The organism is Streptomyces sp. NPDC014801 (genome assembly GCF_043082085.1).
Taxonomy (GTDB): domain Bacteria; phylum Actinomycetota; class Actinomycetes; order Streptomycetales; family Streptomycetaceae; genus Streptomyces.
In genome coordinates, this window is record NZ_JBIBXG010000010.1 from 283,236 (window position 1) to 338,049 (window position 54,814).

57 protein-coding genes and 1 riboswitch (2 of these 58 only partly in view) are annotated in these 54,814 nt (G+C 71.7%); of the genes, 30 read left to right on the forward strand and 27 right to left on the reverse strand.

The annotated features are described in order from the left end of the window. The 6 genes from ACF1AL_RS25125 to ACF1AL_RS25150 all read left to right on the forward strand — a co-directional run. A protein-coding gene (locus ACF1AL_RS25125) for an HD-GYP domain-containing protein (protein ID WP_391703377.1) crosses the window boundary here: on the forward strand, window positions 1-158 show its final stretch. 1,156 nt of this gene lie to the left of the window's left edge; only the last 158 of its 1,314 coding nucleotides appear in the window; its start codon lies beyond the left edge, outside the window; its stop codon occupies window positions 156-158. A 284-nt stretch (window positions 159-442) separates the two neighbouring features. Further along, window positions 443-1,693, forward strand: a complete 1,251-nt coding sequence (locus ACF1AL_RS25130) for an HD-GYP domain-containing protein (RefSeq protein WP_386420188.1) — start codon at window positions 443-445, stop codon at window positions 1,691-1,693. Window positions 1,694-1,791: 98 nt separating this feature from the next. Next, entirely contained in the window at window positions 1,792-2,772 is a 981-nt protein-coding gene (locus ACF1AL_RS25135) for a tetratricopeptide repeat protein (RefSeq protein ID WP_391827456.1), read from the forward strand. A gap of 62 nt (window positions 2,773-2,834) precedes the next feature. Then, window positions 2,835-3,485, forward strand: a complete 651-nt coding sequence (def, locus tag ACF1AL_RS25140; RefSeq protein WP_384206546.1) for a peptide deformylase — start codon at window positions 2,835-2,837, stop codon at window positions 3,483-3,485. 278 nt (window positions 3,486-3,763) lie between these two features. Next, window positions 3,764-4,861 (forward strand): epi-isozizaene synthase, encoded by a 1,098-nt coding sequence (cyc1, locus tag ACF1AL_RS25145; RefSeq protein WP_391703380.1) that lies wholly within the window; start codon window positions 3,764-3,766, stop codon window positions 4,859-4,861. After that, a complete protein-coding gene (locus ACF1AL_RS25150) occupies window positions 4,858-6,228 on the forward strand; it encodes a cytochrome P450 (protein ID WP_391657215.1) in 1,371 nt (456 codons plus the stop codon). Before cyc1 ends, ACF1AL_RS25150 begins: the two co-directional genes overlap by 4 nt. Before the next feature lie 106 nt (window positions 6,229-6,334). On the opposite strand, the gene ACF1AL_RS25155 is transcribed toward ACF1AL_RS25150, so the two are convergent. Continuing rightward, on the reverse strand, window positions 6,335-7,300 hold the full coding sequence (locus ACF1AL_RS25155; protein WP_366839361.1) for a helix-turn-helix domain-containing protein: 966 nt from the start codon (window positions 7,298-7,300) through the stop codon (window positions 6,335-6,337). Window positions 7,301-7,393: 93 nt separating this feature from the next. Between ACF1AL_RS25155 and ACF1AL_RS25160 the strand changes: the two genes are divergently transcribed. Continuing rightward, a complete protein-coding gene (locus ACF1AL_RS25160) occupies window positions 7,394-7,618 on the forward strand; it encodes a hypothetical protein (protein WP_366839360.1) in 225 nt (74 codons plus the stop codon). A 9-nt stretch (window positions 7,619-7,627) separates the two neighbouring features. On the opposite strand, the gene ACF1AL_RS25165 is transcribed toward ACF1AL_RS25160, so the two are convergent. From ACF1AL_RS25165 to ACF1AL_RS25200, 8 genes are all read right to left on the reverse strand, one after another. Further along, window positions 7,628-8,584, reverse strand: a complete 957-nt coding sequence (locus ACF1AL_RS25165; protein WP_391827576.1) for a ribonucleotide-diphosphate reductase subunit beta — start codon at window positions 8,582-8,584, stop codon at window positions 7,628-7,630. 56 nt (window positions 8,585-8,640) lie between these two features. Next, on the reverse strand, window positions 8,641-11,004 hold the full coding sequence (locus ACF1AL_RS25170; RefSeq protein ID WP_391827458.1) for a ribonucleoside-diphosphate reductase subunit alpha: 2,364 nt from the start codon (window positions 11,002-11,004) through the stop codon (window positions 8,641-8,643). Between the two features lie 122 nt (window positions 11,005-11,126). Further along, window positions 11,127-11,285: riboswitch (cobalamin riboswitch) on the reverse strand. 45 nt (window positions 11,286-11,330) lie between these two features. After that, window positions 11,331-11,840: a GNAT family N-acetyltransferase gene (locus tag ACF1AL_RS25175; RefSeq protein ID WP_391703392.1), complete on the reverse strand. Its 510-nt coding sequence runs from the start codon at window positions 11,838-11,840 to the stop codon at window positions 11,331-11,333. A gap of 101 nt (window positions 11,841-11,941) precedes the next feature. Next, entirely contained in the window at window positions 11,942-13,579 is a 1,638-nt protein-coding gene (gene mctP, locus ACF1AL_RS25180; protein WP_391657212.1) for a monocarboxylate uptake permease MctP, read from the reverse strand. Then, on the reverse strand, window positions 13,576-13,842 hold the full coding sequence (locus ACF1AL_RS25185; RefSeq protein WP_386420176.1) for a DUF3311 domain-containing protein: 267 nt from the start codon (window positions 13,840-13,842) through the stop codon (window positions 13,576-13,578). Before ACF1AL_RS25185 ends, mctP begins: the two co-directional genes overlap by 4 nt. A 206-nt stretch (window positions 13,843-14,048) precedes the next feature. After that, window positions 14,049-14,813 carry a GntR family transcriptional regulator gene (locus ACF1AL_RS25190; protein WP_384206562.1) on the reverse strand — a complete coding sequence of 255 codons (765 nt, stop codon included), beginning with the start codon at window positions 14,811-14,813 and terminating at the stop codon, window positions 14,049-14,051. A 274-nt stretch (window positions 14,814-15,087) separates the two neighbouring features. Next, window positions 15,088-15,873: a glucosamine-6-phosphate deaminase gene (nagB, locus tag ACF1AL_RS25195; RefSeq protein WP_391827460.1), complete on the reverse strand. Its 786-nt coding sequence runs from the start codon at window positions 15,871-15,873 to the stop codon at window positions 15,088-15,090. 247 nt (window positions 15,874-16,120) lie between these two features. Continuing rightward, a complete protein-coding gene (locus ACF1AL_RS25200) occupies window positions 16,121-16,873 on the reverse strand; it encodes an SDR family oxidoreductase (protein ID WP_391827462.1) in 753 nt (250 codons plus the stop codon). Between the two features lie 95 nt (window positions 16,874-16,968). On the opposite strand from ACF1AL_RS25200, the gene ACF1AL_RS25205 reads away from it, so the two are divergent. Together ACF1AL_RS25205 and ACF1AL_RS25210 are read left to right on the forward strand one after the other, a co-directional pair. Next, window positions 16,969-17,739, forward strand: a complete 771-nt coding sequence (locus tag ACF1AL_RS25205; protein WP_391819522.1) for a TetR/AcrR family transcriptional regulator — start codon at window positions 16,969-16,971, stop codon at window positions 17,737-17,739. A gap of 471 nt (window positions 17,740-18,210) precedes the next feature. Then, complete coding sequence (locus ACF1AL_RS25210; protein WP_391780152.1) at window positions 18,211-19,686, forward strand: sensor histidine kinase; 1,476 nt, start codon at window positions 18,211-18,213, stop codon at window positions 19,684-19,686. 350 nt (window positions 19,687-20,036) lie between these two features. Here ACF1AL_RS25210 and ACF1AL_RS25215 read toward each other — a convergent pair whose 3' ends face one another. Next, window positions 20,037-20,294 carry a WhiB family transcriptional regulator gene (locus ACF1AL_RS25215; protein WP_003992873.1) on the reverse strand — a complete coding sequence of 86 codons (258 nt, stop codon included), beginning with the start codon at window positions 20,292-20,294 and terminating at the stop codon, window positions 20,037-20,039. 321 nt (window positions 20,295-20,615) lie between these two features. Continuing rightward, a complete protein-coding gene (locus ACF1AL_RS25220) occupies window positions 20,616-21,584 on the reverse strand; it encodes a diacylglycerol kinase family protein (protein WP_366839348.1) in 969 nt (322 codons plus the stop codon). 202 nt (window positions 21,585-21,786) lie between these two features. On the opposite strand from ACF1AL_RS25220, the gene ACF1AL_RS25225 reads away from it, so the two are divergent. After that, window positions 21,787-22,236, forward strand: coding sequence for a hypothetical protein (locus ACF1AL_RS25225; RefSeq protein ID WP_391819526.1), 450 nt, complete (start codon window positions 21,787-21,789; stop codon window positions 22,234-22,236). Window positions 22,237-22,348: 112 nt separating this feature from the next. On the opposite strand, the gene ACF1AL_RS25230 is transcribed toward ACF1AL_RS25225, so the two are convergent. The 3 genes from ACF1AL_RS25230 to ACF1AL_RS25240 all read right to left on the reverse strand — a co-directional run bounded on the left by ACF1AL_RS25230 (window position 22,349) and on the right by ACF1AL_RS25240 (window position 24,518). Beyond that, entirely contained in the window at window positions 22,349-23,518 is a 1,170-nt protein-coding gene (locus ACF1AL_RS25230) for a SigB/SigF/SigG family RNA polymerase sigma factor (RefSeq protein WP_366839346.1), read from the reverse strand. Then, a complete protein-coding gene (locus ACF1AL_RS25235) occupies window positions 23,515-23,931 on the reverse strand; it encodes an anti-sigma regulatory factor (protein ID WP_103781358.1) in 417 nt (138 codons plus the stop codon). Before ACF1AL_RS25235 ends, ACF1AL_RS25230 begins: the two co-directional genes overlap by 4 nt. Window positions 23,932-24,257: 326 nt before the next feature. After that, on the reverse strand, window positions 24,258-24,518 hold the full coding sequence (locus tag ACF1AL_RS25240; RefSeq protein WP_366839344.1) for a UBP-type zinc finger domain-containing protein: 261 nt from the start codon (window positions 24,516-24,518) through the stop codon (window positions 24,258-24,260). Between the two features lie 61 nt (window positions 24,519-24,579). On the opposite strand from ACF1AL_RS25240, the gene ACF1AL_RS25245 reads away from it, so the two are divergent. Then, window positions 24,580-26,178, forward strand: coding sequence for a Na+/H+ antiporter (locus tag ACF1AL_RS25245; protein WP_391703405.1), 1,599 nt, complete (start codon window positions 24,580-24,582; stop codon window positions 26,176-26,178). On the opposite strand, the gene ACF1AL_RS25250 is transcribed toward ACF1AL_RS25245, so the two are convergent. Both ACF1AL_RS25250 and ACF1AL_RS25255 read right to left on the reverse strand, forming a co-directional pair. Continuing rightward, on the reverse strand, window positions 26,160-27,095 hold the full coding sequence (locus tag ACF1AL_RS25250) for a 1-aminocyclopropane-1-carboxylate deaminase/D-cysteine desulfhydrase (RefSeq protein ID WP_391827464.1): 936 nt from the start codon (window positions 27,093-27,095) through the stop codon (window positions 26,160-26,162). The genes ACF1AL_RS25245 and ACF1AL_RS25250 overlap by 19 nt on opposite strands. A 67-nt stretch (window positions 27,096-27,162) precedes the next feature. After that, a complete protein-coding gene (locus ACF1AL_RS25255; RefSeq protein WP_391827466.1) occupies window positions 27,163-27,753 on the reverse strand; it encodes an N-acetylmuramoyl-L-alanine amidase in 591 nt (196 codons plus the stop codon). 315 nt (window positions 27,754-28,068) lie between these two features. Here ACF1AL_RS25255 and ACF1AL_RS25260 point away from each other — a divergent pair, with 315 nt between their 5' ends. The 6 genes from ACF1AL_RS25260 (at window position 28,069) to ACF1AL_RS25285 (ending at window position 32,597) form a co-directional block, all read left to right on the forward strand. Next, on the forward strand, window positions 28,069-29,475 hold the full coding sequence (locus tag ACF1AL_RS25260; RefSeq protein WP_366839339.1) for a family 2B encapsulin nanocompartment shell protein: 1,407 nt from the start codon (window positions 28,069-28,071) through the stop codon (window positions 29,473-29,475). 62 nt (window positions 29,476-29,537) lie between these two features. Next, window positions 29,538-30,584: a family 2 encapsulin nanocompartment cargo protein polyprenyl transferase gene (locus tag ACF1AL_RS25265; RefSeq protein WP_391703483.1), complete on the forward strand. Its 1,047-nt coding sequence runs from the start codon at window positions 29,538-29,540 to the stop codon at window positions 30,582-30,584. A gap of 124 nt (window positions 30,585-30,708) precedes the next feature. Then, on the forward strand, window positions 30,709-31,302 hold the full coding sequence (locus ACF1AL_RS25270) for a GNAT family N-acetyltransferase (protein WP_391827468.1): 594 nt from the start codon (window positions 30,709-30,711) through the stop codon (window positions 31,300-31,302). A 73-nt stretch (window positions 31,303-31,375) separates the two neighbouring features. Beyond that, window positions 31,376-31,960 (forward strand): dihydrofolate reductase family protein, encoded by a 585-nt coding sequence (locus tag ACF1AL_RS25275; RefSeq protein WP_391827470.1) that lies wholly within the window; start codon window positions 31,376-31,378, stop codon window positions 31,958-31,960. 55 nt (window positions 31,961-32,015) lie between these two features. Further along, the gene (locus ACF1AL_RS25280) at window positions 32,016-32,252 is read left to right on the forward strand and encodes a hypothetical protein (protein WP_391703417.1); all 237 of its coding nucleotides are present in this window, start codon (window positions 32,016-32,018) and stop codon (window positions 32,250-32,252) included. A gap of 9 nt (window positions 32,253-32,261) precedes the next feature. Continuing rightward, on the forward strand, window positions 32,262-32,597 hold the full coding sequence (locus tag ACF1AL_RS25285) for a DUF952 domain-containing protein (protein ID WP_366839335.1): 336 nt from the start codon (window positions 32,262-32,264) through the stop codon (window positions 32,595-32,597). A gap of 37 nt (window positions 32,598-32,634) precedes the next feature. On the opposite strand, the gene ACF1AL_RS25290 is transcribed toward ACF1AL_RS25285, so the two are convergent. Both ACF1AL_RS25290 and ACF1AL_RS25295 read right to left on the reverse strand, forming a co-directional pair. Beyond that, entirely contained in the window at window positions 32,635-33,045 is a 411-nt protein-coding gene (locus tag ACF1AL_RS25290) for a VOC family protein (RefSeq protein WP_384206589.1), read from the reverse strand. A 10-nt stretch (window positions 33,046-33,055) separates the two neighbouring features. After that, on the reverse strand, window positions 33,056-33,448 hold the full coding sequence (locus tag ACF1AL_RS25295) for a helix-turn-helix transcriptional regulator (RefSeq protein WP_384206592.1): 393 nt from the start codon (window positions 33,446-33,448) through the stop codon (window positions 33,056-33,058). A 164-nt stretch (window positions 33,449-33,612) separates the two neighbouring features. Between ACF1AL_RS25295 and ACF1AL_RS25300 the strand changes: the two genes are divergently transcribed. The 6 genes from ACF1AL_RS25300 (at window position 33,613) to ACF1AL_RS25325 (ending at window position 40,829) form a co-directional block, all read left to right on the forward strand. Next, window positions 33,613-35,103: a right-handed parallel beta-helix repeat-containing protein gene (locus ACF1AL_RS25300; RefSeq protein ID WP_391827472.1), complete on the forward strand. Its 1,491-nt coding sequence runs from the start codon at window positions 33,613-33,615 to the stop codon at window positions 35,101-35,103. A 128-nt stretch (window positions 35,104-35,231) separates the two neighbouring features. After that, window positions 35,232-36,293 carry a substrate-binding domain-containing protein gene (locus ACF1AL_RS25305; protein WP_391827474.1) on the forward strand — a complete coding sequence of 354 codons (1,062 nt, stop codon included), beginning with the start codon at window positions 35,232-35,234 and terminating at the stop codon, window positions 36,291-36,293. A gap of 222 nt (window positions 36,294-36,515) precedes the next feature. Continuing rightward, window positions 36,516-37,853 (forward strand): ABC transporter substrate-binding protein, encoded by a 1,338-nt coding sequence (locus ACF1AL_RS25310; protein WP_391827476.1) that lies wholly within the window; start codon window positions 36,516-36,518, stop codon window positions 37,851-37,853. Further along, window positions 37,853-38,836, forward strand: coding sequence for a carbohydrate ABC transporter permease (locus tag ACF1AL_RS25315; protein WP_391827478.1), 984 nt, complete (start codon window positions 37,853-37,855; stop codon window positions 38,834-38,836). The genes ACF1AL_RS25310 and ACF1AL_RS25315 overlap by 1 nt, the downstream gene beginning before the upstream one ends. Beyond that, complete coding sequence (locus ACF1AL_RS25320) at window positions 38,833-39,741, forward strand: carbohydrate ABC transporter permease (protein ID WP_391827480.1); 909 nt, start codon at window positions 38,833-38,835, stop codon at window positions 39,739-39,741. Before ACF1AL_RS25315 ends, ACF1AL_RS25320 begins: the two co-directional genes overlap by 4 nt. Before the next feature lie 107 nt (window positions 39,742-39,848). Next, window positions 39,849-40,829 (forward strand): hydroxyacid dehydrogenase, encoded by a 981-nt coding sequence (locus tag ACF1AL_RS25325; RefSeq protein ID WP_391827578.1) that lies wholly within the window; start codon window positions 39,849-39,851, stop codon window positions 40,827-40,829. 130 nt (window positions 40,830-40,959) lie between these two features. On the opposite strand, the gene sodN is transcribed toward ACF1AL_RS25325, so the two are convergent. Further along, window positions 40,960-41,355: a superoxide dismutase, Ni gene (gene sodN, locus ACF1AL_RS25330; protein ID WP_103781377.1), complete on the reverse strand. Its 396-nt coding sequence runs from the start codon at window positions 41,353-41,355 to the stop codon at window positions 40,960-40,962. Between the two features lie 145 nt (window positions 41,356-41,500). On the opposite strand from sodN, the gene sodX reads away from it, so the two are divergent. Continuing rightward, window positions 41,501-41,935, forward strand: a complete 435-nt coding sequence (gene sodX / locus ACF1AL_RS25335; RefSeq protein WP_391819806.1) for a nickel-type superoxide dismutase maturation protease — start codon at window positions 41,501-41,503, stop codon at window positions 41,933-41,935. On the opposite strand, the gene ACF1AL_RS25340 is transcribed toward sodX, so the two are convergent. Next, window positions 41,839-42,468 carry a CGNR zinc finger domain-containing protein gene (locus tag ACF1AL_RS25340; RefSeq protein ID WP_366839327.1) on the reverse strand — a complete coding sequence of 210 codons (630 nt, stop codon included), beginning with the start codon at window positions 42,466-42,468 and terminating at the stop codon, window positions 41,839-41,841. The genes sodX and ACF1AL_RS25340 overlap by 97 nt on opposite strands. Before the next feature lie 100 nt (window positions 42,469-42,568). Between ACF1AL_RS25340 and ACF1AL_RS25345 the strand changes: the two genes are divergently transcribed. Then, complete coding sequence (locus ACF1AL_RS25345) at window positions 42,569-43,351, forward strand: class I SAM-dependent methyltransferase (RefSeq protein WP_391827483.1); 783 nt, start codon at window positions 42,569-42,571, stop codon at window positions 43,349-43,351. Window positions 43,352-43,414: 63 nt separating this feature from the next. Here ACF1AL_RS25345 and ACF1AL_RS25350 read toward each other — a convergent pair whose 3' ends face one another. The 3 genes from ACF1AL_RS25350 to ACF1AL_RS25360 all read right to left on the reverse strand — a co-directional run bounded on the left by ACF1AL_RS25350 (window position 43,415) and on the right by ACF1AL_RS25360 (window position 46,187). After that, a complete protein-coding gene (locus ACF1AL_RS25350) occupies window positions 43,415-44,167 on the reverse strand; it encodes an amino acid ABC transporter ATP-binding protein (RefSeq protein WP_391827580.1) in 753 nt (250 codons plus the stop codon). A gap of 83 nt (window positions 44,168-44,250) precedes the next feature. Beyond that, window positions 44,251-45,189 (reverse strand): amino acid ABC transporter permease, encoded by a 939-nt coding sequence (locus tag ACF1AL_RS25355; protein ID WP_366839325.1) that lies wholly within the window; start codon window positions 45,187-45,189, stop codon window positions 44,251-44,253. 35 nt (window positions 45,190-45,224) lie between these two features. Next, window positions 45,225-46,187: an ABC transporter substrate-binding protein gene (locus ACF1AL_RS25360; RefSeq protein WP_386420164.1), complete on the reverse strand. Its 963-nt coding sequence runs from the start codon at window positions 46,185-46,187 to the stop codon at window positions 45,225-45,227. A gap of 595 nt (window positions 46,188-46,782) precedes the next feature. On the opposite strand from ACF1AL_RS25360, the gene ACF1AL_RS25365 reads away from it, so the two are divergent. From ACF1AL_RS25365 to ACF1AL_RS25380, 4 genes are all read left to right on the forward strand, one after another. Next, window positions 46,783-48,006 carry an NADP-dependent malic enzyme gene (locus ACF1AL_RS25365; protein WP_366839322.1) on the forward strand — a complete coding sequence of 408 codons (1,224 nt, stop codon included), beginning with the start codon at window positions 46,783-46,785 and terminating at the stop codon, window positions 48,004-48,006. A gap of 316 nt (window positions 48,007-48,322) precedes the next feature. Beyond that, complete coding sequence (locus ACF1AL_RS25370; protein WP_366839321.1) at window positions 48,323-49,288, forward strand: zinc-binding dehydrogenase; 966 nt, start codon at window positions 48,323-48,325, stop codon at window positions 49,286-49,288. Between the two features lie 108 nt (window positions 49,289-49,396). Continuing rightward, window positions 49,397-49,606 (forward strand): helix-turn-helix domain-containing protein, encoded by a 210-nt coding sequence (locus ACF1AL_RS25375; RefSeq protein ID WP_003997975.1) that lies wholly within the window; start codon window positions 49,397-49,399, stop codon window positions 49,604-49,606. Continuing rightward, a complete protein-coding gene (locus ACF1AL_RS25380) occupies window positions 49,606-50,172 on the forward strand; it encodes a Clp protease N-terminal domain-containing protein (RefSeq protein ID WP_391780161.1) in 567 nt (188 codons plus the stop codon). The genes ACF1AL_RS25375 and ACF1AL_RS25380 overlap by 1 nt, the downstream gene beginning before the upstream one ends. Window positions 50,173-50,194: 22 nt before the next feature. Here the strand turns inward: ACF1AL_RS25380 and ACF1AL_RS25385 are convergent, their stop codons facing one another. Then, window positions 50,195-51,223: a helix-turn-helix transcriptional regulator gene (locus tag ACF1AL_RS25385; RefSeq protein WP_391827485.1), complete on the reverse strand. Its 1,029-nt coding sequence runs from the start codon at window positions 51,221-51,223 to the stop codon at window positions 50,195-50,197. 1 nt (window position 51,224) lies between these two features. Continuing rightward, window positions 51,225-52,178 carry a DUF4097 domain-containing protein gene (locus tag ACF1AL_RS25390; protein WP_384206621.1) on the reverse strand — a complete coding sequence of 318 codons (954 nt, stop codon included), beginning with the start codon at window positions 52,176-52,178 and terminating at the stop codon, window positions 51,225-51,227. A 129-nt stretch (window positions 52,179-52,307) separates the two neighbouring features. Here ACF1AL_RS25390 and ACF1AL_RS25395 point away from each other — a divergent pair, with 129 nt between their 5' ends. Next, window positions 52,308-53,153 (forward strand): hypothetical protein, encoded by an 846-nt coding sequence (locus tag ACF1AL_RS25395; RefSeq protein WP_391827487.1) that lies wholly within the window; start codon window positions 52,308-52,310, stop codon window positions 53,151-53,153. 154 nt (window positions 53,154-53,307) lie between these two features. Here the strand turns inward: ACF1AL_RS25395 and ACF1AL_RS25400 are convergent, their stop codons facing one another. Continuing rightward, complete coding sequence (locus tag ACF1AL_RS25400) at window positions 53,308-53,487, reverse strand: DUF6104 family protein (RefSeq protein ID WP_028420339.1); 180 nt, start codon at window positions 53,485-53,487, stop codon at window positions 53,308-53,310. A gap of 86 nt (window positions 53,488-53,573) precedes the next feature. Next, window positions 53,574-54,814 carry the 3' portion of a multifunctional oxoglutarate decarboxylase/oxoglutarate dehydrogenase thiamine pyrophosphate-binding subunit/dihydrolipoyllysine-residue succinyltransferase subunit gene (locus tag ACF1AL_RS25405; RefSeq protein ID WP_391819547.1) on the reverse strand. It continues 2,575 nt past the right edge of the window, so the window shows 1,241 of its 3,816 coding nt (coding positions 2,576-3,816); its start codon lies off the right edge, out of view — the gene reads right to left on this strand; it ends in the stop codon at window positions 53,574-53,576.

The following is a 54,814-nucleotide window of genomic DNA, read 5'->3' on the forward strand; positions in this document are numbered from 1 at the left end:
GCGCCGGCGCGCAGTTCGACCCGCGCATGGTCGAGGCGCTCGTCCGCGCGGTGGCCCGCCAGGGCTGGCACCCGTCCGTCACCGCCGAGGAACCTCCGCCCCCGCCCGCCCCTCCGTCCCCCCGCCCGGCCCCCACCCGCCCGGGAGCCCACCGGTGAACGGGCGGCCCGGACCCGCGGACGGCGCGGCGCACGGGGGCGGGGTACCGGACGGGAAGCCCGCCGGTCTCCCGCGGCAAGCGGAGCCCGCGGGAGCGGCGCCGGGTGCGCCGCCCGCCGGGGAGCCCGTCGGCGAGGTGCGTGAGGCGCCCGCTGAGGCGGTGCGCGGGGCGTCCGCCGGCGAGGTGCGGGGACCGTCCGGCGGCGCGGTGCGCGGGGAGCCCGCCGGCGTGCCGCTCCCCGCGGGCGCGGAACGCGAGACCGGGGGCGGGCGGGTCTGCCGGGTGCGGGCCGCGCCGGTGCTGATCTGCGTGCACGCCTGTGCCGGGTTGCTGGCTCTCGTCTGTCTCGGGGACACCCTGCGTACGGGGCTCGACGACCGGCCTATCGCGCTCGCCTTCGGTGCGCTCGTCGCCATAGGGGAGCTCACCCGGTGGAGCGGTCCGCAACTGCGGGAGCCGGCGCCGCTCGGGGCCGCGGGGGCCTTGTCGTACGCCCTGCTGGGGCAGTGCGCCGGGCTGCCCACCGGGCACGGGCCGGCGCAGGTCGTCACCGTGGTCTGCGCCGCCGCGCTGCTGGGCGGTGTGCCGCACATCGCGTGCGGGCGCGGGCCGACGCCGGACGACCTGGCGCGGCGCACGCTGACCGCCGGGTTCGCCGCCGCCTGCTTCCAGCCGCTGTACAACCGCGGCGACTTCGACAGCTTCACCGGCCCCGCCTACGCCCTGCTGCTGGTCGCCGTGCTCGCGCTGACGGCCCTGTGCGACGCGGTGCTCGCCGCCGCCCTGGCCCACGCGCGCACCCGGTGGCCGTTCGCACCGCTGCTGCGCGACCAGCTGCGGGCGCTGCCCGGGATCGGCTCGGCGGTGTGCGCGACCGGCGCGGTGATGGCGCTCGGGGTGGCCGTCGCGGGTCTGTGGGCGCTGCCGGTGTTCTGTCTGCCGCTGCTGCTGACCCAGCTGGCGTTCCGCCGGTACGCGGCCGTGCGCGCCACCTACCGGCAGACCATCGCCTCCCTGGCCCGGGCCACCGAGATCGCCGGGTACACGCCCGCCGGGCACGCGCTGCGGGTCGCCGCGCTCAGCCAGGCGGTCGGGCGCGACCTCGGCCTGAGCGAGCCGGAGCTGACCGTGCTGGAGTACGCGGCGCTGATGCACGACATCGGGCAGCTCAGCCTTCTCGACCCGGTCCCGGCCGGCGCAACGGCCTGCCTGCCGCCCGAGGAGCAGCGCAGGATCGCCCTGCTCGGCGGCGCCGTCGTACGGCAGACCGGGGTGAGCCGGCAGGTCGCGAGGGTCGTGGAGCGGCAGGCCGACCCGTGCGGGGAGCAGCCGCTCGCGGCGCGGATCGTGCGCGCGGTGAACGCCTACGAGGAGAAGGCGCGGGACGCGGGGCCGGGCGGGGCGCTGGCGGCGCTGGAGGAGCTGCGGCTGGGGACGGCCGGGGACTATGCGCCGGAAGTGGTGGAATCGCTGGCCCGGGTACTGTCCCGGGAGCGGTCTGACCGGCCCCCCAGCTGGGTAACCCATGGGTAATGAGCGCCTCTCCCGGCGTACGTGGTTGGATGCGAGGGAGAGGGTGTCCGGGGGCGAGCCGGCCCACTTTCCGGAACTGGAACTGGCAGGCGGGAATCGTGAGGATCTTCGGCAAGGGACGGCACCGGCCCTCCGCCTCCTGGCGGCAGGCCACGGACCGCGCGTTCACGCTGATCGGCGACGGCCGGTACGAGGACGCGGGCGCGCTGCTGACGCGGGCCGCCGATCTGGAGCCCTGGCTGTCGGAGTCCTGGTTCAACCTCGCGCTGCTGCACAAGTTCCGGCACGACTGGGAGCAGGCGCGGGCCGCGGGCCTGCGCGCCGTCGCGCTGCTGGAGAAGGAGACCGGGGCGCCCGACTGGTGGAACGTGGGCATCGCCGCGACCGCGCTGCAGGACTGGCCGCTTGCCCGGCGGGCCTGGCAGGCGTACGGGCTGCACGTGCCCGGCGGTGCCACCGCCGCCGGTGAGCCGGCCGGCATGGACCTGGGCAGCGCGGCCGTACGGCTCTCCCCGGAGGGTGAGGCCGAGGTGGTGTGGGGCCGGCGGCTGGACCCGGCCCGGATCGAGGTGCTGTCCATTCCGCTGCCGTCGTCCGGGCGGCGCTGGGGCGAGGTCGTGCTGCACGACGGCGTCCCGCACGGGGAGCGCACCACGTCCATCGGGCACGCCTTCCCGGTGTTCGACGAGATCGAGCTGTGGGCGCCGTCGCCGGTGCCGACCTGGGTGGTGCTGATCGAGGCGGCGACCGAGGCGGACCGGGACGCGTTGGAGCAGCTCGCCGCGGACGCCGGGTTCGCCGCGGAGGACTGGTCGTCGTCGGTGCGGCTGCTGTGCCGGATGTGCTCGGAGTCGCGGATGCCGGCGGACGAGGGCGACGGTGTGCACCTCGACCCGCACGACCACAGCGAGCCGGGCCACCCGGGCCCGCTCGGGCACCGCACGGACGGGCAGCTGTGGGTGCCGGAGCGCGAGTGCGGGGTGGCGGCGCCGGCCTCGCTGGTCAGGGGACTGCTCGACGGGTGGGTCGCGGACAGCCCGGACTCGCGGGACTGGCGGGATCTGGAAGAGGTCTGTTAGGGCCCGCCGTACCCTGTATCAGCAACATCCCTTTTGTTTGTTCAGGAAGGCTTACGTCGGTCATGGCGCAGCAGGACACCGATCAGCAGCACGCGGGCGTGCTCCCCGTCGACGACGAGGGGTACGTCGTCGACACGGAGGACTGCGAGGAGCGCGAGACCGCCTGGCGTGAGCGCGGCACCTCGCGGCCCATCACGGTCGTCGGCAACCCGGTGCTGCACAAGGAGTGCAAGGACGTCACCGACTTCGGCGACGACCTGCAGCAGCTGGTCGCGGACATGTTCGCCTCGCAGCGCACCGCGGAGGGCGTCGGCCTGGCCGCCAACCAGATCGGCGTCGACCTGAAGGTCTTCGTCTACGACTGCCAGGACGACAACGGCGTCCGGCACGTCGGCGTGGTGTGCAACCCCAAGCTGGTCGAACTGCCTGCCGACAAGCGCCGGCTGGACGACAGCAACGAGGGCTGCCTGTCGGTGCCGACGGCGTACGCGCCGCTCGCCCGCCCCGACTACGCCGAGGTCACCGGCCAGGACGAGCGGGGCAACCCGATCAAGGTGCGCGGCACCGGCTACTTCGCCCGGTGTCTGCAGCACGAGACCGACCACCTGTACGGCTACCTGTACATCGACCGGCTCTCCAAGCGCGAACGCAAGGACGTGCTGCGGCAGATGGCCGAGAACGAGCCGCGCTACCCGGTCGTCGCGAACGACTGACGTCACAACCGCCTCTCGAACGGCGCCGCTTCGGGCCTGACCGCCCCAAGCGGCGCCGTTCGTCTGTTCGTCGTGCGTTCGAGCCCCTGCGCTCATCTCTTGATCGATAAGCAGTCACATAGGGGGAGAATCTCGGCACCTCGGGGTAGTGAATGAAGCAAATCCGTTCCCAGAACGGTCAGTTGTGGTGCTGAATGGGAAGTGCGGGGATACGCGACGGCGCACGCCCGGCACGACGGGAGGGGTGTGCGCGCAGCGGCGGCTGAGAGGGGTAGTTCGTGCATGCTCTCCCATACAGCACCACACGCGGCACCGGGGCGGCGCCGAAGGCGGTGGCGGTCCCACCGTCGCTAACTCTTCCGGTGATCGAGGCGGCGTTTCCCCGGCGGTTGCATCCGTATTGGCCAAAGCTTCAGGAGAACACCCGGACCTGGTTGCTGGAAAAACGGCTGATGCCGGCGGACAAGGTCCGGGAATATGCCGACGGACTGTGCTACACCGACCTCATGGCGGGCTACTACCTGGGTGCCGCCGACGAGGTCCTGCAGGCCATCGCCGACTACAGCAGCTGGTTCTTCGTCTGGGACGACCGCCACGACCGCGACATCGTGCACCGACGGCCGGACGCCTGGCGGCGCCTGAAGGGCAGGCTGCACACCGCGCTGGACGCCCCGCAGGACCATCTGCGGCACCAGGACCCGCTGGTCGCGGGGCTGGCGGACAGCGTGGGACGGCTGTACTCGTTCCTGCCGGACAGCTGGAACGCCCGCTTCGCCCGGCACTTCCACACCGTGATCGAGGCCTACGACCGCGAGTTCCACAACCGCACCGAGGGCATCGTCCCGACGGTCGAGGAATACCTCCGGCTGCGCCGGCTCACCTTCGCCCACTGGATCTGGACCGATCTGCTGGAGCCGAGCGCCGGCCTCGAACTCCCGGACGCCGTACGGAAAAACCCGGCCTATCGGCGCCCGGCCCTGCTGAGCCAGGAATTCGCCGCCTGGTACAACGACCTGTGCTCGCTGCCGAAGGAAATAGCAGGCGACGAGGTGCACAATCTCGGCATCAGTCTCATCACCCATGAGGGCCTCACCCTGGAAGAGGCGGTGCGCGAAGTCCGGCGCCGGGTCGAGGAATGCATCACCGAATTCCTCGACGCGGAAAAGGACGCTTTACGGTTCGCCGACGGACTCGACGACGGCACGGTGCGCGGAAAAGAACTGAGCGCCGCCGTACGGGCTTGCGTCGGGAACATGCGGAACTGGTTCAGTTCCGTCTACTGGTTCCACCACGAATCCGGCCGGTACATGGTCGACAGCTGGGACGACCGGTCCACGCCCCCGTACGTCAACAACGAAGCGGCAGGTGAGAAATGACCGTCGAGTCGGTGAAGCCCCCCGTGTCCACGGCCCCGCGGCCCGGCGAGCCGCCCCTCGCGGGCGGCGGCGTCCCGCTCCTCGGCCACGGCTGGAAACTGGCCCGCGATCCATTGCGGTTCATGTCCACGCTGCGCGACCACGGCGACGTCGTCCGCCTCAAGCTCGGCCCCAAGACGGTGTACGCCGTCACCACGCCGGAACTGACCGGCGCCATCGCGCTCAGCCCCGACTACCACATCGCCGGACCGCTGTGGGAGTCCCTGGAGGGACTGCTCGGCAAGGAAGGCGTGGCCACCGCCAACGGCCCGCTCCACCGCCGGCAGCGGCGCACCATCCAGCCCGCCTTCCGGCTCGACGCGATCCCCGCGTACGGGCCGATCATGGAGGAGGAGGCGCACGCGCTCGCCGAGCGCTTCGGCGACGGCCGGACCATCGACTGCACCGGCGAGTCCTTCCGGATCGCGGTGCGGATCGCCGCCCGCTGCCTGTTGCGCGGCGACTACATGGACGAGCGCGCCGAGCGGCTGTGCACCGCCCTCGCGGTGGTCTTCCGGGGCATGTACCGGCGCATGGTGGTGCCGCTCGGGCCGCTGTACCGGCTGCCGCTGCCGGCCAACCGGGAATTCAATCGTGCCCTGGCCGATTTGCATCTCCTCGTCGACGAGATCATCGCCGAGCGACGCGCATCTGGTCAAAAGCCGGACGATTTGCTGACGGCATTGCTGGACGCGAAGGACGAAAACGGCGACCCCATCGGGGAGCAGGAGATCCACGACCAGGTCGTCGCGATCCTCACCCCCGGCAGCGAAACGGTGGCATCCACCATCATGTGGTTGCTTCAGGCACTTGCCGAGCACCCGGAACACGCCGACAAGGTCCGTGACGAAGTCGAATCCGTCACCGGCGGCCGGCCCGTCGCATTCGAGGACGTGCGCGCACTGCGGCACACCAACAATGTCGTCATCGAGGCCATGCGTTTGCGGCCCGCCGTATGGATATTGACCCGGCGCGCGGTCGTCGACACCGAACTCGGTGGCTATCGCATTCCGGCCGGGTCCGACATCGTCTACAGCCCGTACGCGATCCAGCGCGATCCGAAGTCGTACGCCCGGAACCTGGAGTTCGATCCGGACCGCTGGCTTCCGGACCGGGCCAAGGAGGTGCCGAAACACGCCATGAGCCCGTTCAGCACCGGCAACCGCAAGTGCCCCAGCGACCACTTCTCCATGGCGCAGCTGACCCTGATCACCGCCGCGCTCGCCGCGAGGTACCGCTTCGAGCAGGTCCCGGGCTCGAACGACGACACCCGGGTCGGCATCACCCTGCGCCCGCAGCGGCTGCTGCTGCGGGCGGTGCCGCGCTGAGGGCAGGGTCCGCGCCCCGGGGCCGCCCGACCCGCTCGGACGGCCCCGGGACCGCCACCGTGCTGAGCCCCTCAGGAGGCCCCGGAACCGCCGCCCCGCCCAGCTCTCAGGCGGCCTCGGGCCCGCGGAAGGTGCGGCGGTAGGCGTTCGGCGTGGTGCCCAGCACCCGGGTGAACTGGTATCGCAGCGCCGCCGCCGTGCCGAACCCGGTGCGCCAGGCGATCGCGTCCATCGTCTCGTCCGTCTCCTCCAGCAGCCGCTGCGCCAGCAGTACCCGCTGGCGCAGGATCCACCGGTACGGCGTCGTGCCGGTCTCCTGCTGGAAGCGGCGGGCGAAGGTGCGCGGCGCCATGTGGGCCCGGGCGGCGAGCTGCTCGACGGTGACCTCCTGGTCGAGATGCGCTTCCATCCAGACCAGCACCTCGCCCACGGTGTCGCAGGGGTTCTTCGGCAGCGGCCGCTCGATGAACTGCGCCTGCCCGCCGTCCCGGTGCGGCGGCACGACCATCCGGCGGGCGATCCGGTTGGCGACCTCCTGGCCCTGTTCCTTGCGGACCAGATGCAGACAGGCGTCGATGCCGGCGGCGGTGCCCGCCGAGGTGATCACCGGGTCCTCGTCGACGTAGAGCACGTCCGGCTCGACGACCGCGCGCGGGTACTGGCGGCGCAGCTCCGCGGCGTGGTGCCAGTGCACCGCGCAGCGCCGCCCGTCCAGCAGACCGGCGGCGCCGAGCACGAACACCCCGGAGCACACGCTGAGCACGCGCGTCCCGCGCTCCACCGCCCGGACCAGGGCGTCCAGGAGCGCGGGCGGATAGGTGCGCTCCGTGAAGTCGTCCCCGGCCGGCACGGCGATCAGGTCCGCCTCCTCCAGCCGCTCCAGGCCGTACGGCGTCGACACGGTCAGTCCGCCGACATGGGTGCCCAGCGCCGGGCCCTCGGCGGAGACGACCGCGAAGTCGTACCCCGGCAGTCCCTCGTCGCTGCGGTCGATCCCGAAGACCTCGCAGACGACCCCGAGTTCGAAGGGATGCACACCGTCGAGCAGGACGGCCGCGACATTTTTCAGCATGCTGCCAGTGTGCCTCGACGCTGGCAGGAATTCGAGGGTCCACGGCAGTCCTGCCACTCACGGTAAGGAGCATTCGGCGCGAGAGTGGTGTCCATGAACGGAAACCAGATCGAAGGCCTGATCGGAATGACCGCCACCCTGGGGATCCTGGTCCTCCTGGTGCTCCCCTCCCTGCTCGGCGTGCTGCGCGACCGCCGCATGGACCGCCAGATCCGGGAGGCCGCGCAACCGGCCGCCCGACCGCGGACGACCGGTCCTCGGACCACGCGCCGGGCCCCGCGCATCCAGGCCCACCGCACGGTCCGACCCCGCGCGTGACCGGCCGCGTCAGAAGTCCTCGTCCAGGTCGACGGTGCCCTCCACCGCGACCTGGTACGCGGACGGACGGCGCTCGAAGAAGTTCGTCAGCTCCTGGACGCCCTGCAGCTCCATGAACGAGAACGGGTTCTGCGAGCCGTACACCGGGGCGAAGCCGAGCCGCGCGAGCCGCTGGTCGGCGACGCACTCCAGGTACTGCCGCATCGACTCGGTGTTCATGCCCGGCAGCCCGTCCCCGCACAGGTCGCGCGCGAACTGCAGCTCGGCCTCCACCGCCTCCCTCAGCATGTCGGTGACCTGCTGCTGCAGCCGGTCGTCGAACAGGTCCGGCTCCTCCTTGCGGACGGTGTCGACCACGTCGAAGGCGAACGACATGTGCATCGTCTCGTCCCGGAACACCCAGTTGGTGCCGGTCGCCAGACCGTGCAGCAGCCCCCGGCTGCGGAACCAGTAGACGTACGCGAAGGCGCCGTAGAAGAACAGGCCCTCGATGCACGCGGCGAAGCAGATCAGGTTGAGCAGGAAGCGGCGCCGGTCGGCCTGGGACTCCAGGCGCTCCAGCTTCTCCACCTCGTTGATCCACTTGAAGCAGAACCCGGCCTTCTCCCGGATGGACGGGATGTTCTCCACGGCCGCAAACGCGGCGGCGCGGTCGTCCGGGTCGGGCAGATAGGTGTCCAGCAGCGTCAGATAGAACTGGACGTGCACGGCCTCCTCGAACAGCTGCCGCGACAGATACAGGCGCGCCTCGGGCGAGTTGATGTGCTTGTACAGCGTCAGCACCAGGTTGTTCGCCACGATCGAGTCGCCCGTCGCGAAGAAGGCCACCAGCCGGCCGATGAGGTGCTGCTCCGCCGGTGTCAGCTTCGCCAGGTCGGCGACGTCGGAGTGGAGGTCGACCTCCTCCACGGTCCAGGTGTTCTTGATGGCGTCCCGGTAGCGCTCGTAGAAGTCGGGGTAGCGCATGGGGCGCAGGGTGAGCTCGAAGCCGGGGTCGAGCAGGTTCTGGGGGCGGGCGGTCGTCACTGGCAGGCCTCGCAGGACTCGGGGTTTTCCAGGGAGCAGGCGACGGCCTCTTCGGAGGTCGCCTGCTGCACGGGGACGGTGGCCTGCGCCTGGGCGGCGCGGGCGATGCGCGTCGCGGGGCGCGAGCGGAGGTAGTACGTCGTCTTCAGCCCGGACTTCCAGGCGTAGGCGTACATCGAGGAGAGCTTGCCGATGGTCGGCGTCTCCATGAAGAGGTTCAGGGACTGCGCCTGGTCCAGGAACGGGGTCCGGGCCGCCGCCATGTCGATCAGGCCGCGCTGCGGGATCTCCCACGCGGTGCGGTACAGCCGCCGCACCTCTTCGGGGATCCAGGCGAAGTCCTGCACCGAGCCGTTGCTGTCCCGCAGGGCCTCCCGGGTGCGGGCGTCCCAGACCCCCAGGTCCTTGAGGTCCTGCACCAGGTAGGAGTTGACCTGGAGGAACTCACCGGACAGCGTCTCGCGCTTGAACAGGTTCGACACCTGCGGCTCGATGCACTCGTACACGCCCGCGATGGACGCGATGGTGGCGGTCGGCGCGATCGCGAGGAGCAGGGAGTTGCGCATCCCCGTGGTGGCGATACGGCGGCGCAGCGCCTCCCAGCGCTCCGGCCAGGTGAGCTCCACGTCGTAGTGGTCGGGGTGCAGCACCCCCCGCGCGGTGCGGGTCTTCTCCCAGGCCGGCAGCGGGCCGTTGCGCTCGGCGAGGTCGGCGGAGGCCTCGTACGCGGCGAGCATGATCCGCTCGGCGATCCGGGTGGACAGCGCCTTCGCCTCGGGGGAGTCGAACGGCAGGCGCAGCTTGAAGAAGACGTCCTGCAGCCCCATCGCGCCCAGGCCCACCGGGCGCCACTGGGCGTTGGAGCGGCCCGCCTGCTCGGTCGGGTAGAAGTTGATGTCGACGACCCGGTCGAGGAAGGTGACCGCGGTGCGGACGGCGCCGTCCAGCCGCGCCCAGTCGATGTCGCCGGCCGCCGCGTCGACGAAGGCGCCGAGGTTCACCGACCCCAGGTTGCACACCGCCGTCTCGCCGTCGTCGGTGACCTCCAGGATCTCCGTGCACAGGTTGGAGGAGTGCACGACGTGGCCCGGGAGCGCGGTCTGGTTGGCGGTGCGGTTGGCGGCGTCCTTGAAGGTCATCCAGCCGTTGCCGGTCTGCGCGAGGGTGCGCATCATCCGGCCGTACAGCTCGCGCGCCGGGATCGTCTTCCGCGCCAGGCCCGCCTGCTCCGCCTTGCGGTAGGCGGCGTCGAACTCCTCGCCCCACAGGTCGACCAGCTCCGGCACGTCGGCCGGGGAGAACAGCGACCACATCTCGTCGGCGTTCACCCGGCGCATGAACTCGTCCGGGATCCAGTGCGCGAGGTTCAGGTTGTGGGTGCGGCGGGCGTCCTCACCGGTGTTGTCCCGCAGCTCCAGGAACTCCTCGATGTCCGAGTGCCAGGTCTCCAGGTACACCGCGGCCGCGCCCTTGCGCCGCCCGCCCTGGTTCACGGCGGCGACGGAGGCGTCCAGGGTCTTCAGGAACGGCACGATGCCGTTGGAGTGCCCGTTGGTGCCCCGGATCAGCGAACCGCGGCTGCGGATGCGGGAGAACGACAGCCCGATGCCGCCGGCGTGCTTGGAGAGCCGGGCGACCTGGTGGTAGCGCTCGTAGAGGGAGTCCAGTTCGTCCCGCGGGGAGTCCAGGAGATAGCAGGACGACATCTGCGGGTGCCGGGTGCCGGAGTTGAACAGGGTGGGGGAGGAGGGCAGGTAGTCCAGGCGGCTCATGAGCCCGTAGAGCGCGGCGACTTCGTCGACCGCCCGGGCCGTGTCGTCCTCGGCCAGCCCGCTCGCCACCCGCAGCAGGAAGTGCTGGGGCGTCTCGACGACCTTGCGGGTGATCGGGTGCCGCAGGAGGTAGCGGCTGTACAGCGTGCGCAGGCCGAAGTAGCCGAAGCGGTCGTCGGCGCCGGTGTCGATCAGCGCGTCGAGCCGCCCGGCGTGCAGGCGCACGAAGTCGGCGGTCCGGTCGGCGATGAGACCCTCGCGGTGGCCCACGGCCACGGAGTCGGTGAAGGACGTCACGCCCTGCGAGGCGGCTTCCGCGCGGATGGCGAGGGTGAGCAGGCGGGCGGCGAGCCGGGAGTAGGCCGGGTCCTCGGAGATGAGTCCGGCGGCGGCCTCGGTGGCCAGTTCCCGCAGTTCCGCCTCGTCGGCGTGCGCCGACCGGCCGCGCAGCGCCGCGGCGGCGACCCGGCCGGGGTCGGTGTCGGGGAGGTCGGCGGTCAGCTCGGTCAGGGTCCGCAGCAGCGCGGCACCGGGACCGTCGGTGAGCGATGCGCCGGCTGAAGCCGGATCGGCGGGCGCGATGGTCACGTGGGGCTCTCCCTCGCTCGGCACGGGGCCTCGGCGAGGGCAGGGGGCAGCACACGAGCGCACGGGGCGCCGCGTCCACCGGCCCATTCCGCGAGGCCCGGACGTCAGGGCACACCGGCCGGGTGGCCGGGTGCACTGTCGGCAGGTCCTCGGACTGACTCCTGGGCACGGCGTTTCCGGGCGGGGCCGGGGAACGGACATGCACAAGTACACCGTTGCGGGACAGTTCCGGATTCGCACCGGATTCCCCTGCGGCGACAGCGAGCATGAGCATACATCTAGTGCCGGGCTGTCGCGTCACCCCCAGATGTTGTGTCCCGGTGGTGTCACAGCGTCAGCTCGTAGGTGAGCAGCATGATGTCGTCCAGCTCGGGCAGGGGGTTCCAGTCCCGCTCGGGCGTGCGGACGAAGCCCAGGCGTTCGTAGATGCGGTGGGCGGCGCGCATGGTCCGCTGGGTCGACAGCACGATGGCCGTGCAGCCCTCGACCGCCCGGGCGCGCTCGACGCAGGCCCGCACCAGCGCCTCGCCGGTGCCCCGGCCGCGCGCCTCGTGGGCCACCGCGAGCATCCGTATCTCGGCCTCGCCGGGGCGGGCGATGTCGGCCATGGGGCCGCCGGCCGGGACGAAGGTGACGCCGCCGAGGACCGTGCCGCTGTCGTCGGCGGCGACCAGCACCTGGGCCGCGGCGGCGCGCCGGGCGACGTCGCGCAGCTCGTCGAGGTAGGTGTCGCTCTCGCCGAAGTCGAGCAGCCCGTCGTGGAGATAGGCCCGGGCGGTGATCTCCCCGAGCACGGCGTACTCGGCGGGGTCGGCCGGGCGGATCCGGATGTCCATGGGGTGAGTGTGCCGCACGGGTACGACAACGGGCCGCCGGATTTCCCGGCGGCCCGTGTGCGCGGACCGGACGGTGACCGGAGCGCGGGTGCGCGGACCGGTCAGTGACCGGCGCCCGCCGTGGCCGGCGGCAACTCGACCTGGACGCCCGGGTCGCCGGCGTCGGCCGTGTAGTCCTCCGGCCGGGTCTCGTCCGTGCCCTCGGGCGCCTTCAGGGCCTTCAGGACGAAGGTCAGCACGACCGTCACGACCACGTTGAGGACGAACGCCGTCAGGCCGATGTAGCCGATCTCGCCGATGCCGGGGATCTCCTTGGCGGAGCCGCCGAAGTGCTTCTGGCTCGGGTTGGTCGGCGAGGGCACGCCGTAGGCCACCAGCGTGCCGTAGACCATGCCGACCGCCCAGCCCGCCAGCAGCGCCCAGCGGTGGAACCACCGCGTGAACAGGCCGCCCACCAGGGCCGGGAAGGTCTGCAGGATCCAGATGCCGCCGAGCAGCTGGAAGTTGATGGCGACCGTCTTGTCCATGGTCAGGACGAAGACCAGCGCGCCGACCTTCACCAGCAGGGACACCAGCTTGGAGACCTTGGTCTCCTGCTCGGGCGTCGCGTCCGGCTTGATGAAGTCCTTGTAGATGTTGCGCGTGAACAGGTTCGCCGCCGCGATCGACATGATCGCCGCCGGGACCAGCGCCCCGATGCCGATCGCCGCGAAGGCGATGCCCGCGAACCAGTCCGGGAACATGGTCTCGAACAGCTGCGGGATGGCCAGCTGGCCGTTCTGCACCTTGATCCCGGCCGCGATCGCCATGAAGCCGAGCAGCGCGAGCAGGCCCAGCATCAGCGAGTACAGCGGCAGGATCGTGGTGTTGCGGCGGATCACCTCACGGCTCTTGGAGGAGAGCGTCGCGGTGATCGAGTGCGGGTACATGAACAGCGCGAGCGCGGAGCCCAGCGCCAGCGTGGCGTAGGTCCACTGCTGTGCCTCGCCCGAGGCCAGCGCGCCCCGCGGCTTGCCCGTGGTCGGGTTGACCTGGCTGAACGCGTCGCCCGCCTTGGCGAAGATGTCGTCGAAACCGCCCAGCTTGATCGGGATGTAGATGATCGCCACCGCGATGACGAGGTAGATCAGCGCGTCCTTCACGAACGCGATCAGCGCGGGGGCCCGCAGACCCGACGAGTACGTGTACGCCGCCAGCACGCCGAACGCGATCAGCAGCGGCAGGTCCTTGACGAACCAGTTGGTGTTCTCGCCGCCGCCGACGCCCATCACGTCCAGCACGGCCTGGATGCCGACGAGCTGGAGCGCGATGTACGGCATCGTCGCCAGGATGCCGGTGACGGCCACGGCCAGCGACAGTCCCTTGGACCCGAAGCGGCCGCGCACGAAGTCCGACGTCGTCACATACCCGTGCTTGTGCGACACCGACCACAGCCGGGGCAGGAAGGTGAAGATCAGCGGGTAGACGAGGATCGTGTACGGCACCGCGAAGAAGCCGGACGCGCCCGCCGCGTAGATCGCCGCCGGCACCGCGACGAAGGTGTACGCCGTGTACAGGTCGCCGCCGAGCAGGAACCACGTGATCCAGGTGCCGAACGACCGTCCGCCCAGGCCCCATTCGTCGAGGCTGTGCTCGTTCTCGGCCTTGCGCCAGCGGGCCGCCAGGAAGCCCATGACGGTCACGAGCAGGAAGAAGAAGATGAAGACGCCGAGTGCGACGCCGTTCACGCCGTCCTTCACTTGTCCGCACCGCCCTTCTGGGACGCGCGGGCGCGCTGGTCACGCTGCCACAGCTTGTAAGCGATCATCGTCAGTGCCGTGGAGATGAGCACCCACAGCATCTGGTACCAGTAGAAGAACGGGATCCCGATGAAGGCCGGGTCCACCTTGGCGTAACTACCGACCCACAGCATCGCCACGAAGGGCGCGACAAGGCAGAGGGCGATGACGACGCGCACGGGCGTCACCACCGCCGGTCTGGACACATCTGGCGCATTCGACATCGCGCGGCTCCGTCCCCTCACTGATCACCTGTGCAATGCGCAGGAAATCTAGGTCAGGTGTAGCAGGAACGGAACCCCTCGTCCGTATAACGGTCGTTGACATCCGTGACCGTTATACGACCGCGATGCCGCCGCGATCCGGCGGCCCGCTGCCGGGCCGCTGCCGGGCCGCCTCGGTGGGGGGGCGAGGTGGGCCCCCCGGGGCGTCAGTCCTGAGGGCGCTTCAGGCGGGCCACGAACTTGTAGCGGTCGCCCCGGTAGACCGAGCGCACCCACTCCACCGGCTCGCCGTGCCGGTCGAAGGAGTGGCGGGAGAGCATCAGCATCGGCAGGCCCACGTCGGTGCCGAGCAGGCCGGCTTCGCGCGGGGTGGCCAGCGAGGTCTCGATGGTCTCCTCGGCCTCGGCGAGGTGGACGTCGTAGACCTCGGCGAGCGCGGTGTACAGGGACGTGTACTTCACCAGCGAGCGGCGCAGCGCCGGGAACCGCTTGGCCGAGAGGTGGGTCGTCTCGATCGCCATCGGCTCGCCGTTGGCCATGCGCAGCCGCTCGATGCGCAGCACCCGGCCGCCGGCGGTGATGTCGAGCAGCGTGGCGAGCCGCTCGTCGGCGGTGATGTACCCGACGTCCAGCAACTGCGAGGTGGGCTCCAGGCCCTGGGCGCGCATGTCCTCCGTGTACGACGTCAGCTGCAGCGCCTGCGAGACCTTGGGCTTGGCCACGAACGTGCCCTTGCCCTGGATGCGCTCCAGCCGGCCCTCGACCACGAGCTCCTGCAGGGCCTGGCGCACGGTCGTGCGGGAGGTGTCGAACTCCGCCGCGAGCGTCCGCTCGGGCGGGACCGGGGTGCCGGGCGGCATCGTCTCGGTCATGTCGAGCAGGTGCTTCTTCAGGCGGTAGTACTTGGGCACGCGCGCGGTACGGACGGTGGCGCCACTGTCGTTCTCCGCACTGCTGACGTCGGTGCTCATGCTCTGCCTTCCCGGCTCCGGTGCCGAAGCGGCCGACACGCCATCGGCCGCGGGCTCACATCGTGGCACGGCTCGGTGAGGGCGGACCTCGGTGGGCGCCTCCGCACGCTCCGTGATCTCCTCTGTATACCGTCGCCGCCTGTGCTGGTCTAGTCCAGCGGGGCGGGTGGATCGTCCTGTGACGGCCCCGCCCACCGGCCTCCCGGTCGCCGCGGACCGCCCGGCCCCGGTTGTCGCGGACCGCCGGGTGCGGACCCCGCCCCCGGCGGTCCGGTCAGATCCCCTGCCACTCCGGCTTGTTGGCGTAGGTGTGCCGGAAGTAGTCCGCCAGCTTCAGCTTGGACGCGGCCGCCTCGTCCACGACCACCGTCGCGTGCGGGTGCAGCTGCAGCGCGGACGCCGGGCAGACGGCCGCGACCGGACCCTCGACGGTCGCGGCCACCGCGTCCGCCTTGCCCTCGCCGGTCGCCAGCAGCACCAGGTGGCGGGCCTCCAGGATGGTGCCGATGCCCTGCGTGATGACGTGGTGCGGCACCTGGTCGATGTCGCCGTCGAAGAACCGGGCGTTGTCCACCCGGGTCTGCTCGGTCAGCGTCTTGATCCGCGTACGGGAGGCCAGCGAGGAGCACGGCTCGTTGAACCCGATGTGCCCGTCGGTGCCGATCCCGAGGAGCTGCAGATCGACCCCGCCGGCCTCGGCCAGCACCCTGTCGTACGCCTCGCACGCCGCCTGCACGTCCTCGGCCGTACCGTCCGGGCCGAGGAAGCGCTCCATGCCGATGCCGAGCGGCTCCAGCACCTCGCGGCGCAGCACCGAGCGGTAGGACTCGGGGTGCTCGGCGGGCAGCCCCACGTACTCGTCGAGCTGGGCGACCCGGGCCCGCGCGGTGTCCACGGCACCGGAGCGCACCTTCGCCTCCAGCGCCCGGTAGATGGGCAGCGGGGTCGAGCCCGTGGCCACGCCCAGCAGGGCGTCGGGCTTGCGCCGCAGCAGCTGCGCCATGGCCTCGGCGATGAGCTCGCCGCCCGCCTCGGCGTCCGGAACGATGACAACTTCCACGCTGGCCTGCCGTTTCGAAGAGGGACTCGGGGAGGGACCGGGGTGGCCCGCACCGGAAGGCACCGGGTGGCCCCAGGGGGCGCCGGGTGCCCGGAATCGGACCATGTGGTTTAGACCAATCTAACAGAGAGGGGTACCCGTCTCCCAGGGTCTCCGCACGTTCGAGCCACCGCCACCGCCACCGATGCCGGCACCGCCACCGTCACCGATGCCGGTACCGCCACCATCACCAATGCCGGTACCGCCCCTAGTGCAGGCTCAGCAGCGTGCCGCCCGTGGCGTCCAGATGCTGGCCCGTGACCCAGCGGGAGTCCGGGGAGGCCAGGAAGGCGACGACGTCCGCCACATCGGACACCGTGCCGACGCGCCCGAAGGCCGACACCGCCTCGGCGTGCCCGCGGGCCGCCGGGTCCGCGAGTACCCCGCTCGTGAGGTCCGTCTCGACGAACCCGGGCCCGACGGAGTTGACCGTGATGCCGCGCGGTGCCAGTTCCGCCGCGAGGGACCTGGTCAGGGTCGTCACCGCACCCTTGGCCATGTGAGTGGCCGCGATACCGGGTATGCCGAGGCGGGTCGCCGCCGTGACGTTGACGATCCGCCCCTGGTCGCGCAGCCGGTCCAGAGCGTGCTTGACGATGAAGAACGGCGCCTTGGCGTTGATCGCCAGCGTCCGCTCGAACAGCTCCTCGTCCGTCTCGCCCACGGTCGCGAAGAACGCCGCCCCCGCGTTGTTGACCAGGATGTCCACACCCTGTGCGTGCCGGTCGAAGGCCGCCCACAGTGCCTGCGCGTCACCCGGGACGCCCAGCTCGGCGCCGATCGCGAACGCGCTGCCGCCGGCCGCCTCGATCGCGGCCACCGTCTCCTTGGCCGCCGTCTCGTTCCTCCCGTAGTGCACCGCGACCCGGGCCCCGTCGCGTGCCAGCCGCTCGGCGATGCCCCGCCCGATCCCCCGGCTCGCCCCTGTCACCAGTGCCGTCCTGCCCGCAAGCACGCCCATGTCGGCGCCCCCCTCGCATTATCTAGTGGTCGCTACAAAAAAGACCGTAGCGCAGGCCGCGGACCTTTCTCTAGTGCCCGCTATAAAATCCACCCATGGGTGGACAGCCAGTGGCAGGACAGAGCGCGGAACCCGACGGACGGGCGGCCGTGCCCGCGGGCGGACGGGCCGACGTTCCCGCAGGCGGACGACCGGACGCCCGCCCGGAAGCGCGCCCCGGAGCGCAGCCGGACGCCGGGCACCCCAGCGGGCAGGAGGGCGGCGCTCCCCGCCCCTCTCGCCCCCGCGGCCGCCCCCGCGCCTTCGACCGCGCGACCGCGCTGGAGAAGGCCGTCATGGCCTTCTGGGAGCGGGGCTACGAGGCGACCTCGGTCTCCGACCTGACCCGCGCCATGGGTATCGGCGCCCCGAGCCTGTACGCGGCCTTCGGCGACAAGCGCACGCTGTTCGAGGAGGTCGTCCGGCAGTACGGCGCGACGTACGGCTCCTTCGGCGAGCGCGCCCTGGCCGAGGAGTCCACCGCCCGCTCGGCGGTGCACCGGCTCCTGCGTGAGGCGGCCGTCACGTACACCGCGCCGGGCCGGCCGCACGGCTGCCTGTTCGTCCACGCGGCGACCAACTGCACGAGCCCCGAGGTGGAGGAGTTCCTGCGCGGAGTGCGCAACGCCCACATCGCCGCCTTCGAGCGCCGTATCCACGACGGGATCGCGGCGGGGGAGCTGCCGGCGGACACCGACGCGGGCGCCCTCGCCCGGCACACCGGCGCGATCATCCAGGGCATGTCCCAGCAGGCACGGGACGGGGCGAGCCGGGAGGAACTGGAAGCGCTCGCGGAATTTGCCATGACCGTGTGGCCCCGAAGCTGAGCGGGGCGGGCTAGGCTGCGGAGCACAACTGCACACACGTCTGCGCGAGCGAACCGCGTCCGGCGCATGGACAGGCCCAGTGGTCTAGTCCACAATGCGTAAGGAGTGCGCGAGAACGAGAGCGCGCAGCGACACGAGCCTCCGTCTTCCCCGCACAGGAAGACGGACCGAGGAACCGGAGCTCTCTGCCCTGACTGCCCCGGCTCCTCACCTTCGGCCGACCGGGACCGCACACCCCACGGCCGATATTGCTCCGGGCTGCGGTGCCGGGAGGGTTGAGGGTCCCTCCCAGGCGCCGCGGCCCGCGGGTGTTTCCGGGGCCGGTACGACCGGCCGCCCCCTCCGGTACGACCGGCCGCCCCTCCGGCACGACCGCCCGCCCCCTGGGGTGTGACCGCCCGGTACGACCGCCCGCCCCCTGCCCGGCCGTACATTTCAGGGCCGTACAAACCGCCAGGTACGCTCGCACACGTGCCCTCCATGAACGAACTGGTCCGCCAGCACACCGCCCTCGACGACTCCGACCTCGAGTGGCTCCACCTGCTGGTGTCGGAGTGGCAGCTGCTCTCCGACCTCTCCTTCGCCGACCTGGTCCTGTGGGTGCCCACCCGGGACGGCACCCGGTACGTCTCGGTCGCCCAGATGCGGCCCAACACCGGCCCCACCTCCTACCAGGACGACATGGTCGGCCACCTCGTGCCGCGCGGCCGGCGCCCCATGCTGGACGCCGCGCTCGACGAGGGGCGGATCGTGCGCGAGGGCGACCCGGAGTGGCGCGAGGAGGTCCCCGTCCGGGTCGAGTCGATCCCGGTGCGGCGCGAGGGCCGCGTCCTCGGAGTGATCGCCCGCAACACCAATCTGCTCACCGTGCGCACGCCCAGCCGGCTGGAGCTGACCTATCTGCAGAGCGCCTCCGACCTCGCGCAGATGATCGCGGCCGGATCGTTCCCGTTCCCCGACCAGCAGGTCGACATGGACGCCTCGCCGCGCGTCGGCGACGGCCTGATCCGGCTCGACGCGGACGGCATCGTGCAGTACGCCTCCCCGAACGCCCTGTCGGCCTACCACCGCCTGGGCCTCGCCTCCGACCTCGTCGGCCAGCACCTCGGCCAGACCACCGCCGAACTCGCCCCGACCCGGGGCCCGGTGGACGAGGCGCTCGCCAAGGTGGCCAGCGGCTGGGCGCCGCGCGAGTTCGAGATCGAGGCGAACGACGGGGTCATCCAGTTCCGGGCGATCCCGCTCAAGCCGAAGGGCACGCGGATCGGTTCGCTGGTGCTGCTGCGGGACGTGACGGAACTGCGGCGCCGCGAACGTGAGTTGATCACCAAGGACGCCACCATCCGGGAGATCCACCACCGGGTGAAGAACAACCTCCAGACCGTCGCGGCGCTGTTGCGGCTGCAGGCCCGGCGCATCGACTCGGACCGGGGCCGGGAGGCGCTGGAGGAAGCGGTCCGCCGGGTCGGCTCGATCGCCATCGTGCACGAGACGCTGTCCCAGAACCTGGACGAGCGCGTGGAGTTCGACGAGATCGCCGACCGCGTGCTGTCGATGGTCGCGGAGATCTCCCCGGGCAAGGTCATCGGCCGGCGCACCGGCCGCTTCGGCATCCTGGACGCCGAGGTCGCCACGCCGCTGTCGATGGTCCTCACCGAGATCCTGCAGAACGCCCTGGAGCACGGCTTCCGTCAGGGCGACACCGGCACGGTCGAGGTCTCCGCGGTGCGCGGCGGTACGACGAAGGAGGCCCGGCTGCTGGTCACCGTCCAGGACGACGGGGTCGGCCTGCCCGAGGGCTTCGACCCGCACACGGCCGGCAACCTGGGCCTGCAGATCGTGCGGACGCTGGTGGAGGGCGAGTTGGGCGGCACCTTCGACATGGTCCCGGCTCCCGAGCGCGGCACCCAGGTGATCCTGGACATCCCGGTGCGGTCGCAGAAGTAGGACCGGGCGGGGTGGCGGGGCCGGCCGCGGAAGCGGTCGGGCCGCGCGAGCGACGGATGTCACGCAGAGTAAGTGGCCCTCGCCACAGGGGCCTTGAGGTCCAGATCACAGGGGCGTCGAGAGGCGCGCCACAAGCACGACGAGGGCCGCGTCACACGGAAGCTGAGGTCCGTGCCACACGGCCGTCGGCACAGCAAAAAGCCCCGGACCGCCATTGGTCCGAGGCTAGTGCTCGTTGCTGCTTCAGCTAGCTCAAGCGCATCGGGTTACTGCGCGCTGCGGCTCGGGGGCGGGAGATGCGCACGCGATGTGCGCGCCGCCAAGCTCAGGCTGTCAGCAGGGGTGGGGCGTCAGGCGGAGGCCTGACGGGCCCGGTTGCGGGCGGCGCGGCGCTTCATGGCGCGGCGCTCGTCCTCGCTGAGACCACCCCAGACGCCGGAGTCCTGACCGGACTCGAGCGCCCACTGCAGACACTGCTCGATCACCGGGCAGCGACGGCAGACGGCCTTGGCTTCCTCGATCTGCAGCAGCGCAGGACCGGTGTTGCCGATGGGGAAGAAGAGCTCGGGGTCTTCCTCGCGGCAAACGGCGTTGTGACGCCAGTCCATGGCTGCTACCTCTCCTTGGTATTACGTGCAAGTTGCTTGTGAATGTGAACGCTTTCACGAATCCCTCAACAAGTGAAGGGCCGACCGCCGAGTCTTCCCCGGCGTGGTCCTGTGGTTTGAAGAGGGGTTCCGGTGATCAGTGGAGGCCGGTGTTGCGGGCCGTCCCGATCGCCACGTAGAGACTCGCAAACCTCAGCGGCGGATACAACCCCTTCCGGAAAGTTTTTTTTGATTCTTCGGTGTCGACTAGGTCACAGCCGTACTTCCATGGGGTGGATCCTGGCCTAAACGTTCGAGTGAAAGGACTTTAGCCCCTTCTGCTCACACAATCACACGCAGTGCACGGCGTACACCTGTGAACGTCACGCTGGTACGCAGCCCCAGATGGTCACCGTCCATCTGGAGGGGGAGCGGCACCTTCGAATGCAAGGTGAAGCGGTCCAGATCGTGCAGGGCGAGGGCGTGCCTGCCGCGCGGTCCGCGCTCCGGGGACGAAGTGAGCAACTGGGTGCCATACCGGGCAACCGCGGCCGTCGACAGACGGCTGAGACCGAACACATCGAGCCCCGTGTCGAACGACGCCTCCGGGGAGGCGTAGATCGGGCGGTTGCCGAGGAAGGTCCACGGCGAGGTGTTCGAGACTATGGAGAGCACCAGATCCGTGACCGGCTCCTCGCCGTCCCGCTCCAGTGTGATCGAGCCGTGCCGGCGGTTCGGCTCGCCCAGCAGCTGCCGTACGACCTGCCGGACGTACAGCGCGTGCGTCGACTTCTTCCCGCGCTCGCGGTGCTGCTCCACCCGGCCGACCACGCCCGCGTCGAAGCCGAGTCCCGCGTTGAAGGTGAACCAGCGCTCGGGCACCGCCTCGTCCTCGGTGCCCGGCGTGCCCGAGGCCAGGCCCAGGCCGACCGTGCGCTCGCTGCCCTCGCGCAGCGCGTCCAGCAGGGCGCCGGTCGCCTCGACGGCGTCGTTGGGCAGCCCGAGGGCGCGGGCGAAGACGTTGGTGGAGCCGCCGGGGACCACGGCGAGGCCGGGCAACCGGTCGGGGTCGGGGCCGGCGTGCAGCAGACCGTTGACGACCTCGTTGACGGTGCCGTCGCCGCCGAGCGCCACGACCAGCTCGACGTCGTCGGCGAGGGCGGCCTGCCGGCCCAGGTCACGCGCGTGCCCGCGGTACTCGGTGGTGACCGCCTCCAGCTTCATCTCACTGGCGAGTGCGTGGATGAGCACGTCACGTGTGCGTGCGCTGGTGGTGGTTGCCGCCGGGTTGACCACGAGAAGTGCACGCATGACGTGCAGCGTACCTACTGAGCGGTACTCGGACGAGGGCGAGGTAGGGAACGGGTAAGAGGACGGGCGTGAGGCTCGACACGGGGAGGGCTGCGGGGCGGTACCGGCGGATGAGCGGGGGCGCGAGGGAGAGCCGGGACGCGCACCGCGGGGCGGGGAGGCTTGCCGAGGGGAGCGAGGGGGTGCGGGCTACCCTTCAGGGGTGAGCAGTGAGCAGAACCCCACCCCCGTGCAGACGCAGGACCCCGCCGCCGGTCCCCGCCCGCGGCGCCTGACGTACGCCGCGGCGCTTGCCGGCCTGGAAGGGCTCGCGCTGCTGGTCGGCGGGGTGTGGATGCTCGTCCTCGGTCTGGTCGGCTCCCCGGACGACCGGAAGTCGGCCGTGACCGGCGGAGTGACGCTGATGATCCTCGCGCTGCTGCCCCTGCTGGCCGCCCGCGGACTGCTGACCCGCCGCAGCTGGAGCCGCGGCCCGGCCGTCATCACGCAGGTCATGGCGCTGCCGGTGGCCTACAACCTGATCCACGCCGACGGCGCCGCCATCCCGGTGGGGATCGCGCTCGCCGCCGTGGCCGTCGCCGCACTGGTGCTGCTGGTCAACGGCGAGACCACCCGGGCCCTCGGCATCCGGGGGCCGGGCGCCCGCAAGTAGTCGTACGGAATCCGGGAAGCCCCGGATCGGGCGGATCCCGGAAGGGAGCCCCGGACCGAACCATGAGGGCTCCCCGGGAGGGGGCCCGGGTCGAGCCGGGACGGCAGGCGTCTCACTCCTCCACGAGGAGCTTCTCCCGCAGCTGGGCCAGGGTCCGGGCGAGGAGGCGGGAGACGTGCATCTGGGAGATGCCGACCTCCTGCGCGATCTGCGACTGGGTCATGTTGCCGAAGAAGCGCAGCAGCAGGATCCGCTTCTCGCGCGGCGGGAGGTCCTCCAGCAGCGGCTTGAGCGACTCGCGGTACTCCACGCCCTCCAGCGCCTCGTCCTCGGCGCCCAGGGTGTCGGCGACCGCCGGGGACTCGTCGTCGGTGTCGGGGACGTCCAGGGACAGCGTGGAGTACGCGTTCGCGGACTCCAGGCCCTCCAGGACCTCCTCCTCCGAGATCGCCAGCTTCTCGGCCAGTTCGTGCACCGTCGGCGAGCGGCCGTGCAGCTGCGACAGCTCCGCCGTGGCGGTCGTCAGCGACAGCCGCAGCTCCTGGAGCCGGCGCGGCACGCGCACCGCCCAGCCCTTGTCGCGGAAGTGCCGCTTGATCTCGCCGACGACCGTCGGGGTCGCGTACGTGGAGAACTCCACGCCGCGGTCCGGGTCGAAGCGGTCGACGGACTTGATCAGCCCGATGGTGGCGACCTGGGTGAGGTCGTCGAGCGGCTCGCCGCGGTTGCGGAAGCGGCGCGCGAGGTGCTCGACGAGCGGCAGATGCATCCGGACCAGCCGGTTGCGCAGCTCGGCGTACTCCGGGCTGCCCTCCTTCAGTCCGCGCAGCTCGATGAACATCGCCCGCGCCCCGCTGCGGTCCTGCAGGCCGTGCTGTGTGGCCTGCAGGGCCGGCGCGGTCTGCGCGTCCGGCGACTGTTCCTCGGAATCCCGCTGGTGCTCGCTCATCGTCCCGCCCGTTGCCCTTCCCCGAGCCCCGGCTTCCGCTCGGACAGGGGTGCCCCCGTTCCGCCGGTCCCGGGGCGTGCCCGGTCCGGCGCCTTCCTTCGCGCGCGTGCCGCCGTCCGCGGCCTCGTGCGCGCCGGCCTCGGCGGTGCCCCGCGGACCGGCTCCCGCCGCCCGGGAGGACTCGTCCTCCGGATGCGGCCGGGCCTGCTCGGGGATGCCGTCGATGCCGGCCGCCGTACGCCGGGAAGCACCCTGAGCGCCCAGGGCGTCCTCGGACGGCAGCTCCCGTGTGCCGCGCTCTTCGTCCCGCACCGGCCCGTCCCCGTTCCTCACGCCGGCCCGGGTCCCGCGCCGCGCTGTTTGTAGAGGCTGATCGAAACGGTCTTGTCCTCGTCCACGGCGGAGGAGACCTTGCCCGCGAGGGCGGACAGGACGGTCCAGGCGAACGTGTCCCGCGAGGGAGCGTGCCCGTCCGTGGTCGGCGCCGAGACGGTGACCTCGAGTGAGTCGTCGACGAGCCGGAAGACGCAGGAGAGCACCGAGCCGGGCACGGCCTGCTGCAGCAGGATCGCGCAGGCCTCGTCCACCGCGATGCGCAGGTCCTCGATCTCGTCCAGGGTGAAGTCCAAACGGGCCGCGAGACCGGCCGTGGCCGTCCGCAGCACCGACAGGTAGGCACCCGCAGCCGGCAGCCGGACCTCCACGAAGTCCTGGTTCACCGCGGGTTCGCCTGCGATCTGGGACACCCTCACCTCCAAGGTGGTACAAGCTGTTCGGGGCCGAGGGTCGCCCCCCGGGTCAACGCGAAGTGTGGTACAGCGGTGACGCTATCGCGCCCGGAAGTTTCCTGTCCCGGGACCCCAACCCCTTGCCGTCACTCATAGTAAAACTCCGGATACGCTCCGTGGCTAGGGGGTGTGCGGGCCCAATTGGGAAGAGCGCGCGCCGGATTGACGTACCCAGACGTCAGACGCTCGAACCGTACCCGGTACGGCCGCTTCCGGTCTCCTCTCGTGGCCCCGTTTCCGCCCGGACCGGACCGCTTTTCGCCGGCCCGGACCCGCGGGCCGTCTCAGACCAGCACGTGGTCGACGAAGCACCAGCGCCAGTCCTCGCCGGGTTCGAAGGTCCGCATCACCGGGTGACCGGAATCCTTGTGGTGCTCGGTGGCGTGCCGGCCCGGCGAGGAGTCGCAGCAGCCCACGTGGCCGCACGTCAGACACAACCGCAGCTGCACCGGGTGGGTGCCGTCCCGCAGACACTCCGGACACGTCTTGCTCAGCGGCGCGGGTTCCGGATGCGGCAGCGCGTCGGCGTGCGTGCACTGTTTCATGATTGCCAGGTTACGACGGGCACGCGCACGGCGGCGCGGAAAAAGAGGGTGGGCGAGGACGATGGACGTGATGCCACTGCTGTTGCTGGTGGCGGGCAGCGCCGCGGTGGCCGCGGCGGCCCGGCGCACCCCGGTGCCGGCGCCGCTGCTGCTGGTCGCGGTCGGCCTGGCGGTGTCGTACGTGCCCGGCATCCCCGACTACCGGCTCGACCCGGAGGTCGTCCTGCCGCTGCTGCTGCCCCCGCTGCTGTACACCTCCGCCACCGACAGCTCCTACCTGGACCTGCGCGCGCAGATGCGGCCGGTGGCGCTGCTGTCCGTCGGATACGTCCTCTTCGCGACCGTCGTCGTCGGCTGGGCCGCGTACGTCCTCGTGCCCGGTCTGCCGCTGACCGCGGCCCTCGTGCTCGGCGCCGTCGTCGCCCCGCCGGACGCGGTCGCGGCCACGGCGGTGGCGCGCCGGGTGGGGCTCCCCTCGCGGATCACCACCATCCTCCAGGGCGAGTCCCTGCTGAACGACGCCACCGCGATCACCGCCTACAAGGTGGCCCTCGCCGCGGCCGTCGGCGAGGGCGCGTCCTGGGCGGGCGGCATCGGGGAGTTCCTGCTCGCCGCGGTCGGCGGCGTGGTGGTGGGCCTCGTCCTCATGGCCCCGATCCACTGGCTGCGCACCCACCTGAAGGAACCCCTGCTGCAGAACACCCTCTCCCTGCTGATCCCGTTCGTCGCGTACGCGACGGCCGAGCAGGTCCACGCCTCGGGTGTGCTGGCCGTGGTCGTCGTCGCCCTCTACCTCGGCCACCGCGCCTGGGAGGTCGACTTCGCCACCCGGCTGCAGGAGGAGGCCGTGTGGAAGATGGTCGCCTTCGTCCTGGAGTCGGCCGTCTTCGCGCTCATCGGACTGCAGCTGCCGGTCGTCCTGCAGGGCCTCGGGGAGTACGAGGGCGTCGACGCCGCCGGGTACGCCGTCGCCGTCTTCCTGGTGGTCGTCGCGGCCCGCTTCCTGTGGGTGTACCCGGCGACCTTCGTGCCCCGGCTGCTGTCCGCGCGCATCCGCGCGCGGGAGGACAACCCCACCTGGCGCGGTCCCGTCGTCATCGCGTGGGCCGGCATGCGCGGTGTGGTGTCCCTCGCCATCGCCTTCTCCATCCCGCTCCACCTGCACGACGGCCAGCAGCCCTTCCCGCACCGCAACCTCGTGCTGTTCCTGACCTTCACCACGGTCATCGGCACGCTCGTCGTGCAGGGCCTGACCCTGCCGCCGCTGATCCGCCTGCTGAAGTTCCCGGGCCGCGACGTGCAGGCCGAGACCCTCGCCGAGGCCAACGCCCAGGCGCAGGCATCCCGCGCCGCCGAACAGCGCCTCGACGACCTCCTCTCCGACGAGCGCAACACGCTCCCGCCGCCGCTCGCCGACCGGCTGCGCACCGTCCTGGAGCGCCGCCGCAACGCCGTGTGGGAGCGCCTCGGCCAGGTCAACCCGATCACCGGGGAGACCGCCGACGACACCTACCGGCGGCTGTCCAGCGAGATGATCAGCACCGAGCGGGAGGTCTTCGTGAAGCTGCGCGACGGCCGCTACATCGACGACGAGATGCTGCGCACCCTGCTGCGCCGGCTGGACCTGGAGGAGGCGGCGGCCTACCGGGAGGCGACCTGACCGCCGTCCGCCGGCTCGGGGAACGGGCGCCCGGTGATCACGGCCGCCAGGGTCGTGCCCCGCGGGAAGGCGCCCTCCTCGGCGAGGGCGAGCAGGGCGTACAGCATCTTGGCGACGTACAGACGCTCCACGGGCAGGCCGTGCCGCTCCTCGAAGTCCTCCGCGAAGGCGTCGAGCACGGCGGGCACGCGCGCGTAGCCGCCGAAGTGGAACCGGTCGTCCACGGACCAGGTGCCGCGCCGGTCCCCGAACGCCGCGTGCTGCAGCCGCCGCACCTCGCCGGCGAGGAAGCCGCCCTTGAGGACGGCCACGCCCAGCGCCCGCTGCTGCGACGCCAGTCCGGCGGCCAGCCCGGCCAGCGTGCCGCCGGTGCCGCAGGCGACGGCGACGACGTCGGCCCGCCCGCGCAGCTCGGCGCCGAGCGCCACGCATCCGCGCACGGCGGCCGCGTTGCTGCCGCCCTCGGGGACGACGTACGCGTCCGGCACCCCCGCCGCGCGCAGGACCGCGGCAAGAATGTCCGGTTCCGCTTTACTGCGGTACGTCGATCGGTCGACGAAGTGCAGCCGCATGCCGTCGGCGGCGCACCGGGCGAGGACGGGGTTGAGCGGCTTCCCGGCGAGTTCCTCACCGCGGACCACCCCGTGCGTCGGCACGCCCAGGAGACGACCCGCGGCGGCCGTGGCCCGCAGATGGTTGGAGTACGCGCCGCCGAACGTCACGATCGGCCGCCCGGCCGCCGCCGCCAGGTTGGGCGCGAGCTTGCGCCACTTGTTGCCGACCAGGTCGGGATGGATCAGGTCGTCCCGCTTGAGCAGCAGGCGGACACCGTGCCGCGCGAGGCGGTCGTCCTTCGCCTCCCGCACCGGGGAGGGCAGGCGGGGGCGCAGGGCGTCCAAGGCGTCCGGGCTGGTCACGGCACCATTGTCGAACAGCCGTCCCGGCCCGCCCACCGCGGCCTGCCCGGTCGCCACGGTCGGGCCGTCACTTCAGGCGGTGGCCGATCCGCTCCCGCAGCCACGCCATGGTGAACCCGCGCGGGTCCACCTTCCCCGGCTGCCACTCCAGGTGGCCGATGACCGACCGCTGCGTCCAGCCGTGCCGGCGGCAGATCGCCGCCGCGGCCTTCTCGATCGCCTCCAGCTGGGCCGGCGGCCACGGATCCTCGCCGTCGCCGAGGTTCTCGCACTCGAAGCCGTAGAAGTGGCGGTTGCCGTCGGTGTCGGCCTCGTTGTCGTGCGGCAGCGCCTTCTCCGCGATGACCGCGCGCAGCACGTCGTCGTCGCCGAGGCCGGCGTGGTTGGCGCGGCCGTAGCCGACCAGGTGGACCGTGCCGTCCTTGGTGATCACCCCGTGGCACAGCGGCCCCGGCAGTCCCGGGTGGCCGTCGCGGCAGATCTCCACCGTGCGCGCGCCGCCCCGGGTCACCGTGTGGTGGATCATCACGCCGTGCACCGGGCCCCAGGGGCCCTTGTGATTGCGGTTGTGATGCCTCCAGTCGCCGACCTCGACGACCCGCAGGCCCTCGGCTCTCAGTGCGGCCAGGAAGTCGCTCGCGGACAGGGGTGAGGCCATGCCGCCTCCTTCGTGCTGCCGTCCCCGCGGCCGCGGACTGCGGCCGCCGTCGTAGAGCGCTTCTACCGAAAACGGACGAGCCGGACGACATCGTTCGTACGGTGTGCGAGCCGATCCGGACACGGCGAGGGACGGCAGGGGCGGATCACGCCGCGGCCGGGCGGAGGGGTGATCCCCGTGTCTTCCCATCCGGCGCTGATCACAACCCCCCTCTTTCGTGTAATAGCACCGGCACGCTCCGTGATGAGAGCCTGGTCAACAGATCGATGCCTGGCCCACTTCGGAGCCAGTGCAGCACTGGGAGGGCAATTCTCTATGTCGGTAGGCGAAGAGGTCCGCACGGAAGAGACCAGGCCGCAGCAGAGCCTCGGCACCGCGGCCGCGCGGAACCTGGCCACCACCACCAAGTCCGTACCGCAGATGCAGGAGATCAGCTCCCGCTGGCTGCTGCGGCTGCTGCCGTGGGTCGACGTCCAGGGCGGCACGTACCGGGTGAACCGACGGCTGACCTACGCCGTCGGCGACGGCCGCATCACGTTCGTGAAGACCGGGGAACGGGTCGAGGTCATCCCCGCGGAACTGGGCGAGCTGCCCGCCCTGCGGGCGTACGAGGACGAGGAGGTGCTGGGGGAGCTCGCGCAGCGCTGCCGGCAGCGGGAGTTCGCCCCGGGCGAGGTGATCGCCTCCTTCGGCAGCCAGGCTGACGAGGTGTACCTGCTGGCCCACGGCAGGGTGGAGAAGGTCGGCACCGGCCCCTACGGCGACGACCAGGTCCTCGGCGTGCTCGCCGACGGCGCCTACTTCGGCGACCAGGCGCTGCTCGCCGACGACGCCATCTGGGAGTACACCGCCCGCGCCGACACCGCCTGCACGGTGCTGACGCTCTCCCGGCAGGACCTCGAACAGGTCGCCGAGCGTGCCGAGTCGCTGCGCGAGCAGCTGGGGCGGGCGCGCTCGATCCCGGCGCAGCGCACCAACAAGTACGGGGAGAAGGAGGTCGAGCTCGCCGCCGGCCACTCCGGTGAGCCGGACATCCCGCACACCTTCGTCGACTACGAGCCGCGGCCCCGCGAGTACGAACTGAGCATCGCCCAGACCGTGCTGCGCATCCACACGCGCGTGGCCGACCTGTACAACCAGCCGATGAACCAGACCGAGCAGCAGTTGCGGCTCACCGTCGAGGCGTTGAAGGAGCGCCAGGAGCACGAGCTGGTCAACAACCGGGAGTTCGGCCTGCTCTCCAACTGCGAGTACGACCAGCGGATCCAGCCGCACGACGGCGTGCCCAGCCCCGACGACATGGACGAGCTGCTGAGCCGGCGGCGCGGCACGAAGATGTTCCTCGCCCACCCGCGCGCGATCGCCGCGTTCGGGCGCGAGCTGAACAAGCGCGGGCTGGTCCCGGAGACCATCGACGTCGGCGGCAACCGCATCCCGACCTGGCGGGGCGTGCCCATCTACCCGTGCAACAAGATCCCGGTGACCGAGGCGCGCACCACCTCCATCATCGCGATGCGTCTCGGCGAGCAGGACCAGGGCGTCATCGGCCTGCGGCAGTCCGGCATCCCGGACGAGATCGAGCCGAGCCTGTCGGTGCGGTTCATGGGCATCAACGAGCAGGCGATCATCAAGTACCTGGTCACGGCCTACTACTCGGCCGCGGTGCTGGTGCCCGACGCGCTGGGTGTCCTGGAGAACGTCGAGATCGGCCGCTGGCGGTGACCCTCCCCGTCCAGGGGCCGTGTGCCCGCCCCGCGGCGGGGCGGGCACACGCTTCGGTCGCACTGCCGCAGCAGGCCGGCGCGGCGGACGGATCCGAGGCGGTGGCGCTGCTGGAGGGCGCGCGTGCCCTGGTCGACCCCGAACTGCGGGCGGCGGTCGCGTCGCTGCCGGAGTCCATGCGGCGGATCGCCGCCTACCACTTCGGCTGGGAGCGGGCCGACGGCAGCCCGGACGCGGCGCCCGCGGGCAAGGCCCTGCGGCCCGCGCTGGTCCTCGCCGCGGCGGACGCGCTCGGCGGGCCCACGGCCCGGGACAGCGCCGTACGGGTGGCCGCCGCGGTGGAGCTGGTGCACAACTTCACGCTGCTGCACGACGACGTGATGGACCGGGACGCCACACGCCGGCACCGGCCGACGGTGTGGTCCGTGTTCGGGGACGCCGACGCGATCCTGGCCGGCGACGCGCTGCAGGCGCTCGCGCTGCGGCTGCTCGCCCAGGATCCGCACCCGGCGGCCACGGCGGCCATCGCACGGCTCACCTCCTGCGTCGTGGAGCTGTGCGCCGGACAGCACACCGACACGGCGCTGGAGCGGCGCCCGTCCGGCGAGGTGGAGCTCGACGAGGTCCTCGCGATGGCCGAGGCCAAGACGGGCGCGCTGCTCGGCTGCGCCTGCGCCGTGGGCGCGCTGTACGCCGGGGCGTGTGCCGAGGACGTCGAGGCGCTGGACGCGTTCGGCCGGGAGGCCGGGCTGGCCTTCCAGCTGATCGACGACGTGATCGGGATCTGGGGGGATCCCCGGCGGACGGGCAAGCCGGCCGGCGCGGACCTCGCGGCCCGCAAGAAGTCGCTGCCGGTCGTCGCCGCGCTGGCCTCGGGCACACCGGCGGCCGCGGAGCTGGCGGAGCTGTACGCCGGACCGTCACGGCCGGGCGACGTCGAGCGGATGGCCCTGGCCGTGGAGCGGGCCGGCGGCCGGGACTGGGCCCAGGAAGAGGCCGCCGACCGGATGTCCCGCGCGGTGGGCGCACTGGCCCGCGCCCTGCCGGACCCGGAGCGGGCGGGAGGACTGCTGGGGATGGCGGAGTTCGTCACGCGACGAGGGGCGTAGCGCGTCGGTCGCCGGTCGCTCGAGGCCGGCGACCCTTCGCAGCAGCGTGGCGTCCGCTCGCACGGGCGCGATGGATAGGGTCAACCTCCGTACACGGCAGGCACGTTGAGCGGAGGTCGGTCCCATGGGTGTGGTCATACGGCGCGCGGGCGAGGCGGATCGGGAGCTGGTCGTCCGGCTGCTGGACGAGGCGTTCGCCGACGACCCGGTCAGCGCCTGGGTCTTCCCGGACGAGGAGTACCGGCGCCGCGTCCACCACCGGCTCATGGCGGCGTTCACCGACGTCGTGCTGGAGGAGGGGTGGATCGACCTCGCCGAGGACGGCACGGCCTGCGCGCTGTGGCTGTCCGTGCCCGAGGGGGAGCACGACGACGAAGAGGGTCCGGCCGAGCTGCGCCGGGCCGTGGACCCCGCCAACGAACGCGTGGAGCGGATCGGGCGGCTGACCGCGGGCATCCATCCCACCGACCGTGCGCACGCCTATCTCTGGATGATCGGTGTCGCGCCGGACCGGCAGGGCGCGGGGCTGGGCACGGCGCTGATCGAGCATGTGCTGGAGCGGTGCGACCGCGACGGAGTGCCGGCCTATCTGGAGGCCAGCAACGCGCGCAGCCGCGCGCTGTACGAGCGGCTCGGCTTCGCCGTTCTCCCGGACCGTGTGCTGGATCTCCCCGACGGGCCGCGCATGTGGCCCATGTGGCGCGAACCGCGCGGCTGAGAAAAGACCTTGCCACCACTACAGCCGGAGTACTACAACTGTCGTGGTTGTCGTCCACGGAAAAGAGACCGGCTTGCGCAAGCTCACGTATTACATCGCCTGCTCGATCGACGGGTTCATCGGCGACCCGAGCGGTGACGCGTCGTCGATGTACGCCTTCGCCGACGAGGAGTTCATCGCGTTCGTCACGCAGGAGTATCCGGAGACCCTGCCCACGCACGTCCGCCGTGGCCTCGGGATCGACGAGGTGCCGAACAGGAAGTTCGACACGATCATCCAGGGCCGTGCGAGCTACGAGGTCGCGCTGAAGGAGGGCATCACCAGCCCCTTCGGCCACCTGCGCGAGTACGTCGCCTCGCGCACCCTGGGGGAGTCCCCGGACCCGCACGTCGAGATCGTCGCCGACGATCTGGTGGGCAAGGTCCGCGAGCTCAAGCGCGAGGACGGGGAGCTGGGCATCTATCTGTGCGGCGGCGCCCGGGCCGCGGGCGAGCTGGTCGACGAGATCGACGAACTGGTCGTCAAGACCTACCCGCAGATCTACGGCTCGGGCATGCCGATGTTCGCCTCCGGGTTCGCCGTCGCGGACTTCCAACTGGAGGATCTGCGCACCTTCAAGAACGGCGCCTTGGTGCGGACGTACAGCAGGAAGCGCTGACCCGGGGTCCGTACAGCAGGAAGCGCTGACCCGGGGTCCGTCCTACGCTGAGGAGATGGACGGCGACCGCGACGACGACCGCGACGGGCAGGTCTGTTCCGTCTGCGGACAGCCCGTCGCCACCGTGGTGCACCGGCACAAGACGCTGGGCGCCTGGGTGCCGGTGTGGGGACCCGGTCCCTGCCACAACCCGGAATGCCCGGCCTGCGCCGAGCCGGGATCGGCCGGCGAGGCCGTCGTCCCGGCGGACGGAACCGACGCCTCCGCGTCCGCCCCCGACCAGAGCGGCTAGCGTGGGCGCATGACCGACGCCCCGCACATCCTCCACATCACCGAACGCTCCCTGTGGGAGGCCGCACAGGCCCGGGGCGCGTACACGATGTCGACCCGTGGCCGCACCCTGGAGCAGGAGGGGTTCATCCACTGCTCCACCCGGGCCCAGCTCCCGGCCGTGGCCGCCTTCCTGTACGGCGGCGACGACGCACCGGACGACCTGGTCGTCCTGGTCGTGGACCCGGCGCGGCTGGACGCGCCGCTGAAGTACGAGGCGCCCGAGCCGGGCGCCGAGGAGTTCCCGCACGTGTACGGCCCGATCCCGGTGGACGCGGTGGTGTCCGTCGAGCCGTGGCAGGCCTGAGCCGAGGCGTCGAGCGCCGGGGCCGGACGCCGACCCCTCAGGCCGCCGCCCGCTGCATGAACCGCAGCAGGTTGCCCGCCGGGTCGCGGAACGCGCAGTCGCGTACGCCGTAGGGCTGGTCCATCGGCTCCTGGAGGATGTCCGTGCCGGCCTCCCGGACCCGCTCGCACAGCGCCTCGCAGTCGGGAGTGGTGAAGATGACCCCGCGCAGCACGCCCTTGGCCAGCAGCCGGGTCAGGGTCTCGCGGTCGGCGGGGGAGGCGTCGGCGGCCGGCGGCTCCAGGACGATCTCCACGTCCGGCTGGAGCGGGGAGCCGACGGTCAGCCAGCGCAGTCCCTCGAACTCCACGTCGTTGCGCAGCTCCAGACCGAGGACGTCCCGGTAGAAGGCGAGCGCCTTGTCGGGGTCGTCGACGGTGATGAAGCACTGCTTCAGTTTCACATCCATGACGGTCAACCTAGGGTCTGCGCGGTCGCGTGAGCCTGCGCACCACGCAGGGCGGGATCTGCGCGGCCGCCTCGTGCGGTCGGGCCCGGTACGCGCTCGGCGTCACGCCCACCAGCTGGGTGAACCGGGAGCTGAACGAGCCGAGCGAGGTGCACCCCACGGCGAAGCACACCTCGGTCACGCTCAGGTCCCCGCGCCGCAGCAGTGCCTTGGCGCGTTCGACCCGGCGGGTCATCAGATAGCCGTAGGGCGTCTCGCCGTACGCGGCGCGGAAGCTGCGCTGGAAGTGGCCCGGTGACATCAGCGCCGTACGGGCGAGCGCGGCGATGTCGAGGGGCTCGGCGTACTCGCGGTCCATGCGGTCGCGAGCCGTGCGCAGCCGTACCAGGTCCTCGGGTGTCACCCGGTCAGGATCTCACGCCCTTCCGGCAGAGGAAACGGGGATCAGTTGATCGAACGGCGAGCGATTACCGATCGATTGATACATGAGCATTGACGCGATCCGTGCGGCTCCCTAGCTTCGGGGCTCGTCCCGGTCCCTTGAGCCACCAGAAAGGTGGACGCGTCATGAGGATCAGCCCCGCCCTGCGCGGACTGGCCGTCGCCGCCCTCGCCCTGAGCGGTGCGGCCGCCCTGCCGCCGGCTCCGGCCGCGGCCGCCGGCACCACCACCTACGTCGACTGCTCGCGCGCCGCCGCGGGCGACGGCAGCGCGGCCGCCCCCTTCCACAGCCTCGCCCAGGCGAGCGCCCGCACCTACGGCCCCGGCGACACGCTCGCCCTGGCCGCCGGCACCACCTGCACCGGCACGCTCACGCCCCAGGGCAGCGGCACCGCCGCCGCCCCCGTCACGCTCACCTCGTACGGGTCCGGCGCCCGGCCCGTCATCGACGGCGGCGGCGCGCCCGACGCCGTCGCCTTCACGAATCAGGACCACTGGACGGTCACCGGGCTGAAGATCACCAACCCGGCCGCGTCGCCGGCCCGCCGCACCGGCCTGCGCGTCTCGGTGACCGACGGGCGTGCGCACTCCGGCTTCGACATCGGTGATCTCGTCGTGGACCGGGTCGCCGGGCAGACGAACAAGAACAGCCCCACCACCGAGGACTACGTCCAGTCCGCCGGCATCGTCACCGGGGCCAGCGGCACCGGGTCCGTGCTCCAGGACGTCCACGTGCACGACAACGCCGTCAGCAACACCGGCGGCGGCGGTGTGAAGGTCCGCGTCGGCTCGATGGCGCTGCGCGGCGCGGGGGTGCTGGTCGAACGGAACACGATCACCGACGTCGGCGGCGACGGCATCATCGTCAGCTACGGCGAGGCGCCGCTGATCCAGTACAACACCGCGGCGGGCGTCGGGAACGGCGTCTACCCCTTCTCCGGCGGGAACTTCGCCGGGATCTGGGTGCTCGGCGGGCACAACCCGGTCATGCAGTACAACGCCGTCCACGACATCACGCGGATGTCCGTCTTCGACAGCGAGTCCTTCGACTGCGACTGGGGCAACACCGGCACCTGCACGGTCCAGTACAACTTCAGCCGGGACAACGTCGGCGGCTTCTTCCTCGACTGCGACGGCTGCGGCACCAGCGGCGGCGCGACCCAGATCGTCCGCTACAACGTCTCCGAGGGCGACTGCCGGATCGTGCACGCCTCCGGCGGGAAGTCCGCGCTGCGGATGTACAACAACGTCTTCTACTGCCCGGACAAGAAGTTCGACGTCACGCTGCCCCCGACCAGCCTCGTCGAGAACAACATCTGGGTGGGCACCGCCGACTCCACGCTGCCCACCGGCTCCGGCGTCTCCTGGCTGTGGAACGTCTTCCAGGGCGTGCCCCGGCCCACCGCCAACGGCATCGTCGGCGACCCGCGGTTCACCGCGCCCGGCACCGGCGGCGACACCCTCGCCTCGGCCGACGGCTACCGGCTGCGCGCCGACTCCCCGGCCCTCGGCAACGGCGGCGTCGTCCAGGACAACGGCGGCCACGACTACTGGGGCAACCCGGTCTCCGCGACCGCGAAGCCGCACCGGGGGGCGTACAACGGCCCCGGGCTGTAGCCGGCCGCCCGCAGGCTGAGCGAATTGATCAGGTGACCGCGATGTGATCGGATACCGTGAGGGCGGGAGGTCGTGCGCCCCGAGGCGGACGGCGACGGGCGCGACCGCGCCAGGATCAGGAGGACCCGATGGCCACATCGGCGCAGGAACGCCGTACGCGCATCCTCGAGGTGGTGCGGGAGGCCGGATCGGTCCGGGTCGTCGAGCTCGCCGAACGCCTCGGCATCCCCGCCGTCACCATCCGCCGCGACGTGGCCGCGCTGGCCGAGGAGGGCCGCCTGGAGCGCACGCACGGGGCGGTCTCCCTGCCGGCGGGCGCCCCCGTGGGCCGGCCGGGCGGGCAGGGGCGGGTGATCGGCATGCTCGTGCCGTCCGTCGGGTCGTACTTCGACGAGGTCGTCGCGGGTGCCAGCGCCGCGGCGACCGCCGCCGGGGCCCGGGTCGTCCTCGGCATCGCGCCCTACGAGGCGGACAGCGACCGCGGCCAGGTGGAGCGGCTGCTGGAGTCCGACGTCGACGGGCTGCTGCTGACCCCGAACTGGTCCGCGGGGACCGGGCTCGTGGGCAGCGACTGGCTGGGCGACCTGCCCGTCCCGGCCGTCCTGGTGGAGCGGCGGGCCGCGCCCGCGAGCCCCGCCGCCGGACTCGACGCGGTCTGCTCCAACCACCGCCACGGCGTCCTGCTCGCCCTGCGCCGGCTGGCCGGGCGCGGCCACACCTCCGTCCTGCTCGCGGCCCGCTCCGACACCCGCACCGCGCACGAGGTGCGCGCCGGGTACGCCCTGGCCGTCGAGGGGCTCGGGCTGGAGGACCTGCCCGTGATCGACGTGCCCACGCCGGCCGCCGGCCACCCCGCGGGCGCGCACCAGGAGCTGGCGGCGCGGATCGCCGAGGCCGCCGACCGCGGCGTGCGGGCCGTGCTGGTCCACAACGACCAGGACGCCATCCAGCTGCCGCCGCTGCTGCGCGCCCACGGCCTGACCGTCCCCGACGACCTCGCCCTGGTGTCGTACGACGACGTGTACGCGAACCTGTCCGACCCGCCGCTGACCGCGGTGGCCCCGCCGAAGCGGGCCGTGGGCGCGGAGGCGCTGCGGCTGCTGCTGCGCCGCCTGGACGAGGGCGACGCGCTGCCGGTCCACCAGATCGAGCTGCTGCCCACGCTCACCGTGCGGGCGTCCTGCGGCTGACGGCCGGCCGACGGGCTCTGGCCGGTTCGGGCTGGCCCGGACGCCAGGGTCCGGCCGGTTCGAGCAGGCCCGGCCGACAGGTCCGGCCCCTTCAGGCTGAACCGACGGGCTCCAGCCGCTTCGCGCTGATCACTTCAGATCATTTGATCGAAGAGTATTGACTGCGATCAAATGGCGGCTGAGGATGTCACTCGATCCCGCCCCGTTCAAGGAGCCGCGCCCATGACTTCCTCCGCCACCGCACGCAGAGTCCGCTCCACCGCCCTGATCGCCGTCACCGCCCTGTCCCTCGGCGCGCTCGCCGCCTGCGGCTCGGGCGAGGACGCGGACGCCGGCGCCGCAGGCAAGGGCGGCCCCGTGACGATCACCTTCTGGGGCTGGGCCAAGGGCACCAAGGACGTCGTCGACGCCTTCAACGCGGCGCAGAAGGACGTGAAGGTGCAGTTCCAGGAGATCCCCTCCGGCAACGCCGGCGGCTACGCCAAGATCTCCAACGCGGTCAAGGCGGGCAACGCGCCCGATGTGTTCAACGTGGAGTACCCGCAGCTGCCGGACTTCGTCAGCCAGGGCGCCGTCAAGGACATCAGCAAGCTCGTCCCCGCCGACCTCAAGGGCAAGTACCTGCCGCAGGCCGTGCAGCTGACCACGCTCGGCGGGTCGACCTGGGCGCTGCCGCTGGACGCCGCGCCGCAGGCCTTCTACTACCGCAAGGACGTCTTCGCCAAGGCGCACATCACCACGCCGCCGAAGACCTGGGCCGAGTTCCGCGCCGACGCCGAGAAGATCAAGAAGGCCGACCCCAAGGCCCGTATCGCCACCTTCTTCCCCGACGACCCCAGCACCTTCGAGGCGATGGCCTGGCAGGCGGGCGCGCAGTGGTTCAAGACCGAGGGCGACACCTGGAAGGTGAACTTCACCGACGCCGCGACCCGGCAGACCGCCGACTACTGGCAGAAGATGATCGACGACGACCTGATCGACGTCGCCCCGTCCTTCTCCCAGCAGTGGACCGCCGCCCTGCAGAAGGGGCAGACCGCCGGCTACCTCGGCGCGAGCTGGGGCGCCGGAGTGCTCGGCGGCACGCTGCCGGACCAGACCGGCAAGTGGGCGGCCGCGCCGATCCCGACCGCCGACGGCAACCCGGCGAGCGGCATGCTCGGCGGCTCCACCTTCGCCGTGTCCAAGGACAGTGAGAAGGCCGAGGCCGCGGTGAAGTTCGCCGCGTGGGCGACCACCACCGAGGCCGGCATCAAGGCCCGTATCGCCAGCGGCACCTCCTCCGCCTACCCGGCCGCTCCCGCGCTCGTGCCGGTCGCCAAGAACGCCTTCAAGGGGCAGCTGTTCGCCGGGCAGGACGTCTACACGCTCTTCGAGGACGCCGCGAAGTCGATCCGCCCCGACTGGGCCTGGGGCCCGGCCATGGGCGTCACCAACAACTCCCTGAAGGACTCCTTCGCCGGCATCAAGGGCGGCGAGGGCAGCATCCTCGACAGCGTCGAGGGCGCCCAGGCCGCGACCACCAAGGAGCTCGGCAACCGCGGCATCAAGGTGACCGGCTGATGGTCGCCCCGACCCTGCCCGGCGGCACCGCCCCCGCCTCCCGCACCGCCCCGGCCTCCGGCGCCGCCCCGGCCTCCCGGAGCGCCGGCCGGCGCGGGAGGCCCGGCGCCCCGGTGCTCCTGCTGCTGCCGTTCTTCGTGCTCTTCACCGCCTGCACGCTCGTGCCCATCGGCAACGCCGTCTACCTCAGCCTCTTCCGCGAGCGGCGCTCCGGGCTCGGCTTCGGCGGCGTGCAGCGCGTCTTCACCGGCCTTAGCAACTACACCGACGCCCTCGGCGACGCCGCCTTCCGGGACGGCTTCCTCAACCTGGCGCTCTACTGCCTGCTGTACATCCCGCTCATGCTGGCGCTGTCCCTGCTGCTGGCTCTGCTGCTGGACTCCACGCTCGCCCGCGCCCGGCGCTTCTTCCAGCTGGCGCTGTTCCTGCCGCACGCCGTGCCCGGCATCATCGCCGCCCTGGTGTGGATGTACCTGTACACGCCCGGCGTGAGCCCGGTGATCGGCGCCCTGCACTCCGGTGGCATCGAGGCCGACCTGCTCGGCCACCCCGTCCCGGCCGTCGTCAACATCGCGCTGTGGGAGTGGACCGGCTACAACCTGATCATCTTCTTCGCCGCCCTCCAGGCCATCCCGCGCGAGGTGCTGGAAGCCTCCGTCGTCGACGGCGCCGGCCCGCTGCGCACCGCGCTGAGCATCAAGCTGCCGCTGATCCGGCCCTCGCTCGCCATGGTCGGCCTGTTCACCGTGATCGGCTCGCTGCAGCTGTTCACCGAGCCGACGATCCTGCACGGCGCGGCCCCCGGCGTCGTCACCACCTGGACCCCCAACATGTACGCCTACACCGCGGCCTTCGAGCGGAACGACTACGGCCTCGCCGCGGCCGCCTCGGTCCTGCTCGCCCTCGCCGCCGCCCTGCTGTCCTTCGTGGTCACCCGCCTCGGCGGCGGCCGCGGGGCCCGCCCGAAGGGAGCGAAGGCATGAGCACCGCCGCGCCCGTACGCCCGCAGCCCCTCAAGAGCGCCCCGCGCGAGACACCCGAGGCCGCACGCCGCCCCTGGTCGCTGTCCAAGGCGGCCGTCAACGGCATCCTGCTGCTGGCCACCGCCTACACCCTCTTCCCGCTGCTGTGGCTGCTGACCGCCGCCGCCAAGAACACCGGCGACCTGCTCGGCGGGCGGACCCTGTCCCCGTCGCGCTGGCACCTCGGCGACAACCTCGCGAACCTCGCCGCGACCGGGGACGGCGTGTACTTCCGCTGGTACCTCAACTCCCTGCTGTACGCGGGCGGCGGCGCCCTGCTGTGCGGGCTGATCTGCGTCGCCGCGGGCTACGCCTTCCATGTGGCGCGCTTCGCCGGCAAGGAGAAGCTGTTCGGCCTGGTGCTGCTCGGCGTGCTGGTGCCGACCACCGCGCTCGCCCTGCCGATGTACCTGCTCGCCTCCAAGGTGGGCCTGGTGAACACCTTCTGGGCGGTGTTCCTGCCGTCGCTGGTCAACCCGTTCGGCGTGTACCTGGCCCGGGTCTTCTGCGCCGGTTACGTGCCCGGCGAGGTGCTGGAGGCCGCGCGCATGGACGGCGCGGGGGAGCTGCGGATCTTCCGGTCGATCGGGCTGCGCATGGTGATGCCGGGGTTCGTGACGATCTGCCTGTTCCAGTTCACGGCGATCTGGAACAACTTCTTCCTGCCGCTGGTGATGCTGTCCGACACCAAGCTCTTCCCGGTCAGCCTCGGCCTGTACGCGTGGAACACGCAGACCCACTCCTTCCCCGAGTACTACCCGCTGGTGGTGACCGGCTCCCTGCTCGCCGTGATCCCGCTCGTCGTCGCCTTCGTCGCGCTGCAGCGGTTCTGGAAGGCGGGCATGACCGCGGGGGCCGTGAAGTGACCGACTCCACCACCCTCGGGGGCCGTGACGTGACCGACTCCACCGCACGCCAGGGCCGTGACACGACCGTCTCCGCGCCGCGCCGCAGGCCGCGCGCCCTGCTGGCCATGCACGCCGACCTGGCGGCCAAGCTCATCGACCCGGCGACCATGACCCGGCTCACCGACCTCGCGGACCTCGACCCGAAGCTGGTCGTCGAGGACTTCACCGAGCCGCGCGCGGCGGCCGCCCTGCGCGAGGCGGAGGTCGTCGTCAGCAGCTGGGGCTGCCCGCCGCTCACCGAGGACGTGCTCGCCGCGGCGCCCCGGCTGCGGGCGGTGGTCCACGCGGCCGGCTCGGTCAAGCACCACATCACCGAGGCCTGCTGGGACTGCGGCATCGAGGTGACCTCCGCCGCCTGGGCGAACGCCCTGCCCGTCGCGGAGTACACCGTCGCGCTGGTCCTGCTCGCGGGCAAGCAGCTGCTGCGCATCCGCGACGACTACCGGCGCCGCCGCGCCCGCCACGACTGGCAGGCCGCGTACGCCGGCGCCGGCAACTACCACCGCACGGTGGGCATCGTCGGCGCCTCCCGCATCGGCCGCCGGGTCCTGGAACTGCTGCGGCCGCACGACCTGGAGCTGCTGCTGTACGACCCCTACGTCCCGCCCGCCGAGGCGCGGGCGCTGGGGGCGCGGGCCGTCGGCCTGGACGAGCTGTGCGCCGCGTCCGACGTGGTCAGCGTGCACGCGCCGGAACTCCCCGAGACCCGGCACCTGATCGACCGGGACCGCCTGGCGCTGATGCGCACCGGCGCCACGCTGATCAACACCTCGCGCGGCTCCCTGATCGACCAGGACGCGCTCACCGAGGAGCTGACGACGGGCCGCCTCCACGCGGTCCTGGACGTGACGGTCCCGGAGGTCCTGCCGCCGGACTCCCCGCTGTACGACCTGCCCAACGTCCTGCTGACCCCGCACATCGCGGGCTCCCTCGGCAACGAGCTGCACCGGATGGCGTCGGCGGCGGCGGACGAACTGGAGCGCTACGCCGCGGGCGTCCCGTTCGCCCATCCCGTCTCCCGGGCGGAGTGGCACCGCTCGGCCTGAGGCCGGCCAGGGTGGCAGGAGGGGTTCGGGGCACGACGAAGGGGCCGGTCGGGTGATCCGACCGGCCCCTTCGCTCACGGGCCGCCCCCGCGGTGGTGCACCGACCGCGGGTCGGCGACGGCTGCCGTGATCAGGCCTTCTTGGTCTCCCAGAAGATCTTGTCGATCTCCGCGATGAGCTCCAGGGCCTTCTCGCCCGTCTTCGGGTCGGTGGAGGCCTTGGCGGCCGAGAGGGCCTTCAGGGTGTCGTTGACCAGCTGGTGCAGCTGCGGGTACTTCTCGAAGTGGGGCGCCTTGAAGTAGTCGCTCCACAGCACGGACACGTGGTGCTTCGCGAGCTCGGCGCGCTGCTCCTTGATGACCGTGGCACGAGCCTGGAAGTGCGGGTCGTCGTTGCCGGCCATCTTCTCCTGCACGGCCTTCACCGACTCCGCCTCGATGCGGGCCTGGGCCGGGTCGTACACACCGCAGGGCAGGTCGCAGTGCGCGCTGACCTTGACCTTGGGGGCAAACAGGCGGGAAAGCATGGAGCGTTCCTTCCTCGTGATCGTCTTCTCAGGTGGGACATTACTCCCTGCGGCACGGCTTTTCGCGAGTGCCCCCTTGGGCTTAGGACAAAAGTCCAGGGTGAAACTGGGACTGGTGGAGGATCGGACCGGGGAGGTACCGGTGATGCCGGAGCTGTCGCAGGACATGGAGCGGGGAAAGGCCGTGCTGCCTTTCGGGCTGGCCGAGGTGACCGGTCCCTCCATGGTGCCCACGCTGTACCACGGAGACCGGCTCCTGGTGCGCTACGGCGCCCGGATCCGCCCCGGTGACGTGGTCGTCCTGCGCCATCCCTTCCAGCAGGACCTGCTGGTCGTCAAGCGGGCGGTGGAGCTGCGCGAGGGCGGCTGGTGGGTGCTCGGCGACAACGCCTGGGCGGGCGGCGACAGCACCGACTACGGCGCCGTGCCCGAGGAGCTGATCCTCGGGCGGGTGCGCTTCCGCTACCGGCCCCGCAAACAGGATCAGCGCTCGCCGCTCGCGGTGGCGCGCTGGGCGTTCTCGGCCGCCCGGCCGGTGCTCGCCGACCGGTCGGCCTCCAGGCGCTTGCGGGCGCGGTAGGCGGCCACGTTGGCGCGGGTGGCGCAGCGGTCGGAGCAGTAGCGCCGCGAGCGGTTGGTCGAGGTGTCCAGGTAGGCGTTGCGGCAGGGTGCGGCCTCGCACAGGCCGAGCCGGTCCACGCCGTACTCGGTGAGGTGGAAGGCCAGGCCCATCGCGGCGATGGCGGCGTAGCCGGCGGTGGCGTTGGACGGGTGGTCGGCCAGGTGCATGTGCCACAGCGGCCGGCCGTCGTCGTCGCGGTGGTCGTGACCGGAGATCTGGGGGCTGACCGGGAACTCCAGCAGCAGCGCGTTGAGCAGGTCCACCGCGCGGGTCTCGTCGCCCTCGTCGGCCGCCTCGAAGACGGCGCGCAGCCGTGCCCGGACCGAGCGGAACCGGGTGACGTCCGCGTCGGTGGCGCGGCGGGCCGCCGACTGGTTGACGCCGAACAGGTCCCGGACGGCCTCCACCGAGGTCAGGACGTCCTTGCCCCGGGCCGGCTCCTCGCTGTTCACGAGCCGTACGGCGTAGTCCGAGTAATAGGCCAGTTCCACTTGTAGTCCTTACGAAGGCGCTCTATGGTCGTGGGTGCGGTCGGGTAACAGCCGGTCGTGCTTCCAGGGTATTACGGTCATCCTTGACGGAGGGGCAGCGATGACGGACACCTCTACCACCACGACGTCCACCACCCACGGCACCGACTGGCGGGCATGGCAGCAGAGCTGGGACCGCCAGCAGGAGTGGTACATGCCCGACCGCGAGGACCGCTTCCGGGTCATGCTGGACATGGTGGAGGCCTTCTGCGGGACCGAGGCGCGCGTCCTCGACCTCGCCTGCGGCACCGGCAGCATCACCGCCCGCCTGCTCGACCGGTTCCCCCGCGCCGTCAGCACCGGCGTCGACCTCGACCCCGCCCTGCTCACCATCGCCCGCTGCACCTTCGCCGGGGACGACCGTGTCACCCTCGTCGAGGCCGACCTCACCGACCCCGACTGGCCGGCGCGGCTGCCGTACGACACCTACGACGCGGTCCTGACCGCGACCGCCCTGCACTGGCTGCGCAAGGAGCCCCTGCGCGTCCTCTACGGGCAGCTCGCCGGACTGGTCCGCCCCGGCGGTGTCTTCATCGACGCGGACCACATGATCGACGACACCACGCCGCGGATCAACGCGGCCGAGGAGATCTTCAGCCGCACCCGCAGGGATCAGGCCAGGCGCGCCGGCGCGGTCGACTGGGCCGAGTGGTGGGCGCTGGCCGCCAAGGACCCGGTCCTCGCCGCCCCCACGGCCCGCCGCTTCGAGATCTACGGCGTCCACGCCGACGGCGAGATGCCCTCCGCGGCCTGGCACGCGCGCGTGCTGCGCGAGCAGGGGTTCGAGGAGGCGCGGCCGGTGTGGGCCTCCCCGTCCGACACGATGCTCCTCGCGCTCCGGTAACGGGCCCACGCGCGAAGGGGCGGTACGGCCCGGCCGTACCACCCCTTCGCGCGTGTCGAACGCCTACAGCACCTTGGACAGGAAGGACTTCGTCCGCTCGTGCTGCGGGTCGGTCAGGACGTCGCGCGGGTGGCCGGACTCGACCACCACACCGCCGTCCATGAAGACCAGGCTGTCGCCCACCTCGCGGGCGAAGCCCATCTCGTGCGTGACGACCACCATCGTCATGCCCGACTCGGCCAGGTCCCGCATGACGTCGAGGACGTCACCCACGAGCTCGGGGTCCAGCGCCGAGGTCGGCTCGTCGAACAGCATCAGCTTCGGGTCCATCGCCAGCGCGCGGGCGATCGCCACGCGCTGCTGCTGGCCGCCGGAGAGCTGCGAGGCGTAGTTGCGCGCCTTGTCGGCCAGGCCGACGCGCTCCAGCAGCTGCATGGCGCGCTCCCGCGCCTGCGTCTTGCCGGTGCCCTTGACCTGCATCGGCGCTTCCATGACGTTCTCGACGGCCGTCATGTGCGGGAAGAGGTTGAACCGCTGGAACACCATGCCGATGTCCCGGCGCTTGCGCGCGACCTCGCTGTCCTTCAGCTCGTACAGCTTGTCGCCCTTCTGGCGGTAGCCGACCAGCTCGCCGTCGACGTACAGCCGGCCGGCGTTGATCTTCTCCAGGTGGTTGATGCACCGCAGGAAGGTCGACTTGCCGGAACCGGACGGGCCGATCAGGCAGAACACCTCGCCCTGCTTGACCTCCAGGTCGATGCCCTTGAGCACCTGCACGGCACCGAAGTGCTTGTGCACGCCCTCGGCCTTCACCATCGCCGGGGTCGCCGCCGGAGCGGCGTCCGTCTTCGCGGGCTCGGCGGCCTTGTCGGTCTTCACCGGCTTGGCGGTCTTGTCCGTCATGCCGCAGCCCCCTCTCGGTGGGTCAGGGAGAGCACGTTCGCCTTGATCTTCTGCCACGGCGTGGCCGGCAGCTGGCGCGAGGAGCCGCGGGCGTAGTAACGCTCCAGGTAGTACTGGCCCACGCTGAAGATCGAGGTCAGCAGCAGGTACCAGGCGGCGGCCAGGAACAGCATTTCGGCCGGGGCGCCGGAGGTCTGGCCGATGTCCTGTGCGACGCGCAGCAACTCGGAGTACTGGACGACCGAGACCAGCGAGGTCGTCTTCAGCATGTTGATGACCTCGTTGCCCGTCGGCGGCACGATGACGCGCATCGCCTGCGGGATGACGATCCGGCGCAGCGTCTTGCTGTGGCTCATGCCCAGCGCGTGCGCCGCCTCGGTCTGGCCCTCGTCGACCGCGAGCAGGCCGGCGCGGCAGATCTCGGCCATGTACGCGGCCTCGTTCAGGCCGAGGCCGAGCAGCGCCGTCAGGAACGGGGTCATGAAGTCCGACCACTCGTCCTTGTAGATCGGCCCGAGGTTGATGTACTCGAAGACCAGGCCCAGGTTGAACCAGACGATCAGCTGGACCAGGACCGGGGTGCCGCGGAAGAACCAGATGTAGAACCACGCGATCGACGAGGTCACCGGGTTCTTCGACAGGCGCATCACCGCGAGCACGATGCCGCCGACCACGCCGATCAGCATGGACAGGACGGTCAGCAGCAGCGTGTTGCCCACGCCGTGCAGCACGCGGTCGTTGAAGAAGTAGTCCGGGATCGCACCCCAGTTGATCTTGCCCTGGGAGAACGCGTAGATGATGCCGCCCAGCAGGGCGAGCGCGATGACGGCGGAGACGTACCGCCCGTAGTGACGGACCGGGATCGCCTTGATGGCCTCCGGGCCGGCCGGCGGGGTGGCCGCCGGTTCCGTCGTCTTGTCAGTGTCAACAGTCACGGGTGTTGCCTTTCAGTGCCCGCGGGTACGAGCGGTCACTTGCCGCCGTTGATGGCCGCTGCCTGCACGGCGCCGTCCGTGACGCCCCACTTCTGGAGGATCTTGTTGTACTCGCCGTTCTTGATGATGGCGTCGAGCGCGGCCTTGAGGGCCTCGCGCAGCTGCGTGTTGCCCTTGCCGACGGCGATGCCGTACGGGGCGGCCTCGACCTGCTCGCCGACGATCTGGAAGTCCTTGCCGCCGCCGGAGGTCTTCACCGCGTAGGCGGCGACCGGGAAGTCGGAGGAGCCGGCGTTGGCGCCGCCCGCGCGCAGCCGGGTCTGGGCCTGCTGGTCGGTGTCGAAGGCCTCGATCGACAGCGCCTTGCCCGCCGGGCACTTCTTCGCCTCGGACTTGGCGAGGTCCTCGGAGGTCGTGCCGCGCTGCACCACGATCTTCTTGCCGCACAGGTCGGCCCAGGTCTTGATGCCCTGGTCCTTGCCCTTCTGGGTGTAGATCGAGACACCGGCGGTGAAGTAGTCGACGAAGTCGACGCCCTCGCCGACCTTCTTGCCGGTGTCGGAGTCGATGCCCTCCTGGCGGTCCTTGGTGTCGGTCATCGCGGACATGGCGATGTCGTAGCGCTTGGAACGCAGACCGGTGATCAGGGTGTCGAAGGTGCCGTTCTCGAACTGGAACTTCACCCCGAGCTGCTTGCCCATGGCGTCGGCGATGTCCGGGTCGATGCCGGCGGTCTTGCCGGAGCTGTCCGTGAACTCCACCGGCGCGTACGCGATGTCCGAGCCGACCTTGATGACGCCCTTGTCACGGATGGCCTGGGGCAGCTTGTCGGCGAGCGGAGCCGTGCCGGAGGCCGGGCCGCTGCTCTGGGAACCGCTGTCCTTCTTGGTCTGGTCACCGCAACCGGTGAGCAGGAGCGCGCCTGCGACCGCGATCGCACCGACCGCTGCTAGCCGGGAGTGCGCGGCGGTCGTACGACGGGTGGAGCTTGCGGTCATCGTGGGTTCCTCCGGCGGGATGGGTGGTGCCGATGGTCACGGCAGTTGCCGATGGGTCGACGAGAACACACACCTTCGGGTGTCGCGACCTCGTGTGATTACGGCATCTTGCCATTCGGACTCAGTCATTCAGGTGACTCGCCATGTCAAAATCGGATAACGGGCGACACCCGAACCGCACCACTCCGGTACATCCTGGCCGGACCATCTGCGGGAATCCAGGCTTCCGGCCGGAAGATCTTCGGCGCATCTCAAAATGTGGTCGACGGAGCGCGGCCCCTCGGTGTCCCCGCGTGTCCGCTTGAGTGCACATCGAGGCTTTGTCCAGACCTTGCCCTTATTTTCGATCATGAGAGATGTCACGTCACGGGCCCGACGTGTGACCTTTGCGGTATCGACTCGTCGGCGGCACGGTCCGTCGGGTAAGAAGGTTCTTTACACCCCTCATCCGGGGCTCAGGGCGCGTGTGCGGCGCGCCCGTCGCGTAGGTGCCCGTACGCATCAGTCAAATCGGGCCGTACGCGGTGCCCGCCCGCCCCTCACCAGGGGCGGTAACAAAACCCTCAAACCATGAATACTTAAGGGGTAAAAGAAAGTGGCAGCGGAGATCGTCAATCCTCGCAGCGAGAACAAACCGGATCAGGACGGCGGTGCGGAGCCTCTCGATTCCTTCGATCCGGCGTTCGCCCTGCACCGCGGCGGCAAGATGGCCGTGCAGGCCACCGTGCCCGTCCGTGACAAGGACGACCTGTCCCTCGCGTACACCCCCGGCGTCGCGCGCGTGTGCACCGCGATCGCGGAACAGCCGGAGCTGGTCAACGACTACACCTGGAAGTCGTCCGTGGTCGCCGTCGTGACCGACGGTACGGCCGTCCTCGGGCTCGGGGACATCGGGCCCGAGGCCTCCCTCCCGGTCATGGAGGGCAAGGCCATCCTCTTCAAGCAGTTCGGCGGCGTCGACGCGGTGCCGATCGCGCTCGACTGCACCGGCGTCGACGAGATCGTCGAGACCGTGGTGCGGCTCGCGCCCTCCTTCGGCGGCGTCAACCTCGAGGACATCTCCGCGCCGCGGTGCTTCGAGATCGAGCGCAAGCTCCAGGAGAAGCTCGACATCCCCGTCTTCCACGACGACCAGCACGGCACGGCCGTCGTCACGCTGGCCGCGCTGCGCAACGCCGCCCGGCTGAGCGGGCGGGAGATCGGGCAACTGCGCGCCGTGATCTCCGGTGCCGGCGCGGCCGGTGTCGCCATCGCCAAGATGCTGGTCGAGGCCGGCATCGGGGACGTGGCCGTCACCGACCGCAAGGGCGTCGTGTCCGCGGACCGCGAGGACCTCACCTCCGTGAAGCGGGAACTGGCCTCGTTCACGAACAAGGCCGGGATCACCGGGTCGCTGGAGGACGCGCTGGCCGGCGCCGACGTCTTCATCGGCGTCTCCGGCGGTACGGTGCCGGAGGAGGCCGTGGCGTCCATGGCGAAGGGCGCGTTCGTCTTCGCGATGGCCAACCCGAACCCGGAGGTCCACCCCGACGTCGCGCACAAGTACGCGGCGGTCGTGGCGACCGGGCGGTCCGACTTCCCGAACCAGATCAACAACGTGCTGGCGTTCCCGGGCATCTTCGCGGGCGCGCTGCAGGTGCGGGCCAGCCGGATCACCGAGGGCATGAAGATCGCGGCGGCGGAGGCGCTGGCCTCGGTCGTCGGTGACGACCTCGCGGCCGACTACGTCATCCCCTCGCCCTTCGACGAGCGCGTGGCGCCGGCCGTCACGGCGGCGGTTGCCGCGGCCGCTCGGGCGGAGGGTGTGGCGCGGCGGTAACGCCGCGCTGGGCCGACCTCGGCGAAATGACCCCGTCGGGTGGCGGGGTCATTTTTCTTGCGCCCGGTGGCTTCTTCGGGTGGGGGGTGGTGGGGTCGTCGGTCATCCGCGGGTGGGTGGTGGGCTGGTCGCGCAGTTCCCCGCGCCCCTGAGGGGTTGCAGTCGCCGTCCGCGCCCAGCGCGCCGCGGGCGGCACCCCGTGGCGCCGGGCAAGGCACCCTACGGCGGTCACGGCGACCCCGGGTCGGCGCAAGAGGGTGTGTGTCACAGGGCGTCCTGGTTCCAACCGTGGCGTCACCCACCTATCGTCGGCTTCATGTTCGCTGTCTACGCCGCCCGAATCGACCGCGACCAGCCGCTGAACGGCCTGGAGTTGGGGGAGCGCCCGGCCCCCGAGGCCCGCCCCGGCTGGAGCACCGTCAACGTCAAGGCCGCCTCCCTCAACCACCACGACCTGTGGTCCCTGCGCGGCGTGGGCCTCGCAGAGGACAAGCTGCCGATGATCCTCGGCTGCGACGCCGCCGGCGTCGACGAGGACGGCAACGAGGTCGTCCTGCACTCCGTGATCGGCCAGAGCGGTCATGGCGTCGGCCCCAGGGAACCCCGGTCGATCCTGACCGAGCGGTACCAGGGAACCTTCGCCGAGCAGGTGGCCGTACCGACGTGGAACGTGCTGCCGAAGCCGAAGGAGCTGTCCTTCGAGGAGGCCGCCTGCCTGCCGACGGCCTGGCTGACCGCGTACCGGATGCTGTTCACCAACGCCGGTGTCCGCCCCGGCGACTCCGTGCTGGTGCAGGGCGCCGGCGGTGGTGTCGCCACCGCCGCTATCGTGCTCGGCAAGGCCGCCGGCCTGCGGGTCTTCGCTACCAGCCGCGACGAGGCCAAGCGCAAGCGGGCCCTGGAGCTGGGCGCGGTGGAGGCGCTGGAGTCGGGCGCGCGGCTGCCGCAGCGGGTGGACGCCGTGATCGAGACCGTGGGCGCGGCCACCTGGTCGCACTCGGTGAAGTCGCTGCGGCCCGGCGGCACGCTGGTCATCTCCGGGGCTACCAGCGGTGACCGCCCCTCGCACGCGGAGCTCACCCGGATCTTCTTCCTGGAGCTGAAGGTCGTCGGCTCGACCATGGGCACCAAGGACGAGCTGGAGGACCTGCTCGCCTTCTGCGCCGCCACCGGGGTGCGGCCGGTCATCGACGAGGTGCTGCCGATGGACCGGGCCCGCGAGGGCTTCGAGCGGATGGAGTCCGGCGAGCTGTTCGGGAAGGTCGTGCTCACCAACTCCTGACGGTCCGGTGACGCGGGCGGGTCCGGTGGCGATACCGGGCCCGCCTTTTCCGTGCCCGATGTGTCAACGTTGGTTGACATCGCCGGTGTGTCAACGTAGGTTGACGTCATGACCGAAGCCACAGATCTCGCCGAGCGGGCCGGAGACCGGGACCCGCGGGTCGGTCTGCGGGCCGTCGCCGCGCTGCGCCGGCTGCTGGAACAACTGGAGGCGGTGCAGGTGCGCAGCGCCCGCAACCAGGGCTGGTCCTGGCAGGAGATCGCCGCGGAGCTCGGAGTGAGCAGGCAGGCCGTGCACAAGAAGTACGGGAGGCGTTGATGTTCGAGCGGTTCACGAAGGACGCCCGGGACGTGGTCAAGGGGGCGTACGCCCACGCCGACCGCGCCGGGGAACGATCGGTCGGCGCCGAGCATCTGCTGCTCGCACTGCTGGACCGCGAGGGCAGCCGTGGTTCCTTCGCGCTGGCGGCCGTGGGGCTCGCCGAGGAGCGCGAGGCGGTCCGGCAGGCACTGCGGGAGGCGCGGCGGCGCGCAGGACTGACGCGGGCCGACGCGGACGCGCTGGCGGAGCTGGGCATCGACGTGTCGGAGATCGTGGCCCGGGTGGAGGAGACGCACGGCGTGGGGGCCATGGCCGGCGACCCGGGGGACGGGCGGTGGTGGTCCGGGCGGCGGCCGTCCTTCGCCCGGAGCGGGAAGGACGTGCTGGAGAGGTCGCTGCGGATCGCCCTCGCCCACCGCGACCGGCACATCGGGGACGAGCACCTGCTGCTCGCGCTCACCGTCCTGCCGGGCGCCCCCGCCGAGGTGCTGGCCGACCACGGGGTGACCTACGCGTCGGTCACCCGGGTCCTGTACGGCGGGGGAGAGGCGAAGGCGGGCTGAGCCCGCGGCGCCCGCCCGTCGCTCACGCCTTCGGGGCGCGCAATATCGCTGCGATGTGGGCGGCCGCCGTCGACAGATGGCGGCGGGCGTCGCGCAGCTGGTCGGCGTCCACCCCGTGATCGCGGGCCGCGTCCCGGATGTCGTCGCGGAAACGGTCCAGCAGCCGGTCGAGGTCGCGGGCGGGGTCGCCGGTCGGCGCGTCATGGGCCCAGGAGGGCTCGTGGACGGCCGGGAAGTCCTCCGGCGTCCGCTCATACTCCGGCTCCGGGCGGGCGCGGTCCGCGCCCGAGCGGCCCCAGCCGAACTCCTTGCCGAAGGTGCTGCCGAAGTCGCCGAACTCCTTGGCCAGTTCGGTCAGGCCCTCCTTCACGCCGTTCGGCCAGTCGCCCCGCGCGAAGCGGTCCTGCACCTGCTCCTGCACCCGGCGCGCGAGCCGCTGCAGCTCCTCCTGCGCCTGGGCGCGGGCCCGCTCCTGGGCCTCCTTCGCCTGGCGCCGGGCCCGCTGGGCCTCCTCGCGGGCCCGGCGGCTCTCGTCCTTGGCGCGCCGGGCCTGTTCCTTCCACTCCTGCTTGACGCGGCGCATCTCCTCCCTGGCGGCGCGCCACGCCTCCTTGTCGCCGGTGTCGGTGAACTCGAAGGAGGAGGACCCCTGGGCACCGCCCGACCGGGCCTCGCCGGCCGCCGCCCGCATCTCGCGGCGCAGATCGCCCGCGGCACCGCGCACGTCGGCGCGGATCTCGGCGGCCAGCTCGGCCACCGACTCGCGGATCTCCAGCTCCAGGTCGGCCAGTTCACCACTGCGGTCGGCCAGTTCGGCGCGGCCGGCGTCGGTGATGGCGTACACCTTGCGGCCGCCCTCGGTGGTGTGGGTGACCAGGCCCTCGGCCTCCAGCTTCGCCAGCCGCGGGTAGACGGTGCCGGCCGACGGCGCGTACAGCCCCTGGAAGCGCTCCTCCAGCAGGCGGATCACCTCGTAGCCGTGGCGCGGGGCCTCGTCCAGGAGCTTGAGCAGGTACAGACGGAGGCGGCCGTGGGCGAAGACGGGAGGCATGTCAGAGCACCTTCTTGTCGGTCGTACCGTCGGCCGGGGCGGTGGGGGCATCCTCGCCCGGGCCGGAAACGGAATTGTCCCCCGAGCCGGTGCGGGCGCTCGCGGCCGGGCCGTCGCCGCTCGGCTGCGCGTCCCAGGGGGCGTCCTCCGCCGGGGGCCTGCGCAGCAGGGCGATGGAACCGGAGACAGTGGTCGCCTTCAGCCGGCCGTTGCCCGCGCCGAGCCGGCCGGTGATCCGCTTGGCGCCCCACTGGCCGCCGACCCGCAGGTCCTCGAAGGCGTTGGAGACCGAGCCGCTCGCGGTGTTCGCCTCCACCTCGGTGTCCGCCGGGTGCGGCAGGCGGATGGCGATCTCACCGGAGACGCTGGTGAGGTTGACGTCGGTGGGGTGGGCGGCCGGGTCGAGGTCCACGATCATCGAACCGCTCACCGAGTCCGCGCGCACCGACGAACCGGAACCGTCCACCACGGTGAGGTCACCGGAGACGGAGGTGAAGCGCAGCTCGCCGCTGAGCGCCTGCGCCTCCACGCTGCCGGAGACCGTGTCGGCGCGCACCGGGCCGCCGAGCCCGACCAGGGTGGTGTCCCCGGTGACGCCCTTGACCTCGGCACGGCCGTCGATCCCGGAGACCATGGCCGCGGCCCCGACCACCCCCACCTCCACCCGCGTCCGCGCGGGGACGGCCAGGGAGACGACCGCGCTGCGGCGCCAGCCCTTGCGGTCGAGCCACTTCAGGAAGCCCTTCCAGGGCAGGTCCTCGTACGCCACCGTCAGCGTGCCGCCCTGCTGGGTGACCAGCAGGGGCGGGCCCTCGATCTCGGAGACCTCCAGGCGCGCGGAACCCTCGTCCGTGCCCACGACGTTCACCGTTCCGTTGACGATGCGCACGTGGAGTTCGCTCACGGGCTCGTCGAAGGTGAGCTTCTGCGGCTCTGCGACGGACCACTCGGACATGGGAGACCTCCTCGACACGCCATATCGCGTCTTTCACTCTTCACGATATATCGCGGATCCGGGAAGTCAAGACACTCGTTCCGGCGATCAGGAAGAGCCCGCCACGCCGGGCTGCCCTAGCGTGTGAGCATGCCCACGCCCCACGCCCAGGGCCCCGCGCACTCCGGTGCCGCGCCGGGCGGACTGCTGCTGTGCCGCGCCGCGCCCCGCGCCGTCGCCCCGCTCGCGCATCTGCTGCGCGACCCCATGCTGCTCACCGGCGCCGGCGACACCTGGAGCGTGCTCGTGCCCGAGGGGCGGCCCTGGCGGGACGGCGGCGAACCGGTCGAGCGGGTGCTCACCGGCTGGGCCACCGCCCTCGCCGTCGCCGCCCCCTGGCCCGTCCTCGCCCTGTGGTGGGACGCCGACCGCGCCGGCTACACCCTCGCCGCCGGCTTCCGCCGCCCCGTCGGCTACGTCTGGCTGGCCAACGGCACCGCGGCCGGCGAGGACGAGGCGATGCGCACCTTCGCCGCCCGGCTCGGCCTCGACCCCGTCCTGGACGTGCAGGAGCTGGACCACCTCACCCGCCCCGACCCGAACGCCGACGCCCGCGCCCGCCTGCGGGGCCTGCTCGCGGTGCTGACCCGCGCCGGCGTCGGCCTGCCGCCCGGCCTGGACCCGGGCGCGGGCCCCGGCCGACTGCGCGAGGCCGCGCTGCGCCGCCCCGACGCCCGGCAGACCGACGGCCACGGCCTGCGCGAGGCCCTGCGCACCGAACTCGACGCCGTCGAAGGCGTCGCCCTGGCCCCCTGGCTGCCCTGGGCCGCTACCCCGCGCGCCCGGGCCCTGGCCACCGCCCAACTGGCGGTCGGCCTCCCCCTGGCCGTGTGGGGCCTGCGCCGCCGCAGCCCGGGGCGGACGGCGGCGGGGGCCCTGCTGGTGGCCCACGGCGCCCTGTCCCTGACGTACGGACTGACGCACCCCCCGGACTGACGGCCGCGCCACAGGACGCCCCGCACGACAGCGCCGCAGACCGCCGTACGGGACGCGTGCGCGCCGTACCGCGCCCGGGAAGCCTGGAAGGACGCCCGGAAACGGCGAAGGGCGCCCGTAGGCGCCCTGGTGAGCCCGCGACGGCGGTCGCCGGCTACTCGTCGTCCTCGTCGTCCAGCCGCGCCAGCCACGTGGCCAGGCGCTCCACCGGGACCTCGAAGTCCGGGTTCAGGTCGACGAAGGTGCGCAGCTGCTCGGCGAGCCACTCGAAGGTGATTTCCTCCTCGCCCCGCCGCTTCTCCAGTTCTTCGATGCCTCGGTCGGTGAAGTACATGGGGTCAAGGATAAGTGCGCACACACGGCCGGGCCGCACCCCCGAACAGGGGGTGCGGCCCGGTCACGTACGACCCGCGGGAGCGGTTACGCCTCGAACACCTCGCGCACGAGCTGCTCCTGCTCCGCCTGGTGCCGCTTGGCGGAACCGACGGCCGGGGACGAGCCGTGCGGACGCGAGATGCGGCGCAGGCGCTCGCCGGCCGGGATGTCCGCGCCGACCGCCAGGTCCAGGTGGTCGATCAGGTTCAGGGCGATGAACGGCCAGGCGCCCTGGTTGGCCGGCTCCTCCTGGGCCCACAGGTACTTCTCGGCGTTCGGGTACTTGGCGATCTCCGCCTGCAGCTCCGCACCCGGCAGCGGGTACAGGCGCTCCAGACGCAGGATCGCGGTGTCCGTCACGCCGCGCTTCTTGCGCTCGGCGTCGAGGTCGTAGAAGACCTTGCCGGAGCAGAAGACGACCTTGCGGACCGCGGCCGGGTCGACCGAGGAGTCACCGATGACCGGCTGGAACTGGCCCGTGGTGAAGTCCTCCGCCTTCGACGCGGCGGCCTTCAGGCGCAGCATCGACTTCGGCGTGAAGACGACCAGCGGCTTGTGGTGCGGGTTGTGCACCTGCCACCGCAGGAGGTGGAAGTAGTTCGCCGGCGAGGTCGGCATGGCGACCGTCATGTTGTTCTGCGCGCACAGCTGCAGGAACCGCTCCGGGCGGGCCGAGGAGTGGTCCGGGCCCTGGCCCTCGTAGCCGTGCGGCAGCAGCAGCACGACGCCGGAGGTCTGGCCCCACTTCTGCTCGGCGGAGGAGATGAACTCGTCCACCACCGTCTGGGCGCCGTTGACGAAGTCGCCGAACTGGGCCTCCCACAGCACGAGCGCGTTCGGGCGGGCCAGCGAGTAGCCGTACTCGAAGCCCATGGCCGCGTACTCGGACAGCAGGGAGTTGTAGACGTTCAGCCGCGCCTGGTCCTCGGAGAGGTACTGCAGCGGCGTGTACTCCTCGCCGGTGCTGCGGTCGATGATGACCGCGTGGCGCTGGCCGAAGGTGCCGCGCTGGGAGTCCTGGCCGGCCAGGCGGACCGGCACGCCCTCCAGCAGCAGCGAACCGAAGGCCAGGGTCTCGCCCATGCCCCAGTCGATCGTCCCGTCCTCGACCATCGCCGCCCGGCGCTGCAGCTGCGGCAGCAGACGCGGGTGGACGGTGATGTTGTCCGGGATGTTGACCTGGGACTCGGCGATCCGCTTGACGACCTCGGAGGAGACCGCGGTCGGGACCGCGACCGGGAAGCCGTCCTGCGGGGCCTGGGCGTCACCGGCGGCCGGCTGCGAGG

Bases quoted from the DNA above. Each gene is read 5' to 3' on its own strand.
- def (WP_384206546.1), top strand. From the start codon at position 2,835: ATGGCGCAGCAGGACACCGATCAGCAGCACGCGGGCGTGCTCCCCGTC.
- ACF1AL_RS25380 (WP_391780161.1), top strand. From the start codon at position 49,606: ATGTTCGAGCGGTTCACGAAGGACGCCCGGGACGTGGTCAAGGGGGCG.
- ACF1AL_RS25205 (WP_391819522.1), top strand. From the start codon at position 16,969: ATGGGTGGACAGCCAGTGGCAGGACAGAGCGCGGAACCCGACGGACGG.
- ACF1AL_RS25215 (WP_003992873.1), bottom strand. From the start codon at position 20,294: ATGGACTGGCGTCACAACGCCGTTTGCCGCGAGGAAGACCCCGAGCTC.
- ACF1AL_RS25160 (WP_366839360.1), top strand. From the start codon at position 7,394: ATGAACGGAAACCAGATCGAAGGCCTGATCGGAATGACCGCCACCCTG.
- ACF1AL_RS25155 (WP_366839361.1), bottom strand. From the start codon at position 7,300: ATGCTGAAAAATGTCGCGGCCGTCCTGCTCGACGGTGTGCATCCCTTC.
- ACF1AL_RS25395 (WP_391827487.1), top strand. From the start codon at position 52,308: ATGCCCACGCCCCACGCCCAGGGCCCCGCGCACTCCGGTGCCGCGCCG.
- ACF1AL_RS25290 (WP_384206589.1), bottom strand. From the start codon at position 33,045: ATGGATGTGAAACTGAAGCAGTGCTTCATCACCGTCGACGACCCCGAC.
- ACF1AL_RS25190 (WP_384206562.1), bottom strand. From the start codon at position 14,813: ATGAGCACCGACGTCAGCAGTGCGGAGAACGACAGTGGCGCCACCGTC.
- ACF1AL_RS25375 (WP_003997975.1), top strand. From the start codon at position 49,397: ATGACCGAAGCCACAGATCTCGCCGAGCGGGCCGGAGACCGGGACCCG.
- ACF1AL_RS25280 (WP_391703417.1), top strand. From the start codon at position 32,016: ATGGACGGCGACCGCGACGACGACCGCGACGGGCAGGTCTGTTCCGTC.
- sodN (WP_103781377.1), bottom strand. From the start codon at position 41,355: ATGCTTTCCCGCCTGTTTGCCCCCAAGGTCAAGGTCAGCGCGCACTGC.
- ACF1AL_RS25300 (WP_391827472.1), top strand. From the start codon at position 33,613: ATGAGGATCAGCCCCGCCCTGCGCGGACTGGCCGTCGCCGCCCTCGCC.
- ACF1AL_RS25165 (WP_391827576.1), bottom strand. From the start codon at position 8,584: ATGCGCTACCCCGACTTCTACGAGCGCTACCGGGACGCCATCAAGAAC.
- ACF1AL_RS25285 (WP_366839335.1), top strand. From the start codon at position 32,262: ATGACCGACGCCCCGCACATCCTCCACATCACCGAACGCTCCCTGTGG.
- ACF1AL_RS25315 (WP_391827478.1), top strand. From the start codon at position 37,853: ATGGTCGCCCCGACCCTGCCCGGCGGCACCGCCCCCGCCTCCCGCACC.
- ACF1AL_RS25385 (WP_391827485.1), bottom strand. From the start codon at position 51,223: ATGCCTCCCGTCTTCGCCCACGGCCGCCTCCGTCTGTACCTGCTCAAG.
- ACF1AL_RS25270 (WP_391827468.1), top strand. From the start codon at position 30,709: ATGGGTGTGGTCATACGGCGCGCGGGCGAGGCGGATCGGGAGCTGGTC.
- ACF1AL_RS25220 (WP_366839348.1), bottom strand. From the start codon at position 21,584: ATGCGTGCACTTCTCGTGGTCAACCCGGCGGCAACCACCACCAGCGCA.
- ACF1AL_RS25255 (WP_391827466.1), bottom strand. From the start codon at position 27,753: ATGGCCTCACCCCTGTCCGCGAGCGACTTCCTGGCCGCACTGAGAGCC.
- ACF1AL_RS25185 (WP_386420176.1), bottom strand. From the start codon at position 13,842: ATGTCGAATGCGCCAGATGTGTCCAGACCGGCGGTGGTGACGCCCGTG.
- ACF1AL_RS25360 (WP_386420164.1), bottom strand. From the start codon at position 46,187: ATGACCGCAAGCTCCACCCGTCGTACGACCGCCGCGCACTCCCGGCTA.
- ACF1AL_RS25320 (WP_391827480.1), top strand. From the start codon at position 38,833: ATGAGCACCGCCGCGCCCGTACGCCCGCAGCCCCTCAAGAGCGCCCCG.
- ACF1AL_RS25350 (WP_391827580.1), bottom strand. From the start codon at position 44,167: ATGGTGAAGGCCGAGGGCGTGCACAAGCACTTCGGTGCCGTGCAGGTG.
- ACF1AL_RS25345 (WP_391827483.1), top strand. From the start codon at position 42,569: ATGACGGACACCTCTACCACCACGACGTCCACCACCCACGGCACCGAC.
- ACF1AL_RS25260 (WP_366839339.1), top strand. From the start codon at position 28,069: ATGTCGGTAGGCGAAGAGGTCCGCACGGAAGAGACCAGGCCGCAGCAG.
- ACF1AL_RS25400 (WP_028420339.1), bottom strand. From the start codon at position 53,487: ATGTACTTCACCGACCGAGGCATCGAAGAACTGGAGAAGCGGCGGGGC.
- ACF1AL_RS25175 (WP_391703392.1), bottom strand. From the start codon at position 11,840: ATGGACATCCGGATCCGCCCGGCCGACCCCGCCGAGTACGCCGTGCTC.
- ACF1AL_RS25245 (WP_391703405.1), top strand. From the start codon at position 24,580: ATGGACGTGATGCCACTGCTGTTGCTGGTGGCGGGCAGCGCCGCGGTG.
- ACF1AL_RS25150 (WP_391657215.1), top strand. From the start codon at position 4,858: ATGACCGTCGAGTCGGTGAAGCCCCCCGTGTCCACGGCCCCGCGGCCC.
- ACF1AL_RS25390 (WP_384206621.1), bottom strand. From the start codon at position 52,178: ATGTCCGAGTGGTCCGTCGCAGAGCCGCAGAAGCTCACCTTCGACGAG.
- ACF1AL_RS25310 (WP_391827476.1), top strand. From the start codon at position 36,516: ATGACTTCCTCCGCCACCGCACGCAGAGTCCGCTCCACCGCCCTGATC.
- ACF1AL_RS25370 (WP_366839321.1), top strand. From the start codon at position 48,323: ATGTTCGCTGTCTACGCCGCCCGAATCGACCGCGACCAGCCGCTGAAC.
- ACF1AL_RS25325 (WP_391827578.1), top strand. From the start codon at position 39,849: ATGCACGCCGACCTGGCGGCCAAGCTCATCGACCCGGCGACCATGACC.
- ACF1AL_RS25200 (WP_391827462.1), bottom strand. From the start codon at position 16,873: ATGGGCGTGCTTGCGGGCAGGACGGCACTGGTGACAGGGGCGAGCCGG.
- ACF1AL_RS25240 (WP_366839344.1), bottom strand. From the start codon at position 24,518: ATGAAACAGTGCACGCACGCCGACGCGCTGCCGCATCCGGAACCCGCG.
- ACF1AL_RS25305 (WP_391827474.1), top strand. From the start codon at position 35,232: ATGGCCACATCGGCGCAGGAACGCCGTACGCGCATCCTCGAGGTGGTG.
- sodX (WP_391819806.1), top strand. From the start codon at position 41,501: ATGCCGGAGCTGTCGCAGGACATGGAGCGGGGAAAGGCCGTGCTGCCT.